We start from the raw sequence: 57671 nt of genomic DNA, 5'->3' as shown, positions 1-57671 counted from the left end.
GCGAGGCTGGCCGCATCGTCGGCTTTCAGAAATTGCCCGCCGGTGGTCTTCGCCAGACACTCCACCGACCTAGCCGCTTTATCAGTAAGATCGAAGGCGATGACGTGGGCGGTGAAGTCCAAGCCCAGGGATTCCAGCTTGGCGGCCGCCTCACAGGGATCACGATCACAGGTTTCCTCACCATCCGTCACCAGGATGACACTGGCCTTCTGCTCGGTGTAACGCAGTTTTTCCGCGGCAAACTCCACAGCGGAGGTGAGCGGAGTTTTGCCTTTCGGCTGGAGAGCGTTCACGGTTTTCACCAGGCCCTTCCGGTCCAGTTTGTCCACCGGAGCCACGAGCTCGATGTCATTGCAATCGCCCTTGTGGCGATGTCCGTAGGCCACGAGGCCCAGTTCGACATTCGCAGGCAAGCTGCCTTCAAAATCCCGGATCACTTCCCGAGCAATTTCGATCTTCGGGCGGCCATGCACCTGCCCCCACATGCTACCGGAGGCATCTAAAACGATAAGAACGCGGGGTGAGACCTCAGGGGCCTGAGCCCTTAACTGAGAAAAAAGTAACGAAAGAGACAGCAGGCCCAGACAAAAGGGACGAAGAAACTTCATGGCAAGAAATGACAGGTCTTTCCCTCAAGATTCCCCCAAAAACGTCTCCGGTTGCAGTTTGTCCCTAGCGCAAGAAGGACCCCGAGTTGCCCCTGAATGAAGACTTTCACTTTTCATCCGCGAGATTGCCCCCATAATCGCGCGCTCTAACGATCAATGGAACGCCGCCCCACCAAACCCGCCCCCTGGACCATTAACGACAGCGCCGATCTCTACGGCATTCGTGAATGGGGCCATGGTTACTTTGACGTGTCATCCAAGGGCGAAGTCGTCGTCAACCTCAAGGATGGCAAAAAAAGCAAGCCGGTTTCCCTCTCGGAAATCGTCAAGGGGCTGCGCGAGCGTGGCACCCAGCTTCCTGTGCTCATTCGTTTCGGTGATCTGCTGCGCTGGCGCATCGACGAACTGAATGAGGGCTTCCACTCCGCCATTCGTGAGGGCAAGTATCAAGGCGTGTATCGCGGGGTTTATCCGATCAAAGTGAACCAGCAGCAGGAGGTTATCGAAGAGATCACCCGCTACGGTCGCAAGTATCACTACGGCCTTGAAGCAGGTAGCAAGCCCGAGCTGATCGCCGCGCTGGCTTACATGCATGATCCTGAGGCCTACATCGTCTGCAACGGCTACAAGGATGAAGAATTCATCGACTTAGCTCTGAACGCCCAAAAGATGGGGCTCCAGGTCATCCTTGTGCTGGAGATGCCGAGTGAGCTGGCCCTGATCCTTGAGCGCTCGAAGAAGATGGGCGTGCGCCCGACTCTTGGGGTGCGCTTCCGCCTGAGTGCAGAAAGTGCCGGTCACTGGAGCGGCTCTGGCGGTGATGCCAGCGTCTTTGGACTGAACATCAGCCAGCTCATGGGCGTGGTGGATCAACTCCGTGAGCAAGGCATGCTGGATTGCCTGCGCATGCTCCACTATCACCAGGGTTCCCAGATCCCAAACATCCGCGCCATTCGCCAAGCGGTGACCGAAGCCACCCGCGTCTATTGCGGTCTGGTACAGGAAGGTGCCCGCATGGGCATCCTGGACCTCGGCGGCGGTCTGGCCATCAGCTACGACGGTTTCAAAGGAGCGACTTCCGCCTCCAGCAACTACGGCACCAAGGAATACTGTGCCGACGTCATTGAGGCGATCACCGAAGTCACCGCTGAAGCTGGTGTGCCCCATCCAGACATCATTACGGAATCTGGCCGCGCCGTAGTCGCCTACTACTCGGTCCTCATCATCAATATTTTGGACGTCAACCGCTTCGAGCCTCGCTCCAACGGGATCGAGTTGTCCAAAGATTCTCCCCAACTGTTGCGCAACCTCGCTGAACTGAAAGACGAGACCCGCAAAGACCCCAGCAAGCTCACGGGTGAGCGTCTCCAGGAGATCTACAACGACGCAGTCTATTACCGAGACAAACTCCGCAGTGAGTTCAACTACGGCAAGGTGACGCTGCGGGAGCGTTCCTTGGGCGAGGAGATGTATTGGGCCATCATGACCTGGATTTCGGGTAAACTGTCCGCCGTCGGCCATGACGGCAGCCAGATGGACCGCATGACCACGGTCATGACCGATTACTACTACGGCAACTTCTCCATCTTCCAGAGTCTTCCTGACCTTTGGGCCATCGACCAGATCTTCCCCGTCATGCCGATCCATCGCCTGAAGGAGAAACCCTCACGCAATGCCGTGCTCTCCGACATCACCTGCGACAGCGATGGCAAGATTGCCAAATTCGCCCACAGCGGTGAGATCTGCGGCAGTCTGCCACTGCACGACCCCGAGTTTGAAAAAGGTGAAGACTACATGCTCGGCATCTTCCTCGTCGGCGCTTATCAGGAGACCCTGGGCGATCTGCACAACTTGTTAGGCGACACCAACGTCGTCAGCGTCAGCATCGAAGGTGGGAAACTAAAGTATCGCCGCGAGCAGGAAGGCGACAGCGTATCCGAGGTGCTCAGCTATGTGGAATACGATCCTAAAGATCTCTCCACCCGCTTCCGCAACCTGGCCGAGAGCGCCGTCGTGTCCAAGCGCATCACCGCCACCGAGCGCCGTGAGATCATGGGTGCCTACGATGCCGGTCTGCGCGGTTACACATACTTTGAGACCTAATCCTCGCTCGTTCTCATCATGCGCCATCTTCTGCTCTTGGCCTCACTTCTCACCTTGGCTTCGTGCATCAGCTTTCCCAGAGCTGAAAAAGCACGCCGCGAGGGTCAGGTCTTAAACCCAGAGTTCAATCCCTGGAAGCGCAATCCCGGCACCGATGCGGAGATCCAACACGGTCAGGAAGGTTCGGCTGCGGCCGGGAACACTCCGCCGATGAAAGCCCGCACGGACTTCAAAGATCCGTATTTCCGCTAATCCCAGATTCCCTGCCTTGCCTGCCGCGTTTCTGTGGCTTACAGCAGCGCTCGCATGGTCCCCATCTCCATCCGCGATCTCACCAAACGTTTCGGCAGCCAGACGGTTCTGAATCGGATCAATCTCGAGATAGGTCAGGGCGAATTGTTTTTCCTGCTCGGTCCCAGTGGCTGCGGCAAGACGACCCTGCTGCGCCACATCGCCGGATTTTACCGACCGGATAGCGGCCGAATCTTCTTTGGCGAGGAGGATGTGACACGCCAGCCTGCTCATAAACGCGGCACTGGCATGATGTTCCAGAGCTATGCCCTGTGGCCGCATATGAATGTGGCTCAGAACGTCGCATTCGGCTTGGAGGAGCGGAAGCGTCCCGATGCCGAGATCGAGCGGCGGGTCATGGAGGCCCTGGAACTGGTGCAGCTCGGTGGCTTGGGCTCACGAAAAATCGGCCAACTCTCGGGGGGTCAGCAGCAGCGGGTCGCCCTGGCTCGAGCTCTGGTTATCCATCCCCGCTGCCTGCTTCTGGATGAGCCGCTCTCCAACTTGGATGCCAAACTACGTCATGAAATGCGCTCTGAGATCCGACGCATCTGCAAGGAATTCGGCCTCACAGGCATCTACGTCACGCATGATCGGGATGAGGCCCTGAGCATGGCAGATCGGCTGGCAGTCATGAATGGAGGCCACTTGGCACAGCTCGGCACGCCGGAGGAGGTGTATCGTCAGCCCGCCTCCCGCATGGTGGCGGAGTTCATTGGGGAAACCAACTTCATCCCAGGGACCGTGCAGACTCAATCTTCCTCAGGTCATTATGAAGTGAAGACCGCCTTCACCACTCTGCGTGCCCGTCCCAACACCGACGACTGGCAGCCTCAGCATGGAGAAAAGGTGATTCTTTCGATCCGCCCCGAGTCCCTCAGTTTCAACTACATGGCGGACTCCAGCAACCGCTTCCAAGGACACATCGTGGATACCACCTACCTGGGAGCCAACGTGCAGTATCTCCTTCAGATCGAGAACGGCCCTGCGATCAAAGTTTGCGAGCCCAATCCTCGGCAGATTCGCCATCCCTCCGGAGAGCCAATGCGAGCCATGGCCAACTCGGATGACGTGGTCATGTTGAAAGACGAATGATCTGAACTTACCGTCCCTGAAGCATAATCTGCCCTCTTCCCGTTGTTGTTTCTCTGTGCAAACGAGTTTCCTTCTGGAACTCTCTCCGCATCCTGGTTAGTCAGTTGCTCTCCCGTTCATGAAAGACCGTTATCAAATCATCTCCACCATCTCCACTGGCGGCACCGGCAAGGTTCTCCAGGCCTGGGATAAATCTGCGAATCGGGATGTGGCCATCAAACGTGTGCCGAGCGAGACCGCCAACATGGACTCCCTCATGTGGGAAGCCCGTGCGCTCTACGGTCTGCGCCATCCGAACATCGTCACGGTCCTGGAGTATGACAAAGATGAAGAGGGTGCCTACCTCGTTCTGGAGATGATCAAAGGCGAGACCCTGGCCCATCGTCTGGCCACTGGCCCGCTCACCCTTCCAGACTTTAAGACACTGGTCACACAGACCCTTCAGGCCATCGGCGTGGCTCATGATGCCGGGCTGATCCACCGAGATCTGAAGCCCGAGAACATCATGATCCCCTGGAACAAAGAGAAGGAGTTCGGGATCAAGATCATCGACTTCGGCTTAGCCCAGGCTGGTGGCCCGCAGACCAGCATGGCAGGCTCCATCCACTACATGGCCCCGGAGCAATTTGGCAACGGCTACGTCGATGCCCGCACAGATCTGTATTCGCTCGGCTGCATTTACTATCAAGCCCTCACCGGACAGCTCGCCTACCCGGGGGAGGAAAAGATGCACGTCATCACCGCCAAGCTCTACCCACCCCGCACCCCGCTGGCTGAGCTGCGCCCAGACCTGAAAGATCCCGTCTTTGCTTGGCTGGATTGGCTGATGCATGTGCAGCCCTCGGCCCGCCCCGCCAGTGCCGCCCAGGCATTGGCCAGCTTCCGTCAGCTCGGTGAGCTCAATGTCCAGACCGCCGCCACCATGGTGGAGCCGGAGCCCCTGGTCATGGTCCTGGAGGATGAGGAAGTGCCTGCCGTAGCCATCGTCGATGAACCCGAGGAAGAGGAGCATGTCCTCACCCTAGCCGATGAAGCAGAAGAGGCAGCCCACGTCGAGCCTGAGGAGCCACCCACAGAGATCTACTCCACGCCCGTCATCGCGCCAGAGCCTGAGCCGGAACCCGAGCCACTCGCCGAAGCCGAGGCCGAAGACCTCCCAGCCTCCCCTGCCCTGGTGGAAGCCTCGGAACCCGAAGTGGAAGCTGAACCCGAGCCTGAGCCGGAACCTGCTGCCTCCTATACACCGCCGCCAGCGCCTGCCTTTACTCCCGAGCCTGAACCTGCACAGGAGCCAGAACCTGAACCCGAGCCTGCTTACATCCCCGCCGCAGCCCCCACTGGTGAGATCACCCAGACGCTCATGGCAGAACCCGAGCCTGAGCCTGCTCCTGCCTACATTCCCGCCCCCGCGCACTATCACCCCGCTGCAGACACCCCGCCACCGGCTTACACCCAACACGCCACCAGCCGGAGAAATCCACCGCCACAGCATTCTCACTCGCATTCACATTCCATGCCGAAGCGAGGCAATGCGCTGAACATCATCATCACCGCCTTCATCGTCATCCTCATCGCCGAATTTGGTCTGATTAGTTATGTCAAATATGCAGGTCGTGCCGAGCGTGAACAGCGTCTGGCAGAACTCAGTGCGACAGATCGTCCCGAAGGCTCGGACGTGGATGTCCGCACGCTCTTGGAACTGCTGGAGGACCCCACTCATCGTGAAGAGGCCATCAAGGTCCTGACTCGTCTGCACGGGGGGGATTACATCGATGACATCCTCATGGAGCACTTGGCCAAGGTAAAAAACTACCCCGTGGTGGTGCCCCTGATTCAGGTCATCGGCCAGCGCCGCAGTGAAGCCGCCTTTGAGACTCTGCTGAGCCTCACCGGTGACAACCGTGGCGAAGTGCGTAAAGCCGCCTGGAAAGCCCTCGGCCACATCACCCCAGTGGAAGATCTTCCCCGGGTGCTGAAGCTCGTGCGCAGCAGTCACTCCCTGGATCAGAAAGAGATCGAAAAAGCCCTGGGTGAAGCCATTGAGTCCTCCACAGACCGAGCCAAAGCCACTCAAGAAACCCTGGAGGCCTATCACGCAGCCAAGGACCATGCCGACAGCCGCGCCTTGCTCTTCAACGTGCTCACCCGCGTCGGTGGTGACAACATCCTCGCGGTGGTGACGGAAGCGATTTCTGATCCTTCCGAAAAAGTCCGTCTCGCCGCCATCACCGTGCTGGCCGAATACCCCACTCACGAACCTCTGCAGGCCATCAGCGCCCGTTTCCCCAATGAACCACATGAGACGTGCCGCGTCTATCTCCTCCTAGCCGCTCGCGAGATCATTGGTAATCCGGGCCCCGACTCCCAGCAGACGCTCTTCCTCTACGCCCAGAGCCTGTATGCCAACGCCCGGGATACCACGGAAAAACGCTATGTGCTCAGTGTGCTCAGCCGCATTATCGCCCCTGGCACCGCCACCTTCTTCGAAGAGTTTTCAAACAGCTCCGATGGTTCTCTGAGAGAGGAAGCCAAAGATCTGGCTAAAGCTTTCCGCGAGAAACTGGAGCAGGTGATCTCCGTGCCCCCAGGAGACAAAGGCACGCTCCCAGCCGACAAAGCCGACTATCGCCTGGGCGGCTCCGTGACTCATGACGAAGACGCCCTCATCAACTGGACCGATGAAGACGACTGGGCTTCCTGGCTAGTGGAACTCCCCAGCAACGGTGACTACGAAATCCAAATCTATCAGTCCCACCCCAGCGAGCTGCTAGGCACCTACGAGGTGCTCCTTGCCGGTCAGACCCTCCTCACCGCTGTGGTAAAAACCGACAGCGACAAGGACTACAAAGGCTTTGTCGTCGGCACGATCCATGTGGAAAAACCTGGCATCTACCGCCTGCGCCTCCGCCCCAAAACCATTCCACCTGACTCTGAACTCTTCCGTGTGCAGAAAATAGTGGTCAAAGCGCTCTAGCTCTAACCAAGGGACCGGATGCGGGTACCTTCTGCCCGCATCTCGAAGGCGCACGCTCATCGTTCCGTTAACCATCAAGCGAAACAGATGGCCATGCTCCCCCCGTATTGGGAAACGTCAAAGCTTGATCACAGCCAAGTTATCCATCCGAAAACATGCGTCACAGAATCAGCCTTTGGGTCTCGGCAACCGCTTCAGCCTAACGGTCTCTGGCCCGCGCATATGAGCTCACTCTTTCAGCATCGCTGAAAGAGTGAATGAATGAATGTTCAAAACATCTGCTACACCCTGTCTTAACGCTCTTTCGCCAGCTTGTTGTATTTCTCCACCAGTTCATTGAACTCGCGGGTGCGGGTGTTCAGCTTGTCGATGAGATCATCGCGTTCACTGGCGAGCTGACGCATGCTGGCATTGGCTTTTTCGATGGCGGCGTTTTGAGCAGTCACTTCGGTGTTGCGGTCTTTGAGAGCATCCGTGCCTTTGCCTGCCAGTTGCTTGTAAGAGTCCAGTTCACGAGAGGTCATGACCACCTCGCGCATCAGCACGGCGATGCTGTAACCTCGTGCGGTCTGATCCTCCGTCAGTAGTTTGACCTGCTCCGTCGCCTCCAAAAGAGCGGCTTCGGTTTCATTGCGTAACTGGGTGATGCGAGCGATTTCTTGCTCAAAACGGAAAGCCTTTTCTTCAAACTCGATGCGCAGCTTGTTCTCTGCAATGAGCTGATCGGTGAGTTCTTTGATCTTGGCGTTGAGAAGAAACTCGCGCTGCCACTGCACCACACAAACACCACAGAGGCCCAGGACGATGATGGCCAGGAGAGAATACAGAATGGCCTTCATTTCGCAGGAGAGGGAGCGGGACTGGGGGCTGCGGTTGGATTGGCGGAGGGAGCCGCCGGCCCAGTGCCTGTCGGTTTGACGTTGAAGGCCACTTTGCTAAAGCCCGCCCGGCGCACGGCATCCAGCGCACGAACCATGTCGGCATGACGTGCCTCTCCATCTCCACTGATATACACCGGCGTATTGGGGTCTTGCTTGAAGCGCTCCTTGAGACGTACATCCAGGTCCGGCAGAGAGATCTGCACCGTGTCCAAATAGATGTCTCCGGCTTGATTGACCCCGAGGTTGATCATGTCGGGCTTGAAATCAGCCTGGGTAGCGGCGGCCACAGGCAGATTCACCTTGATGGTCTGCTGCTTGGTCATGGTGAGGCTGACCATCATGAAAGAGGCCAGCAGGAAGAACATCACGTCAATGAGTGGGATGATCTCCAACCGAGTCTTCTTATGAGCGATGGGGGAATGAATTTTCACGACAGGTCAAAGGGTGACGTGACAGTCCTCATTGCTTACCGACTTTGTCAAAGCCATGCTGTGCTGCGATGATCAAGACATTGTTGGCCGCCGCTTCCAGATCGAATTGCAGCTTGGCCAGACGGCTGTGAAAGTAATTCATCGGCACCAGGGTGGTGATGGCGATGCCCAGACCTGCCGCCGTGGCAATGAGGGCTTCACCGATCCCGCCGGTCACTTTCTCCACCGCCAGTTCCGAATCTCCGATGGAACTGAAGGAGCCCATGATCCCGGTCACCGTGCCGAGAAGGCCGAGCAAGGGCCCCAGCGTCACCACCGTATCCATGGCACCGAGGAAGCGTCCCGCCTGCTGAAGCTCATGACCTGCGGCCACTTCGAGGGCTCCCTGCATGGAGCTGTGCTGGTGTTTCAGGCCGTGGTGGATCATACGCACAACGGGGTCCGCCGTCTTTTCTGAGATGCTGATGGCTTTGTTTAAGTCTCCCGACTCCAGGGCTGCATACACCTGATCGAGCTGGCGCGCATCGCGGCGGGCGCTGAACCGCAGCCACCAAAAGATGCGCTCCACCAGGATACAGATGGCGAAGACCACCACCACCAGGATGGGATACATGATGGGGCCACCATCATGGATGAGTTTGATGACGACGTTAGCGAGGGGGGGGTTGGGGAGCATTGAAAAAATGAAAATACAAAAGCGAAGACAGAGTGAAAAACCGTAAAAAGCGGTGCCTGCTCACTTGATCACAAAACGCAAAGCTACGGTGATGGCACCAACACGGCCTCGTTGGGACCATGTCTTGCGAATGTAGCTGGAGAGAACATTCTGTTCGGCCGTCGTGAGGCCACCATTGGTGCATTGGCTGGAAGCCACCTCGGCATACTCCACTTTTCCCAATTGGTTGAATCTCAAATTGAAACGAACAACTCCCGTAACCCCCCTGGATACAGCCGAGCTTGGGAATGGAGGTGTCGGAAAGATGCCTTTACCCAAGCCTGAACCTACAGTGCCTCCACCTCCGCCACCACCACCATTTCCCGAGGTGCCATTAGGTTTTGCCACAGTGCTCGCAGCTCGGCTGCTGGTAGGTTTAGAAACAGCCTTTGGCTTGGAAATTGGCTTGGGTTTAGCCGGATCCACCGGCTTGAGAGCTTCTTCAATCTTCGGGGCGGCAGGCACGGTGAAGAGATCTTCGGTCACTAAAGCTTCTGTCACCTCTGGTAGATCTAACTGCTCTATAGGCACTTCGATCGGATCAGGAATCTCCACCGTCTCCTGCTGCATCTCGGTGGTCGGGTTGACCTGATCCATCTCTGCCTCAGCCAAGAGGTCCGCCATGGACATGTCCGTGAACTCATTGTCCGCCGCGCCCAAGCCAGCACGACCTGACAAAGTGAATGGTAAAGGAATCTCAAAGCGCAGCATGCCCACAATGCCGATCAGCAAAAAGGTGCCGGAGATGGCCACCAGCCAGGAAAGGGCGCAGAGGTTTTCATCCTGACAACGCAGCCGCAAGCTCGGCTTCGAGCTCACCCGGGGGGCTGCTGTGGCGGCCTTGGTAGGAAGGCTGACAACAGGAGATGCGAGGAGGGCCATCTGAGACATGGTTGCTTAGAGAGATTGAGAAACGTTTTCGATAATGGCATTTGATCATCTCGCGTCAAGAAGCTATTGCGACCCATTCTCACAAAATTACCGCCGATTTTGTCCTCGATCCCTCCTCAGGCCCCCTCCACTCCCGAGCAAATCCACACCGCAGCGAGCGAGTGGACCCTGCGGGGCATAACTCTGCTGGAGCAGGGAGATCCAGAGTCGCTGGCGACAGCGCTTGCTTGTTTTGAAGAGGCCATCCTCCTGCGGGAAGCTCTCCCCTTGGGGGACAATCCGCTCTACCGCTGGGGATTGACCGCTGGCTGGATGAACCGGGGTGATGCGCTCACACGCCTGGGAGGCCAGGACCACCTCACGGAGGCCCTGCGCTGCTACGACATCGCCATCAGTCATCTGCATCAGCTCCCGCTGGAGGCCGATCCAGCGTTTCGCTGGAGGCTAGGGGTGGCCTGGATCAACCGAGGGCACACCGAGCAGGCCGGGGCGAGCCAGGGTTCCCTTCAAAGAGCGCTGAGCTGCTTTGAAAACGCTCTGCGGGTCATGCGCGGTCATGAAACCAGCCCGCGCCTGGATTATCAGCAGGTGATGGCCGCCGCCTGGACGAACCACGCTGCCGCTCTCCTGCAAATCCAGGAGCAGGATGTCCTGGCCTTGAACTCAGCCCGCAGGGCCATCCAGCATAGCCAAAGCTGCGAACATGAACCCAGCCTACAGGAGACGGGAATCCGGGCGCGGCATGCCCTCTGCCGTGCCATTGCCAACCTGCTGGAGTCTCCTTCCGATAAAAATGCCGATACCGCAGAAGCCTGGATTCATGAAGCGACCGATGCCGTGGAAGACGTGATGCGCCTCACCCAGGCTGCCCCTTCCCGGCATCCGCTGCGTGAAGAGATCTTTCTCTTCGGCTGCCGCATCTACCGTGCGTTTCAGCCGCACTTTTTAGCCGAGTTTCTCGATGAGGGGCTCGCCTCCGGCACTCTATCGGAGGCCATGAAGACCTCCGCACGGGCTTCCCTGACCCAAGCCGCCGCTCAAATTCAAAATGAAAATCTGGCTTCGTTGAATCCTGAGAAACTGGATCGCCTGATTCAAACGCTGCAAGCGCTCAGTGAGACCAGCCAAAAGTTAAGAGCCTAGCCCCACATGAAAGGTTGACCCGCCATCCATCCGTGGCAGGAAACAGGGTCATCGGCGTCGGGTGCAACGATGATGAGTGAACCCAATCCCCCTCGAGTTAGGCTCTATGCATCACGTCACCTTTCTACAGGACCTCTCGGTGGTCATGATCATCGCTGCCGTGGTCACCATCTTGTTTCGGCAGATGAAGCAGCCGGTCGTGCTCGGCTACATCCTCGCTGGAGTCATCATCGGGCCCCATACGCCGCCGTATGCACTGATCGAAGACGAGCATACCATCGAGACCCTTTCTGAGCTCGGCGTCATCTTCCTCATGTTCGCGCTCGGCTTGGAATTCAGCCTGAAAAAGCTGACCAAGGTGGGAGCCACAGCCTTGATTGCCGCCGTGGCGGAGATCGTGCTCATGCTGTGGGCGGGTTACATGTTAGGCCAATCCTTCGGCTGGGGCACCATGGACAGCGTTTTCCTGGGGGCGATCCTCTCCATCTCCTCCACCACCATCATCATCAAGGCGCTGGAAGAGATTGGCAAAACCAAGGAGCGCTTCGCCCAGATGATCTTTGGCATCCTGATTGTCGAGGACATCCTGGCCATCCTGATGATTGCCATGCTTTCGGGCTTCGCCACCACGGGCTCTCTAGAGCTGTCGGATGTGGGTTTGACGGTGGGAAAGCTGAGCACCTTTCTCGGGGTCCTCCTCATCTTCGGTCTAATCCTGGTGCCTCGGCTTCTGAACTGGGTCGCTAAATTCAAGAGCAATGAGATGCTCCTGATCACGGTGGTGGGCCTCTGCTTCGGCGTCTCGCTGCTGGCCGTCAAGCTGGGCTACAGTGTGGCTCTGGGCGCTTTCATCATCGGTGCCATCATCGCCGAGGCGCGCCACATCGCCCACATCGAGACACTCATGCATCCGGTGCGGGATCTGTTTAGCGCCGTGTTCTTCGTCTCCATCGGGTTGCTTATCGATCCCAAGGTGCTCACGGAGCATTGGTCCTCCATCCTCATCATTACCGCCGTGGTGGTGGTGGGCAAGGTGGTCACCTGCGGTTTTGGCACCTTCATTTCCGGCAATGACATGAAAACCTCCATGCGAGTAGGCATGGGTCTGGCCCAGATTGGAGAGTTCTCTTTCATCATCGCGTCCCTGGGCTTATCCCTCAAGGTCACTAGCGGTTTTCTTTATCCCATCGCCGTGGCCGTTTCCGCCCTGACGACTCTGCTCACGCCCTATCTCATCCGCAGTTCCGACTCCGTGGTGAACGGCTTTACCCGCATGCTGCCTGCCCCGCTGATGACCGCCCTGGATGCCTACACCCGTTGGGTGGGCACGCTGGCCGGAGGAAGCGGTAAAAAGACCCCGGCGACCTTTTTGCGTAAATGGGGCTGGCAAATCCTGCTGAATATCCTGCTCATAGCCGGGGTCTTCATCACGGCGGCGTTCATGCGCGACCACGTGCGGCGCTGGTGGCCAACCGCTCCCGGTGGCCGAGATGGTATCCACGGCATGCTCTGGCTGACCGCCATGATTCTCAGCCTGCCCATGCTCATCGCCATTGTGCGCAAGTGGCAGGCCTTTGGCATGCTGGTCAGTGAAATGAGCGTGACCCGGGCGGCGGCCAAAGAGAATACCGCCGCCCTGCGCGGGCTCATTTCCAGCATCATTTTCATCGCAGGTTGTGTGGCGCTGTTCGTCATCATCCTGGTCCTCAGCTCCGCCATCCTCCCCTCCCGCAGACTGCTCCTGGTTCTGGCTCTGGTCTTGATCCTCATGACCATCTTCCTGTGGCGGTTCTTCGCACGACTGCACAGCCGTGCGCAGTTTGCTCTCCTGGAGACTTTGAATGAACCTCCCTTGCCCCATGCCGACCCCCAACTGCCCTCCCTGCTCAGCCATGCGGAGCTGATCACTCTAACGATTGGTCCTGACTCCCCAGCCGCAGGCAAAGTGATCTCGGAATTGCAACTGCGCACGCGCACTGGCGCGAGCATTGTCGGCATCGAGCGTCATGGCGAGAACATCATCAATCCCAGCATCTCTGAAGACATCCGCCCAGGAGATTCCGTCTTGCTCATCGGCAGTGCAGAACAGATTGCGAAAGCGAAAGATGCTTTGGCATGATCCGACTTGAGGTATCGGCAGCGTTAGAAAACATCAGTCATCTGCCAATAACCAGCACAGTGCCTCCGACAGTTCCGCCGCCCAAGGCTCCAAGGCATGTCCGCCCTCATACATCTGAAAATGCACATGGTGATCTTGCCGGTCCAATGCAGCCGCAAAACGTTCACAAGCCTCGATTTGCGTCACCTCCTGGCGCAGGCCCGTCGGCGGATGCGAGACTCCTGCCGTGGACTCCTGGTTCCCCACACTGATCCAAAATCGCGAGTCCCGTGCAGGCAGCATCGACACCTGCTGGGTGAGCCATTCCTCATGCCACCAAAAGGAGCCGGACTGGCTCAAGCAACGCGAGAAGACCTCAGGATATTTTAAGGCGATAAAAGCCGCCTGCAGTCCGCCCAAACTGGGGCCCGCCATCAGCCAGTCGGAAGCTGGAGCGCCCGGCAAACGATCTCGCAGCCAATCCACCACATCCTCAGCAATGAAGGCGGCAAAATCAGCGCTGCAGGTTAGATCGCGATGTCGGGCCGCGCCATCCACATGCGAGATGAAGAGCACCGCAGTCGGAGGGATAATCCCCTGCTGTTGCCATTCCATCAGACGCTGGGGAGTCTCCATCCGGTTCACGTAAAACTCCCCGTCCAGAAACAGGGTCACCCGCTCAGGCTTGGCTGTGAGTGGCTCCAGCAGCCACAACTTCCGGGTGGAGGTGCCTGAAGCATGGGTCAAAACGTGCTCTTGAATCTCGGGCAATGGCATAACTTTAAATTCGGCTCCAAAAACTCAGGCTTGTTTCTGCTGACGGTAATGATCCAAAGCTATCGGCTTTTGCTCTGAACGAATGAGCTCTTTCAGCTTCGCCACGTTTTCATCCAGCGTGTGATGAAACGTGTCCAGCACCGCATCATAACCACCATGCCGATGCACCCAGTCCAACTGCATCCGAGCCAAGCCAATCTGACGACCCCCACGTTCATGCTCCCGGCGCTCCAGTTCTTCCAGAGGGCATTCCACCCTCACAAAATACACGTTCAGCCCCTCCAGTTGTTCGGCTATTTCATCCATCCAATCCCTCCGTTCGATCACGTGATCAATGATCATCGGGAGACCGCAACTCGCGATCAGCGGCAGCGACCGATGAAACGCCGACAGCAGCGGCAAAAGCACCCGAGGACGTCGCGCATCATCCTTCAGCACAGGATCCGGTGTCATGAAGATGAAATGATCGTTCGATACATACAATACCGGTTCAGCCATCGTCCGTTGAAAGGCCCTAGCGAGCGTCGTTTTTCCTGAACTGGAGGTTCCGTTGAGAAGAATGATCGGAGCGCGCATGGTATCATCACCGAGGTTGATCTAAAGCCACAGGATCAGCCGAAGGCAGCGGTCGTGCGATGATGTGGAAATCATCCACCCTAGACACACCTCCTGGGCCAACAGCGCGGATAGCCACCCAGGTCTCGGGATTCTCCAAGATCTCCCGCAGGGGAAAAATCGGCTCCGCAAAATCACGCGGGAGAAAGTAGGCCACTGTATCCCCCTCCCTGCCATGTCGATCCACAGCTTTGAGTTCGCCGGTCACTCGCACGATGTTCGGGCTCACACGATTGAAGACGACTCTCAATCCATACCATTCATCTTCCTCCGTGTGAATCTCTCCCGGCTGCAACCACGACCGTGGTGGCCCCACCTGGGCTTCCTTGCAAATGAATTGAAAGCGCATCACCTCGCCCTCCACCTTCAGCCGCAGCCCGAGAAAGGCCGCTCCAGGCACACCGCTGAAATGACCTGCCATATTTTCTGTTAGGCCCAGAGTGATCGAATGCGTCGCCCCCGCAAAAGCCTGGCGCCTGAAGCAGCAGGAGATCTCCAGGGAAGCCAATCGCGCCAAATCATAGCTCTTGCGTTTGTAAGCCAAGGTTCCCTCTGAGTTCAGAGTCTCCGCCAAGGCCAGGCCTGATGTGCCCGCCAATCCTAAAGGCGAGATGGCATACCCACTGCGCCCGGAAAGCACGTTATCTGCGAAGGATTCATTGATGCGGCCTTGGTCAAAATCCACCACCTCCTCATAAGGCAACCTGGGCCGCTTCGGATGGGATCTCCCCATTGTCCAATACCCCATGCCTGCGATCACCAAGCACCCCGTCAGAACCCCAACGATGATCCGCTTCTTTTTCGAATACGCTGCTGAGGGGATGGGCGGAGCCGAGGGTTGGATCAAGGACTCGACGGACTGACGTAAATCCGCCACGGTCGAGAACCTCAATTCAGGCTGTTTTTCCAAAGCCCGCAGCACGATCTCATCGATACGGATGTCCACCTGCACACGCTTGGAGGGGGCTTCGATCGTCTTCGTCGGACGTTCCCCCGTGAGCATTTCATACAGCACCACACCGAGGCTATAGATGTCCGCCCGGTGATCGGCCTGACCGGATGTTTGTTCTGGAGCCGCATAGTCAGGCGTTCCCGCCTCATGCACGTTCTCACGATCCGTTGCGTGCCCGATCATCTTAGCGATGCCGAAATCAGCGATCTTCACCGAGCCGTCGTGGGCGATCAGCAGATTCTCTGGTTTGATATCGCAGTGCACGATGCCGTGCTCATGCGCCGATTGCAAAGCCGCGCAGACCGGGGGCACGATGCGCAAGGCCTCCCGTGGAGTCAGGCGTTTGCTTTGCAAAAGTTGCCGCAGGTTCATCCCATCCACGAACTCCATGAGCAGGTAATAAAACCCGCCCGCTAACCCAAAGTCATACACCGCCACGATGTGCGGATGATTCAGAGCCGCTAGGGCATGCGCTTCTTTTTCAAACCGTGCCGCAAACTGGGGATCTCCCGCACGCTCTGGGGCCAGCAGCTTCAGAGCGACCACACGATTCAGAGACTTCTGCCGCGCTTTATAGACCACCCCCATGCCGCCTCGGCCCAAGCATTCTAAAATCTCAAGCTGGGGAAAGTGAGGAGCCAGCTCTTCCGGTGAAAGCGGCGGCATGGCTCCGAGACCAGAATCATCCGCCTGTGTCGGCTCCATGATTTCAGCCATCAGAGCCTTAGCCGACAAACCCTCCAGCAGGCTGGAAGACGATCGGCTCGCGCGTGAATCAAGAAGAGAATCTCTCATGTCGGGTACCTGACGGAGTCGCGATCAAACCTTACACCTTTGGTTAAAAAAAGACGGCGATTTTCCAATCACCCACTCAAAGCTGCAAAGAGGGTCTGCATTTCATCCTCCAAATTTGTGTCATCCTCCAGCGTGCCAGAGATCTCCTCCTTCACACACTGGCGCAGGCGCCGCTTGAGCCGATGCAGAGCCACACGGAAAGTCTCCACCGTCATGCTGCACTCGCTGGCGATGGAGGCCTGATCCCCATGCGCGGCCTCCCCCGTCAGCATTGGCCGCACCCGATCAAAGAAAGGCCCTCGTCCCTCGGCGTTCAACTGAAGCCGCAGCGCGTTCAAACTGCGCTCGAGCATGGTCAGCGCCCATTGCCGATCAAAAGCGGCATCGGGGGAGAGCTGGTGCGGATCCGATACTTCCGCCACCTCTGCATCATCCATGCATAGAGGGACGCGTCCCGAACCTCGTTTGAGACTGTGCAGCGCTTCTCGATGTCTTGACAGGAAGTGTTTCACCGCCCCTAACAAATAAGACCGAAAGCGCCCTCGCTCTTGATCCGCCCCTTCGATACGTCCTCCCCGGAGCACTTCGGCAAAAAACGCATGGCTAAGCTCGCGCCCCGCGTCCACGTCTCTCAGTTCGTAGCGGAGATAAGCCAGCACTGGCTCATAATAAGCCTCACAAAGCTCCGCCAAGGCCAACCGCCCTGCCGCAGAGTCCGCCTTAGCCAAACGCACCCGCGTCCATCGCGTGGTAAGAAAAAGCGCCTCATCGCGGTGAGATGGAAGGTCGGTGATCATGAGGCAAGGCTGGAGATTGCCATGGTTTGCTGACGGTTCCCAAGCGAAACATTACACAAAAAATTTCAGACTGAGTCCTAAACCAGATCACATCTGGTATTCAAACAGTCGGCAGAACAGTCCCTGGAGTTTGCGATTCCAGGGGAGCTTGAGGTCTTTGTTTTCCAAGCGCAAGCTACGCTGTTTATCCCGCGCCACCATGTCGAGCTGACGGGCGGCGAAGCTGGCGTCCAATACGTTCAGATTGTTCTCATCATTGATGAAGAACGAGCGCTGATCCAGGTTGGTGGAACCTGCGATGCTGAGGTGATCATCCACGATCACCAACTTGCCATGAGTCATCGTCGGCTGGAATTCATACAGCTCCGCCCCAGCGTCCACCAGTGTGCGCAGATAACGCGTGTTCACGGAGCGTGAGGCCGGGAAATCAATGTGCTTCCCTGGGATGATGATCTGCACATGCACCCCGCGCTTCAGTGCCTCCAGCAGAGCCTGCATGAGCGGTGCATTCGGGATGAAGTAAGCGTGAGCGATCACGATGGACTTCTGCGCCGCACGAAAGGCCAGGAGATAACTGCTGCCTAGCGTATCCCCCAGCTTCTCCGGTGCGCCGAGCGCCACCTGAGCTTTGAGAGCCCCTGAAGGCCTCAGCTCAGGATAGTAGGCAGGCCCCACCAGACGCTTCCCAGCCACTTCCTGCCAGTTATCATTGAAGTTATCCTGGAGTTGCGCCACCACCGGGCCCCGCAGTTCATACTCCGTATCCCGCCAGCGGTGCACACTGTCTGCAAAGCCATCCCAGCAGTAGGCCCAACCGGCCCCGCCCATGTAGCCGACCTGCCCATCCACCACCAGCACCCGGCGGTGGGTGCGGTGGATGTAGCGCCAGGGTAGCAGGACGTTCATGGGCCGATACAGCTTCAGCTCCACCCCCGCGTCACGCATGGCCTGAAGATTGGCCTCGCCGAACTTGGAGCAGCCAAAGGCATCCAGCAGCACATGCACCGGCACGCCTTCCCGCGCTTTTTGGACGAACATCTGGGTGAAGTTGCGCGTGGGTTCACTGTCCACACACACATAGGACTCGAAGGTGATGGAGTGCTGAGCCTCACGCATGCTCTGAAGCATGGCGGGGAAATAGCGCCCGCCATTCTCCAGAGTCTGGATGGCGTTTCCCTCCGTCCAGGGTGTCTTCACCACGCGAGCCAACTCCTGGGCAAAGGCGGGCGTGTCCACCGGAGGCGGTGCCTTGGCCACCTTTTGAAAGCCGACCGCCACACAGGAGTTCAGCAGCAGACAGGTGAGGAGAAAAACGGGAGGTAACAACAGTCTCAGCACAATCGGGGTGACTATGCACGAAGCCGCCATTTCGACGAATAATTTGCCAGGATATCTTAACGCCGACGGCGCATGGCCAGTCCGCCGATACCGACGAGGCACAAGCCCAGGCGATCCGGCTCGGGAATGACGATGCTGTTCATGCCTACGACCAGGGAGTCGTCCCGAAGGAAGACGTAGAGCCCGGCGAGGTCGGACACCACTTCAAACCGACTGGCATCCTCGGCCTCGATGCCCCCGCTGGCGGTGAGCAGGGTCCAGTCATACAGCGCCGGGTTGGTGATGGCCTCGGTGCCACTAACGTAGATTTTGATCTTCTCCTCAGAATCACCAGCCAAGCTCAGGCTTTGAGAAAGCTGGATCGCGGGCGTGGTATCGCCACCCGCAGCATCCAGGGTCACCGCCAATCCACTACCTCCCTCCAAGGTCAAGGTGTCGAGCGTGCTGGTGATGGTGGGCGCGATTTCCAAGACGCCATTGGCTTTCACCACCACAGCTCCGGTGCCAAGAGCGGATGCGTGTTTGATCACCATCCGCGCGGTGAGCGCCGCGTCTCCGCCGATCTCGGTGCCTCCAGTGAAGGTGTTAGCTCCAATGAGGGTCGTCACCCCCGACAGAGCCTGCAGCTTCAGGGCACCGGCCAGGGTGACATGAGCCCCTGCGGCGAGACCCGTCTTGGTCAGGTGGTAGGCACCTGTTTGGTCGCTATGGAAAAGCCTGATCACGCTGCCAGTCTCTGCACTGGTGACCGTGCCCGCAGAGATGATGCCAGGCGCTGCGGGCACAGCCTCTGGCAGCAGGACATCAGCCCCGATATTGAGAGAACCTTTCTCGCCGAGTGTGATCGTGCCTGCGCCGCTGCCCACGTGGACCCGCCCGTTACTCGTGAGGTTGAGTGTGCCTGTGCTCCCGCTCGTGCCGATGTTCAGGCTGGAGGAGGTCTGAAACAAACCGCTGCTCTGCACCGTCAGTGTGCCCGTGCCGTAAATGGGTGCGGGAGCTGGAGCCGTCCCTCCGCCATTCCAATACCCAATATAAACGACATTGGTGCTGATCACTTGGCCCAGGTCCTCCACCAGGATGGTGCCCGTGCCGGCATTCCCCACGTAGATGCTTCCCACATCCCATTTGCTGTTTTCTCCAGAGACCTTCACCAGAGAGGTGCCTTTGACTCGGTTACCATCCTGACCATACCCGGAGAGATAACCGTTGGTCGTTTTCAGGTAGCCGCCATCGGTCACATTCACCGTGCCGTTGCCGCGATGCCCGACCATGAAGGTGCTATTGACGATGACTTGTCCGCCCGTCGTGATGTTCAGCGTGCCCTTCCCTGTGCTGCCTGTGCTGTTTCCCAGCCCCACATGAAAGCCAGCGGAGGCGGTCAACTTGGCCTGATTGCTCACCGTAAAAGTCGCTGTCCCGGATGCTCCTATATGCATCTGGTTAGACCCTGTTTTGATGAACTCCGTGCCGAGCCCATCCAGCAGCACCTCGCTGACGGAGCCGGTGGAACTGCCCAGAGCCACCGCCCCGGAAAGCGTCAAGACGGCTCCAACGGTATCACGCGTGATCTCCAGGCGGCCATTGTTCATGGTCAAGCCCACGATGGATTGGCTGCTGCCCTGGAGCTGGACCGTGCCGCCGTTGCCGATGACGACGGAGGTGGCCGTATCCGGTAGGCCGGAGCTTGGTGCGGAGCCTCCAGTCCAGGTCCACTTAGTGGTATCTAGCCAACTGGCGGTGCCCGTGCCATTCCAGGTGGCGGTCTGCCCCCAGGAGAGTGACGTGGCCGCGAGGCTGACCAGCAGCCCCAGTAAGCAACCATAAGGGAGGTGATTCGTCTTCATAGAGGCGTCGCTCCCCACGAGGTGCCTCAGCGACAGGCCGTGGACTTCCACAACAGCGCAGGTCTGTTTTTGCTGAGAATGCTCCGGGGGAGGCCTACTATTTCAGCACTGCCCGTGCCAGGGGAGGTCCCTGCTCACGGGTCGAGCACAGAAGTATCAAGACCTCTTCCAGCAGCACGCACCCCGGCTCCGAAGGCGGCTGATCACCCGAATCTTCGGAAAAGTTTCGCACTAAAGCGACGAAATCTCAAAAAGACATTTGACACTCCTGCTCCTGAGACTTATTCGCAGCACCCGCAATTGCGACTGATTTTCATCAACAAACGCATTCGGACTCCCGCCACATGAAATCTTCAATGTCCTCCATCCGCTCTCTGCCTCAGGGTCTTGCCTGGACCTCCACGCTGGGCTTCATCGGCAGCCTTGCCGCCCAGACCGCTGCCCCCGCCCCCACCGATGTTCCAGCCGAAGGCAGCATCGAGGAACTGCCGGAAGTGGTCGTCACCGCTGAGACCGAGAAAGTGTATAAAGCTGAGCGCCTGCAGAGCCCAAAATACACAGAGCCTCTTCGTGACATCCCCCAAACCATCACCGTCATTCCAAAAGCAGTGATCGAAGATCGCGGTGCCTTCAGTCTGCGTGATGTGCTCCGTAACACCCCCGGCATCTCCATGCAGGCAGGTGAAGGCGGCGGCGGTCTTCCTGGTGACATGCTGACGATCCGTGGATTCGGTTCTCGGGGTGATATCTACCAAGACGGTGTCCGCGACATTGCCGGATACAACCGAGACCCCTTCAATACGGAACAGGTCGAAATTGCCAAGGGACCTTCCTCCACCACATCGGGCCGCGGCTCCACGGGTGGCTCTGTGAACTTGAGCACCAAGCTGGCTAACCAAGAGCGCGGCGGCAACTTCTCTCAATCCTTCGGTACCGACAATCTGTATCGCAGCACGCTGGACTACAATCAGCCACTGTCTGAGCACTCCGCTCTACGCGTCAACGCCATGTATCACTCAGCAGATACCCCTGGACGCGATATCGTCAATCAAGAGCGTTATGGCATCGCTGCTTCCTTGGCTTTTGGTTTGGGCACAGACACTCGTCTCTTCTTGAACTACCAACACATGACGGAAAACAACATCCCTGATTATGGTATCCCTTGGGTTCCGGCCACCAAAACGGGGACCTTGGCTGACTCGCGAAATGAAGCGCCTCCCGTCGATTTCGACAGTTTTTATGGTCGTGAGGTCACAGACTTCGAAGACATCCAAAGTGATCTCATCACGAGTATTTTGGAACACGATTTTTCAGAACACCTCAAATTGCGCAACGTGCTGCGTTACAGCCGTACTTACCGCCACTCCAATATTACGGCACCTCGGTTTGTCAGTAGCACTGACGCAACGACGACTCTGAATCGCCAGCAACAACACCGTGAGCAGACCCAAGAAATTCTGTCCAATCAGACAAACCTGATCGCAGAGTTTGACACGGGACCTCTGCTTAAACATGCATTGGTGGCGGGCATGGAAATCTCTTGGGAGCGCCAGATGAACGCCAACGCTTCGACGCTTGCCGCTGATCAGCCCCTGAGCCGAACGGATCTTTTTGACCCGAATCGGAACGATGGACACAAAGCACGCCCTGTGCTGCCTGGCGGTGCCGAGGCGCATCTCGACACCATCTCCTTCTACGTCTTCGATACCATCAACATCGGTAAACATTTCGAACTCGGTGGTGGCGTCCGTTATGATCACCTGGAGGCTGAGGCACGTGGGCCAGGAGGAACGGCAGGTTTCAGCAACACCGATGATCTGTTTAGCTGGAAAGCAAGCCTCGTGTATAAGCCCGTGGAATACGGAAGCATCTACTTCGGCTACGGCACATCCTTCAACCCCTCGATTGACACCAACACTGGTCTGGGCCTGAGCGCAGCTCAATCCACTCTAGACCCCGAAGAAAACCGCAGCTACGAACTGGGCACCAAATGGGAACTGCTGGATGAACGCCTGCTGCTCACCGCGGCCCTCTTCCGCACGGAAAAAACCAATGCACGCACGACCGACATTGCTGGTGACACCGTACTTGCGGGTAACCAAGTCGTGAATGGCATTGAATTTGGCATCTCTGGCCAGATCACCAAAAACTGGAACATCATTGCAGGCTATGCCTACATGGAGAGCGAAGTTGAAGAGTCTGGCAATGCCGCTGAACTGGGTCAATCTTTGGGCAACACTCCGGACCATAGCTTCAACATCTGGACCACTTATAACTTACCCTTCCGCGTGCAGATCGGTTTCGGTGCCCAGTATGTGGGTGATCGCCAGAATGGAAATTCCAACACCTCCCGAACAGCTCCAGCTTATTGGACTTGTGACGCGATGCTGAACTACGAAGTGAACGATAAGTTCAACGTCCGCCTGAATGTTTATAACATCGCTGACGAACGCTACATCGACCGCGTAGGTGGTGGCCACTTCATTCCGGGTGCTGGGCGCTCCGCAGCAATCACAGCGACCTATAAGTTCTAATTTCTCTCCACCGTGACCTGCCGGGGGTGACGATACGCGAGTGCGTATTCTGTCGCCCCCGGTTTCTCGCTTTCAGACCCCGTTAGTCCTGTTACACTCCTCGTTATGCTCCTCACTCTCCCAGACGTCCTTACCCCGGAACAAACGGCTCAGGCCCGCCAGATCCTGGATGCGGCGGACTGGGTGGATGGTAAAGGCACAACCGGCTATCAATCCGCCAAGGCCAAGGACAACATGCAACTGCCCTTTGAGAGCCCGGCGGCCCGTGAAGTGGGAGACATGATCCTGAAAGCCCTCGCCACGAATCCTCTCTTCCAGGCCTCGGCTCTGCCACTCCACATCATGCCGCCGATGTTCAATCGCTACGCAGGTGGGCAATCCTTTGGCACCCATGTGGACAATGCCATCCGCCATATCCATGGCACTGGAATGCGCATCCGCACAGACCTCAGCATGACGCTGTTTTTCTCGGATCCAGAGGAATACGATGGCGGTGAACTGTGCATCGAGGACACCTACGGCGTGCAGAGCGTGAAGCTACCGCGCGGGCACATGGTGCTTTATCCCTCCACCAGCCTGCATCACGTCACCCCTGTCACTCGCGGTGCCCGTGTCTCCGCATTCTTCTGGCTGCAGAGCATGATCCGGGACAATGGACAGCGCGCCATGCTCTTTGACCTGGACCTTTCCATCCAGAGGCTGGCTCATGAACTGGCGGGGAATGAAGTCGCCGAAAAAACAGGCGTGCAACTCACCGGTGTGTATCACAATCTGCTCCGCCAATGGGCTGAAATGTAGTCACCACCCCCTCTCTTGAAGCCCTCTTGATCTTCCAAAAGAATCCCTGAGCTTTCCGCAACTCCCCTGCCTGAGCGGGGTTCTGTTCGCTTCTTTTATCCCTGGTTTTTTCTCAATGCATCTCACCTTTCACCGCAGCATTTTCTGGGCTCATCTCATTGCCGGCATCGTGGCTGGCCTCATCATCCTCTCCATGGCTATCAGCGGTTTCATGATCTCCTACGAGGTGCAGATCATGGAGTGGGCCAATCGTGACCTGCGGGTGGCTGTCCCTGAAGGCGGTGCCACACCGCTGGACATCGAAAGCCTGCTGACTCAGGTGCAGAAGCAGAAGCCTGATCTGCAACCCACCGGCTACACCTGGAAGGCAGATCCCGCAGCTCCAGTCACCCTCTCCATGGGGCGTGAGGGCACTTACTTTGCCAACCCCTACACCGGCGAGTTTCTTGGTGAGGGTGATCACACCTGGCATGACTTCTTTCATACCGTCACCGACTGGCATCGCTTTCTCAGCGGCACCGGCCTGGAGCGTGAAGTGGGTAAGGCCATCACCGGTGCTGGCACCCTCGTCTTTGGAGTCTTGCTCCTCAGTGGCATCTATCTCTGGTGGCCGAAGCACTGGCGTTGGACGAATGTAAAGGCCGTGCTGCTTTTCAATCGCAAGCTCAAAGGCCGCGCCCGCGACTGGAACTGGCACAACGTCGTGGGTTTCTGGACCGCCTTCCCCATGATCTTCATCATCCTGACCGGATTGATCATCTCCTACTCCTGGGCCAACAACCTGCTCTTCCGCGCCACCGGCAACGAACCACCACCGCCCCGTAATCGTCCCGCCGGAGGCCCTAGCGGACCTGGAGGCAACATGGCTCAAGCTGGTGGTCCTCGCGGTGAAGGCGGCCCTCGTGGTGAGCGTCCCTCCCCTCCTCCCCCCTCGTTGGCAGGCTTGGCCCCTTTGCTGACTCAAGTTCGTCAGGACACTCCCGGCTGGCAGAGTCTCAGCCTGCGCATGCCTCAGCAGCCAGGGGCCGCGTTTCCCGTGATGGTGGATCGAGGTGGACGCGGCCAAGTGCATCTGCGCACCATGCTCAACCTGGACACCACCCAACAAAAAGTGCTTCCAAGCCCAGACGACATCACTCAGCAGAATCTCGGGCGGCGCCTGCGCATGTATTCCCGCTACCTGCATACCGGAGAGCTATTTGGCGTGGTGGGTCAAACCATCGCTGCCCTATGCACCCTCGCCGCTACCATGCTGGTGTGGACAGGCTTTGCCTTGGCCTGGCGTAGATTCTTTGGACGCTCGAAGAAAACCGCATCGGCCGAGACCTAGACCCATTCACAAGCAGCCAATCAAACGACAAAAAAAACTCACCGGGAGGCAATTGCCCTCCAGCAAGGATCGTGTTGTATGCTACACACGATCCTTTTGCATTTCTAGCCCCTCCTGTTCCCGACCTGCCCATGCCTGCTCCCTCTCTGATCTCCATCGTGATGCCCGCTTACAACGCCGTGGCCACCCTGAGAGAATCGGTTCAGTCCGTGCAGGCCCAGACCTATCCCACCTGGGAATTACTGCTGGTGGTGGATCGCAACTCCAAGGATGAAACCCTGACCATGGCGGAAGCCTTGGCCGCTGAAGATCCACGCATCCGAGTGATCCAAGGACTGCCTGAAGGCGGCTGTGTCTTCAACCGGAACCATGCCCTCAAAACCGCAACAGGAGACTTCATCGCGTTCCTCGATAGCGATGATCTCTGGCTGCCTGAAAAGCTGGAGAAGCAACTCGCTCTCATGGAAACCACGGGCTGCCATCTCGCTTACACGGGTTATCGTCAGATCGATTGGCAAGGTCGTCCGCTTCCCACCATCATTCGCCCACCGGAAAAGCTGACCCATGCGGACCTGCTGCGAGATAACCTCCTCGGCTGTCTCACGGCCATGTTTCGCCGCTCCGCATTTCCTGCGGTGCAGTTCGTCGAGTTCCTGCACGAGGACTACATCCTCTGGCTTCAGCTCCTGCGTCAGACCACGGCTCACGGAGTGCCTGAGGTGCTGGCCCACTATCGGGTCGCCCCCACCAGCCGCTCCGGAAATAAAGTCAAAGCCGCCATCGCCCGCTGGCGCATCCTGCGTGAGTTTGAGCATCTGCCCCTCACCCGCGCTGTCCCCGCTTATCTGCATTATGTGAGCAGCGCCTTGCTCAAACGAGCGCCGACGGTCAGTTCCAATCAGTGATCTATGCGGATTCATTTGCTCAGTGATTTGCACCGTGAGTTTGGCCCCACGGATATCCCTGCGGTGGACTGTGATTTAATCATTCTGGCAGGTGATATTTCCACCAAGCAATCCGCTTTGCCATGGATTCAAGACTTCAGCCGTGGCATTCCCACCGTTTACATCTGCGGTAACCATGAGTTTTACGGAGACAAGCTCCCACGGGTAACGGAGCGCCTCAACGACGCCACTCAGGGCACAAACATTCATGTGCTCGAAAACGACAGTTTCGAAATCCAAGGTTGGCACATCTATGCCTGCACCCTTTGGACAAATCTGGCACTCCAAGGAGCTTGGGAAAATGGCGCTATCGAAGCCCAACTCCAGATGAATGACTATAAACGAGTCCGGCTATCCAACCACAGTTATAGAAAGCTATCGCCTCGAGACACACGCGCCATTCATCTGGAATCCGTTCGTCGTCTCGAAGACTTTCTACAGAGGCACGACCCTCGAAAAACTATCGTCGTCACTCATCACGCCCCCTCTGCAAAATCGCTGCCGATTCACCGACGAGATGAAGCCATCAGTTGTGCTTATGCCTCGCATTTGGATGAATTCATCCTCACGCATCAACCCAAGCTTTGGGTGCATGGACACATTCACCATAGCCAGGATTACAAGATCGGTGAAACACGCATCGTCGCCAATCCACAGGGCTACCCCGACTCTCCGAATCCCCATTTTCAAGCGGATCTCACGATTGAGCTTTAACGCTCAAACGAATGTCTCTAGTCTTGCAAACTTCATCTGACATTTATGAAGCGCCTCCTCATCATCGCTTTCCTCACCTTCGTGATTGGTGGAGCAGGACTGGCGTTCTATGTGTGGCGAAAAACTCGGATCGCCAGCCCGCACATTGCGGTTATGGGTGGGCAATCGCTGTCGATTCGCCTGCCAGTAGCGGGAAAGCACTTCCTGCAGAACGATCCCCGTTGGGCAGCGGAGAAGATCGGAGGCTCGGGTGAGACCATCAAAGGCGTCGGCTGTGCCATGTGCAGCGTCGCCAGTGCCGCGCAGTATCTCGGGGAGACGACGGACCCAAGGACCTTCAACCGCGACTTGATCCAGGCAGGTGGTTATACCGAACGCGGCTGGTTAGTCTGGTCAGCGGTGAGCCAAGTCTTCGAAAAACGCCTGGAGGTGGACGTCACAGGCTCTCCCACCCACACCGCGCTCGATCAGGCTCTGAAGCAGGGGCACTACCCCGTCGTGAAGTTCTTTCTGCCCATGGGGATTCCGCATTGGGCCGTGGTGGTGGGTAAAGAAGGGCTGGAATATCTGGTTTACGATCCTCTGCTGGCCAGTTCAGACCCGACGCCGCTCTCAAAACGGGCCTCTGGCATCTACTCCGTCAGGATTGTGAAAAAGCGCCCCTGAATTGGCCTAACCAGCCCGTTCACTTCTAACAAAAATTGCATTATCTGACTTGCCTACGGAAGTCTTACCATGCAGTATCGGCACCTGTCCTCAGTGAATTATGAGTGCCAACACCATCGCATTCCTGAACTTTAAAGGCGGAGTGGGTAAAACCGCCACGGCTGTCAATATCGGAGCTGCCTTGGCCCATTATCAGAAGCAGCGCGTGCTGATCGTGGACCTCGATCCCCAGTGCAACGCCAGCTTCTGGCTCATGCCGCCTGCGGATTGGAAAGCCCATGTGGACGGTGGAAAAAACTCCACTTACCAGATTTTCCAGGATCAAATCATGGGCACACACCGGTTTGATTTTGAGAAGGCTGTTGTTAGAGCTGTGCCTCGGAAGGGCGGCATTTCTCAGATTTCACGCCTGGATATTCTACCTGCCGCTGTGGAGTTGATCACGATTGAAGATCGGATTCATCAGAACAAATACGCACGTTTCTTTGAGTTCCTCCATCAAGCCTTGAAACCCTACTACAAGGAATACGATTACATCTTCTTCGACTGCCCACCGAATGTTTATTCCATCTCGAAGAACGCCCTGTATGCAGCGGAAAACTGTGTCGTGCCCTACGTGCCTGACTTTCTCTCACTCTCAGGCTTTCAGCTCTTGGCCCAACAGATTGAGCAATTCAATGATCGTATCAGCGGCTTCAAGGGCATCCGCAGGAGGGCTTCCATCGTGGCCTTGCTAGCCAGTCACTACAAACCAAGTAAGGCACATGACCAAGGACTGAATGAGCTCGAAATCACCCTACATCGACTGAAAGCGGAGGGTCTCACGCATCATGACGCTAAGCTTTTACTCCCGCCCATTCGTCACTTAGCGGATGTTGCAGAATCCACCAACGAGCACATGCCCGTGATCCTCCACAATCCCACCGGACGCGGAGCTGACGATTACAGCCAAATTGCCAAGGCCTTTCACTCGCATTTCCAATCTCTTTAAAACGACTTCCCCTCCCCCACCATGAACGAACTTGTCCAACGTTTGCGCGCGCTGGCTGCGAGCCTGGAGAAAAATGTCCGGGATCTCGACAACGCGGCTTTTGTCAAGAAAGCCGCAGCCTTCAACAAGAGCCTAACCACCTTTGAAAAAGTCACGGCTGAAGCGATCAGCGGTTTGGCTCCTGGACTATCGGATTTAGACAAAATCTTCTCCGGCCCAGACAGCAAACTGCTGAAGGAGCCCGAGATGAAAAAGCTATTTCAAAACGTGTTAGGCAGCAAGCCCCCCGCCGATGCCAAAGCCGGAGCCATGCGGACCAAGTTCCTCAAAGACGTGAAAGCACAAGGTCTGGGGGAACAAGCCCTGCCAGCCGTCACAGGGGTGGTGAATAAAGCCCGGGCCGCCGCTGTTCCTCTTCCTAGAGATAAACAAGCGCGCCAGGACGAGCTGCTTCGCCTGGGCAAGTTGGATGAGGAGTCCTTCGTTGAGGAAATGGACAGTCGTTACAAAAGGGATACTGCCCTCAAGTCCCTGGCTAGAGACAACGGCATGAAACTTCCTAAAGACGTTCAGCGAGCCTGGCTGATCCGCGAGATTCACAAAGCCGCCGTCCGTGTCGCCGGGCACCAGATCACCTGAGGGCCTCGCCCCCCTCCCTTTTCCCCTCATTCCCATGTCGAAAACCGCTCTGGAAATCCTCCGCTACACGCGCACGGAAGCCTGGGTGGAGGATCTGCTGTTTGCGCATCCCGAGCTGCTCGCCCCCGGTCTTCCTGTTCCTCAGCGGCAATACATTTTGCGGCCCACCAGCTATCGCGTGGATCTGCTTTTTGAAGACGAGACTCAGACCACGTTGGTCGAAATCAAGAAAGGCACGGTGGACCTCGCCACGCTGGAGCAGGTGCGGCGCTATCGTGGACTGCTCCAAAAGCCAGGCCGCCGGTTTCGCGCTTACGTGGTGGGTGCCGGGATCAGCGCCGAGGCTGCCAAGTCGTTAGGCCGCACGGGAGGCCGTCTTCAATACCGCCAGATAGGGCGCGACATTCCCCGGGAGGTGGTGCTCTGTCGTCCCTGCCGAATGGCCCGCGATTACCGCCTGTCCTCGTGTCCCTACTGCGGTGGACGCGAGAACTTGGTCTGAAGAATTTCTGCAAGGTCGCTTGGCATGACATCGTTTCGGGCGGCGTAAGCAATTTAAAACCACCCTCATGAACCCCACCTCCACCCCCTTTGGCCGTCGCCAGTTTGTCACTGGTGCCGCGAAGACCTTTCTAGGTGTCACGGCACTGAGCCAGCTCAGTTCCAAGGCTTTTGGCATCGCAGGTGAGAACACCAGCCCGCTGAAGCAGGTGCCCACCGCCCGCAACGTCATCTACCTCTACATGACCGGCGGTATGAGCCACCTGGACACCTGGGATCCGAAACCTGATAACTCGGATGTGATGGGCCTGACCAAAGCCATCAAAACCAAAGTGGACGGCATTCGCCTCAGCGAGAACATCCCGCTTCTGGCCCGCCAAGCCGACAAGCTGGCCATCATCCGTGGCATGACTTCCAATCAAGGGGCTCATGAGCAGGGCAACTACTTCATGCACACCAGCTACACGCTGCGCAGCAGCATCCGCCACCCCTCCATGGGTGCGTGGCTGCAGAAGTTCCAGGATCGTGGCAATCCCACCCTTCCAGGCAGTGTGATGATCGGTAACGATAGCCGCCATCCAGGGGCCGGTTTCTTCGAGTCCCGCTTCGCTCCGCTCATGATCAATGATCCTGAAAGCGGCATCAACAACGTGCGTCCGCTGGATTGGTTCACCGAAGATCGTTTCAGCAGCCGCCTGAACGTGGCCAAGCAGCTCGACAAAAAATTCGCCTCGACCTACGACGTCAAAAACGTGCGCGCCTACAGCGACATGTATGACGATGCGGTGAAGATGATGAAGAGCGAGGAACTGAAAGCCTTCGATCTGGACGCAGAGCCCGCCGCGTTGCGTGAGAAGTATGGTCGCGATCGTTTCGGTCAGGGCTGCCTCCTTGCTCGCCGCCTCGTGGAGCACGGCGTCCGCCATGTCGAGGTCAGCTTTGGCAATTGGGATACCCACAACGCCAACTTCACCCGCGTGCCTGAGCTGTGCGATGAACTGGACTCCGCCATGAGCACCCTCATCAGTGATCTCGATGCCCGTGGCATGCTCAATGAAACCCTCATTGTGCTGGCCACCGAATTTGGCCGCACGCCGGAGATCAATGCCAACGATGGCCGCGATCACCACCCGTCAGGCTTTAGCTGTGTGTTGGCCGGTGGCGGTATCCGAGGTGGTCAGGTCTATGGCGCCACCGATGAAAACGGCGACAAAGTCGTCGAGGGAGCCACCAACATCCCTGACCTGAACGCCACCATCGGTTATGCCCTCGGCCTACCGCTGGATCAGGTGCTCTACTCATCCACCAAGCGCCCCTTCACCATCGCTGACAAGGGCAAGCCGCTGACACAACTTTTTGGTTAGGCGATTGTCTTGATGAGGCTTCGACGGCAGGAGAGCTTCGGTTCTCCTGCCGTTTTTGTTTTATTTCCGTGAACAAGCCTCCAAAAGATGCTCATAAACCTGCGTGGCTGGCACGGCACCAGCACGCGGCAAATGCGGCAAGTGACCGATGAGCACCGGCCAGTCCTCGACATCCTCAGGCACGCGCCCGTGACTACCTTTCACCAGCGTGGCATCGAGCGGGATCACATCCATCTTCATGCGGAAGCCCGCCAATTTCTTGGCCAGCTTCATGCCGACCTTCAGTTTGGGATATCTTAAAGCCGGATCGACAAAAAGCTCCACCGGATCATACCCACATTTCCGATGGATATCCACACAGCGGGCAAACTCCGGAGCCTTGGCATCATCAAACCAGTGATAGTAGGTGAACCAACTGCGAGCGTCCGCCACAGCGATCAGATCACCGCTCCGTTCATGATTCAGCCCCAGGTAATGTTTCTCCACCTTACCCAAGACCTGCTGCACCCCCGGCGTCTGCTCCAGCACGGACTTCACCTCTGCCAGGATACTTTCATCGTTCACGTAGATGTGGGCGAGCTGATGATCGGCAATGGCAAAGGCCCGACTGCCCCCCAGATCCAAGGTCTCTGTGCCCAGCTCATCCTTGATGGATAACCAATGATGCTCGCGGAACACCCGATTCAGATGCACCGGCTGATCCACATCGGTGATTCCGTATTCAGAGAGCAGGATCACCTGAATTTGGCGGCGCTCGTAAAACTTGATCAAGTCTCCTACCACCTCATCGATCTGCTGTAAATCACCCTCGATTTTTGGCATGTCCAGACCGACGCGCTGGAGATTGTAATCCAGATGCGGCAGATACACGAGGCTGAGAGTGGGCCAGTGCTTTTCCTCAATCCACTTAGCACTTGCTGCAATCCATTGACTGGACTCGATACCCGAGGCCGGGCCCCAGAAGTGCATGAAGGGGAAAGCCCCCAATTCCTTTTTCACCCGATCACGCATCCCCATGGGCTGCGTATGGATGTCGAAGATCTTGCCTCCATCCGAAAGATACAGCGGCCGCGGGGTGATGGCGTAGTCCGCCGTGGAGTGCATGTTAAACCACCAGAAGACCTTGGCGCAGGTGAAGTCCCGATCCTGTTTGCGCATCACATCCCAGAGCTTTTCGCATTGAATGAGCTGCTCGGGTTGCTTCCAAAATCGATGCTCTGCGTAATCACGATCATACCAGCCATTGGCCACGATGCCGTGATCCCGGGGTAGCTTCCCCGTCACATACGTCGCCTGAGCGGTGCAGGTGACAGCAGGCACCACCGGCTCCACCAAGCCCAGACGATTGCGCTCCACAAAGGCTCGGATGTTTGGCGTGTGCTCACCGATCAGACGGCGAGTCAAACCAACGACATTGAGAATGGCTGTGCGAGGCATGGGGGGAAGGAACGGTGTTCAGTGATCAGTTTCAGTCTTCAGGACATCACAGGCTTTGGCAATGAACTTCACACTCGCCGCATAAACTGAACACTGAACACTGAACACTGAACACTGAACACTGAACACTGAACACTGAACACTGAACACTGAACACTGGATCACAATCGCTCGCCAGGCCCTAAACGGCGGCGTGTTTCATCATCGCTCCCCCGGGCACGCACCGTGATGAAGGCGCTGGCCGCCACGATGGCAATGCCGCACAGCACGGACAGGCTTTGAAAGCTCATCACCTTGAGCGCAGCGAAGGCCAGATAAGGTGCCAACAAGCCGCGCAGGCCCGTGAGAAAGCTGTGGACGCTCATGTATTCCGCAACGGCATTCTTCGGAGCCAGTTTGGTCACCCATAGCCCCCAGGTGACGTTTCCTCCTGCATTGGCCACCCCCCACAGCGCCATTCCCAAGCCCCATAAGAAGACGCCATGACCGAGGTAAAAGGTGAGGATACCGGCGGCGAAGATGAGGTTTAAAATCGTGCGCACGGTAAAGAGGCCCACTCGGTCATAGATGAGCCCCCAGGGATAACTGGTCAGAGTGCGTGCGAGAACGGGGATCACCCCGGCGATCCAGGCCACCTGCTGCTCAGGGAGATTGATGCCATGCCGAGGATTGGCCAGATATTCGACGAAGAGGCAAGCCGCCACCAGATTCCCCACTCCCATCATCATCCAGGAGATGAGCAGGGTGCGGAAGTCATGATCAAGCTTCACCCACCGTAAGGCCGACCACAATCCAGCCGGGGTCGCCTCATCAATGTCCCATGGCGTGACGGGTAAACCGTAAGTCCACAGCCCCGATACAAAGCCCGACAAGGCAAAGGCCCAGAGCAGCCAGCGATAGTAAGCCAGATCCAGCCCCATGAGCCAACCGCCGAAGAAACCAAAGGCCACGGCCGTCGCCGCACGTGTCACCCCAGCGATGGCAAAGAGGCGCCCTCGCTCTGAGGCAGGGTAGTTGAGCCGATAGATCTGCGTGAGCAACGGGATCTGCATGGAAAAGCAGAACAGGCCCACGCTCAGCCCCCCGATATACATCCACGGATTGTCATGAAACACCGCCGATAAAGCCATGAAACCGCCCCCAAGGATCTGCACCTTGGCCGCCGTCCTGGAGATGGTGCTGCGGGCCTTGAGCAAGAGTGGCACCACAAACAGGCTCACCATCATGCCACTGCTCGTCGCGCTCAGGAAGATGGACTTGGCCATATCCCCCATGTGGAAAACCCGCACGGCAATGAGCATGCCAAACGTGGCCGAGAGAGTATCCAGCACCCCCGCAGGCAAGGACCTCCACAATTCATTGCGAAAAGTGCGCGTCTTCGGGTCAGGTTGGGACATTCAAGGGGAAGCGGCGACTATGGAGCCGACCCGACCTTCGGCAAGCAGAGGCCGGAGAAGCCCAAAAGAAAAGCCGGAGTGCTTTCACACTCCGGCTCATCAAAAGATCGCGATTCAGCGAGTGACTCTTAGTGTTCGTAGCCAGCTTCGCCATGTTCGGCAAGGTCCAGACCGATTTCTTCCACTTCCGGTGTCGGACGCAGACCCACGGTCACTTTCACAATGATGGTGATAACCACAGTTGCAGCCACGCTCCAGACCACGGTGAGGCCCACAGCTTTGAGCTGTTCCATGAGCAGGCCATCCAGCAGACCTTCGATGCCAGGGTTGGCATCTTTGCTGGCCAGGATACCCGTCAAGATCGCGCCGAGGGTGCCGCCGACTCCGTGCACGCCGAAAGTATCCAGCGCATCATCGTAACCGAAGATTTTCTTCAGGTAAGCCACAGCGATGAAAGGCACCACACCAGCCAGCAGACCCATGATCACAGCGCCATTGGCCGTCACAAAACCAGCACCAGGAGTCACCACCACCAGACCGGCGACAATACCGGAGCAGAAACCGAGCACGGAAGGCTTACCACGTGTGATCCACTCCAGCACGCCCCAGACAAATCCAGCAATGGCAGCCGCCAGCGTGGTAGTCATGAAAGCGTTGGCAGCGATACCGTCTGCGCCCAGAGCGGAACCTGCATTGAAACCATACCAGCCGACCCAGAGCATGCCGGTGCCGACGGCGCAGAGCACCATGCTGTGAGGAGCCATCGGCTCTTTGCCAAAACCTTTGCGCTTGCCCAGAAGGATGCAGAGCACCAGCGCGCTCCAACCCGAGGTCATGTGCACCACGGTGCCGCCTGCGAAGTCGATGGCTTTGATGCCCGCCTCAGGATTCAGCGGACCGCACATAAAGCCAGTCGTGCTCCACACCATGTGGGCAAAGGGGAAGTAAACCACGAACATCCAGATGGCGGTGAAAACCAGCACGGAGATGAACTTCATGCGCTCAGCGATGGCACCGACAATCAGAGCTGGAGTGATGATGGCAAAGCTCAATTGGAACATGGCCCACATGGCATCAGAGATCCAGTGATAGCCAGCGCCGGTGGCGTAAGGAGAGACACCTTCCAGGAATTTATACTGAAGGTCACCGATGAAGGCATTGCCCGCACCGAAGGCCAGGCTGTAACCGCAGGCCCACCAGAGCAGCGTGACCAGCCCCGCAATGCCCATGCACTGAGCGATCACAGAGAGGATGTTCTTCTTGCGTACCAGACCGCCGTAGAACAGCGCCAAACCTGGTAGTGTCATGAAAATCACCAGCGCCGTGCTGACCATCTGCCAGGCATTGTGACCTGGGCCAGGACCTGCGATCTTGGACTTCCCAGCTTCAGAAACGCGAGCGCTGTTGTTGACGTAAGCTTGGAGATCACCCACGTCCGTGGCGAGTTCTTCCAGGGATGGGGTCGCTGGAGCTTCGGCAGCGGGGGCGGCTGCAGCAGGCGCTGCACCCTCCTGAGCTGAGACCGAGCCCAAGGTGAAAAACGTGGTTACAAGGAGGCCACACGCAAGAGTGCGCCAGGAGGGGAATGCGGCAGACATGGCTGATAAGTTGGTTGTTGAGGCGCCCGAAGTCGGTTGGATAGATCGGGTCGCGACATATTTTCGCAAGCAACTAACGTGCCAACTTTTTAACCATATCATTAACGAGTAATCAGCCCCGCCTCTCCCACTTCCCAGGAGTGCCCTGCGGCTCGCACGGCCACCGCCGCAGCCTTGGATGGCCAATCGAGTTCATGCTGATCCTTAAACGTCACCTCCACCGTGCGCCACTTCCCTTCGATGAGGGCCTGGATCACCCACCAGCGGCTGTAGTTTTCCCAACGTGGATCATTAAAGCCCCAGCGCAGACGTTTCCCCTCCGCCAGCTTTTCCAGCAAGGGTGCCGGTAGAGCCACTTGACTGAGCCACGGGCTGGCAGGAGGCAGCGCATGGATGGTGTAGGCGCGTTCTTTGGTCAGAGTGCCCAGCTTTCCCACGTCTTTATCCAGCGCGGCAAAGTTCCAATGAAAGTGGCCCGGAGTCATCCGCAGGCCGCGCTCCCGCAGCACGCTGATCTGCCGAAGAATCTCCCCGGCATAACGGTCATCCCCCACCTTGCTGGAGTTCATCCCCGGCCAGATATGACGCCCTAACGTATTTTCATTCAACCACCACTCGTAGTAAGTGGTGAAACCCAGCTTGGGGCGGTCGATGGTCCAATAGAGTTGCGGTGTCAGGTAGTCCACCCAGCCTTGCTGGAGCCACTTGCGGCTATCCGCCCCCATCTCCTCGTAGGGGTCCAGACCGCCACCTGTGCCTTCAGGGAAATTGGGCCGCCAAAGCCCGAAGGGACTGATGCCAAACTTCACCGTACGTTTGATCTCCTTGATACCGGTGTAAGTCGCACGCACCAGGGCATCCACATTCTGCCGCCGCCACTCCGGCAGACTCGGGGCCAGACCTCCCAGCGCACTTGACGCATACTTGGCATAACTTCTCGTATCATCAAAAGGGATCGGCTTTTTATCCGCCCCAGGAAGGGGATAGGGATAAAAATAATCATCCATGTGAATGCCATCCACATCATACCGCCGGGTGACATCCAGCATCACCTCCAGAGCGCGCTGACGCACCTCAGGGATACCCGGGTCCATCCACCAGTCGCGGCCATACTTCACCGTCCACTCGGGGTGCTGACGCCGAATGTGGTTGGCACTCGGGGCATGTTTATCCCCTGCCAGAGCCCGGAAAGGATTGAACCAAGCGTGCAGCTCCATGCCGAGGCGATGGGCCTCCTTCACCGCAAAGTCTAACGGGTCCCAACGCGGGGAAGGCGGCAGGCTCATTAGACCACTGAGGTAAGGAGACCAGGGCTCCAGGCTTGATTCATAGAGAGCATCTCCTGCAGGCCGCACCTGAAAGATCAGACAGTTCAGACCATGGTCATGGGCGCTCTGAATCAGACGTTGCAATTGCTCTTTTTGCCGGGTGGCAGGCAGCCCTGGTTCACTCGGCCAATTGATGTTATGGACGGTGGCAATCCAGGAGCCGCGTAATTCACGCGCTGGCATCGGCACGGCGGGTGATTGAGCGCTCACGAAACCAGCGGCTATCCAGAAGGAAAACATCAAAGAGATCAGACGTCGGTTCGTGATCATGCAGGGTGGGGGGAAAGATGTTGCCAAGGAGGCCACCTTCATTCCGCCTCTGCCTAGAATCAAGTCTCCGAGAAAAGCTGGGTTTTTCGCAGATTTCGGACGCTTTAGACGGGTGATCCGGGCCTCTTTTTGCTATCTTTGCCGAGGTGCTAAGCGTATGATCTCTATGGTGCCACTTGGTGCCCAACCTTTCCAGCCCCCTCATGTTAGCCGCGCTGAATCGCCACCTCCTGTTCCGTGCCATTCCTCTTTTGGGATTGGCCTTGGTGAGCTGCGAAGGCTTTCGTGTGCCCGCATTGGAGAAACTTAAAGCGGCTGAAAACGCCGGGACGGCCACGCCTGCCCAGCCTCCGGCAGGAGATACCGCCCCCGGCACAGATACCTCATCGGTGGACCTCGGCTTTCTGCTGAGCATGAATTACGATGAAGCGAAGGCGCTGGCCGGAAACGGCATGGACCTGGGCACGAATGGCCGGGTCGCTGCTGAAAACATCGAAGTCGTCAAAGAAGACAAGGAAGGCCAGCCACGAAAGGTCCGTGCGAAGGGCAAGGTCTATCTTGAAGCAGGCAGTGGAGATTCGGCCAAAATCCTCTGTCAGGAGGCCTACATCAACGGCGATGAAGCCGTGCTACGCGGTCGCCCCATCCTGCAACGCGGCGGCACGATCATCGAGGGGCTGGCCGATGACACGGTATTTTACTTCCTGGGTTCGCGCCTGCGCGTCATCGGTCTGCATCGGGTGACCAACCCCAATACCATGCTGGCAGGGATGCCGGATCTCGGCCCCTGGACAGCCGGGCCCAATCCCCTCCTCCCCGCTCTGAGCGAGACTGCCGTGCCGGTGAACATCCGCGAAGAAATGCTGAAGGCAGCAACGGCAGAGGCCGTGCTTCAGCAGAACAAGCACGAAGCCCTCCAACAAGCAGAGGGAGCACCTGCACCCTGGGTCAAACCCGGAACTTGACGGGTGACGGGTGGCAATAGGTTTGTTTCAAACCCCACCGAAGCGCCGCTGACGACGGCCATATTCACGCACCGCATCCTTCAGATCTTCTTTGCTGAAGTCCGGCCAGAGCTTCTGGGTGACATAGAACTCCGTGTAACTGAGCTGCCAGAGAAGGAAGTTCGAGATGCGCAGTTCACCGCTCGTGCGGATAAGCAAATCAGGATCGGGATAATAACGGGTGTAGAGATGTTTGCTGAAGACATCTCCATCAATCATGCCTTTGTCGAGATGGCCTTTCTCCACGCTCTCCAGCAGACTCTTCACACCGTCGATGATCTCTTCACGGCCACCGTAGCTGAGAGCTAAGATCAAGGTTAGGCCGGTGTTTTGAGAGGTTTGCTCGATCGACTTGTGAAGCTGATCTTGGCAAGATTTGGGCAGGTCGTGCAGCCGTCCGATGGCCTGCAGACGCACGTTTTGCTCCTGCATTTCCTTGGTTTTGACCCGGAGAAACTGCTCGAGCAGCTTCATCAGAGCATCGACCTCGCGCTTTGGCCGCTTCCAGTTTTCAGACGAGAATGCGTAGAGTGTCAGATACTCCACACCCATCTCTCCACACACCTCCGTGACTCGGCGCACGGTATCGGCCCCGGAGCGGTGCCCCTCCGTCCGCGGCAGCCCACGCTCCTTAGCCCAGCGCCCATTACCATCCATGATGATGGCAATGTGCCGAGGGATGCATTTCAGCTCTTCCGAAGGAGGCGTGGGCATGGGGTGAGTGTCAAACAACCTGAGGCTGATTAGGCGTCGTAAACCGGCAGGCTAGCCGCATCGAAACGTGCCACGCCCACTTCATCAGCGATCTCGTTGAGCGCGTCCACTTCCGCGGTGGAGAAGAGCAATCCGCCTGCTTTCTGCGTATGCGTTGCGTTCTGTGCCTCAGGCTGGCCGGGGAGCATGCACGCCTCATTACCGTGCCCCAAGATGTCGTCGATGACCGCTTTCAGGTTGCTGGCAAAGTCACGCCCTTGAGCGAACAAACCGCTGCTGATCGCATCAGGATGGATGACCTGGAAGTAGAAGCTGCTGGTGCGCTTCTCACCGGCTGGTGCGGGCTTGCCCTTGATATCAGGGTGGGCACCACCGCCACGCAGAGTGGGCAGAGACCCCCCGATCATGGCACCCATCACCTCGATCAAAAGGGAGAGGCCATAGCCCTTGTGAGCCCCGAAGGGCAGCAGCCACTGAGCCGCGTTAGCGTCCGTGGTAGGGTTACCTTCCGCATCCACCGCAGCGCCAGGAGGCAACGGCTTACCTTCACGCTTGAGCTGCTGCACACGGCCCATGGCCACGGTGCTGGTCGCCCAGTCGATCACGATGGGGAAACCACAGGCATCCTGCGTGGGCAGGCCCCAAGAATGCGGGTTGGTGCCCAGGACAGGGAACTTACCCCCGAAAGGCACCACTTCACCCAAAGTCGAGGTGCAGTTGGTGTAGGCGATGTAGCCCTTCTTCGCGGCATCCATCACATAACCGCCGCCCCAAAGGTAGTGGAAAGCATTGTCCACGCTCACCTGACCGATGCCGTATTTGTCCGCCATCTCCATGCAGCGCTCCATGGCACGGAAAGCCACGCTCTGACCGAGCTTCAACTGAGCATCCCACACCTCACTGGCAGCAAACTTTTTCTCGATCACCTTCACCTCAGCACCGGGCTTGCAGCCGCCGGTCGCGCTGCCGAACAGATGATCCAGGTGCAAAGCCTTGATGGCATTGTGAGTGCGGATGCCGTGAGTGGAAGCCATCTCGCAGAAACGTGCGGCGTCTTCAGCCTCAGCGGCGGTGTAACCACGGTGCAGGTAAGCAGCGCGGACGAGGTCATTGTGGGCGGCGGTGGGCAGGACGTGATACGTGGTAGCCATGGGTTGTGAACCGGTGCTTTAAAACCGCCCAGGGAACCGTGCAAGTGGAGAGCAAGCCTGTCTTCGATACCGAAATGCCCTGCCCCACCCAGAATTTGCAGCCAAACCGGCGCTCAAAGGCCCCGTGGAGACATGGAATAAAGCCCCAGCGTCACCTCATAAGCACCATCTTCCGCCATCCGTTTGAGCTCATGACCTGCCCCCCAGGAATCGGTGAAAAGGACCTCATTCGTGCGCTCATTGTAGCCGATGACCAGCCGCATGTGTCCGCCGCTTACTTGCCCCTCGTTAGGCAACTCCGGCTTTTCCGGAAAGCGCCCTAACTCCAGAGCCCAGAGCAGCGGCACGCCTTTATCGACGTGCTCTTTGACAGCCAGATGAAACTGACGCTGAGACACCCGCCGCTTACCGTTGCTCATGTAATAGAGTTCGGGGTTGATGAAGGGCTTGAAACTCACCTTGAAGCTGCCGTCGATCTTGCCGAGGCTCTTTTGCATCACAAAAATGTCCGCGCCCGACTGCGCATCTGCGCTGACCAATTCAGCGATCTGGTGCTGGTCACAGGGGATCTGCATGTATTCCAGCAGGCGCTGGCAGCTCGCCGCCACGCAGTAACCTTTGGCCCCCTGGTCCACCATCGGCACACCCGCTATATACACATCTCCAGTGTTGGTCTTCGTGATGTTTTTCGAAAGAGCCATCCGCTGCACCCCCACCGCCAGCTTACCCATGCTCCAGTCCGCCTGATCCGGTGCGGCCAGCTTCAACCGCAGAAATTCAGGCCGACCTTGCACCCCACCGCTGTTAAAATCGTTGTGTTCCAACAGAGCCAGCCCCAACGGGCTTTTCCACTGCCAACTCACGGTTTTCACGACCGAACTGGCCACTGCCGATTGATTGGAGGGGGCCACTTTCAACACCTGCCCCAGATTGCGCCCCACCGTTTTAAAAGTGCGATCAAACTCCGCCGCATCTACCTCGCCCGAATCACCCCGGTTGTAGAATGAGATCGTCACTCGAGCGGCACGGCCTTTGACGAACTCCAACAAGACTTCCTCCACCTTGATGGATTTACCGAACATCGTGAGTCGGGTATCGACATCCCCAAACGCCTTGCGGGAAAATCGTGCTCGGTCCTTGGCGGAGGAAAGCCACTGAAACTCAGGCACCTTGGTTTGTCCGGTTTCTTTCAGCCCCACGTAGCGACTCTCCAAGGTCTCGGGAGTCCAGGTCCATAACTGGCTCAGGTTCAACAGCGGATCCAGATCCACATTGAGAATGACAGCGACATTGGATATCGGACTCGACTGAGCATCAGCGGTCCTCACAAAACCGATCCAGGAGGTACCCAGCACCAGCAGCAGATAACCCAGTGTTTTCATAGGAGGCTTTCGGCAGAAAAAGATAGGACCGTGACCCATATGAGTCCGTCTGACCTGAGGCATTTCCGCATAAAGCGGGCCGGCTAGGCAAGCTATTTTCACCAAACCGCGCGCTTCTCCTCAAAAAACAAAAAAACGCGGACACCGTAACGATGTCCGCGTGAATGATGGAATCAGAGATTCGACCCGAATCGAGAGCTTACTCAGCGGCAGCCTCAGCAGCCTTCTTCGTGGAGCGCTTCTTCTTCGGAGCTTCTTCGGCAGGAGCCTCAGCAGTCACCACTTCAGCCTCAGCTTCTTCAGCTGCAGGAGCAGCAGCGGCGGGGACGTAAGCGTCCACCCACTCGATGAAAGCCATCGGAGCGGAGTCGCTACGGCGCTGGCCGAGCTTGATGATGCGGGTGTAGCCGCCTTGACGCTCTTTGGAAGCAGGGGCGATCTCTTCGAACAGCTTCTTCACCGAGCCAGTCTGGCGCAATTCAGCGATGGCCGTGCGGCGAGCGTGAAGGTCACCACGCTTGCCCAGGGTAACCATCTTCTCAGCCAGCGGGCGCACGGCTTTGGCCTTCGCCAAAGTGGTGCGGATGCGGCGATGCTCCACCAAGGCGCACACCAAGTTGGCCAGCAAAGCTTTGCGGTGAGCAGCGTCGCGCTGGAGTTTAGGGACTTTTCTTCCGTGTTTCATGTCTTCGTTCTATCTATCGGTCTAAGGGGTCAGGAAATTATTCGTCGTCGTCACCATCAGGCAGATGGCTATCGATCAGGTTAGCGAAACCAACAGCATCGGCTTCATCATCATCGTCAGCAAGCATGCTGCTGCGAGCAAGCAAGGAGCTGGCACCTGAGGTCGGCTCAAGCAGCGAGGAGTCGAACTTCATGCCGAGAGACAGCCCCAGTTCGGCCAGCTTCTCTTTGATTTCGGTGAGGGACTTCTTGCCGAAGTTGCGGTAACGCAGCATCTCGGCCTCGGACTTCATGGCCAACTGGCCCACGGAGGTGATGTTGGCGTTGTTCAGGCAATTCGCCGCGCGGACGGACAGCTCAATCTCGTTGACGCTCATGTTCAGGAGCTTGCGCAGCTCGCTGTTTTCTTCGGTCTGGGCTTCTGGAGCCGCTTCGAATTCGATGGCCTTGTCGTCGTAGTTGACGAACACGTCCAGGTGGTGACGCAGGATGGAAGCGGACTGAAGCAGAGCATCCGCAGGGGCGATGCGGCCATCGGTCCAGATGTCCAACACCAGCTTGTCATAGTCGGTGTTCTGACCGACACGGGTGTTTTCCACGGCGTATTTCACGCGGGTCACCGGGCTGTAGATGGAGTCGATTGGGATCACGCCAATCGGGGTATCAGGGCGCTTGTTTTCTTCCCAGGTGGAGAAACCACGGCCGACACGCACTTCGAACTCGCACTCAAACTTGGTTTTGCGGTCCAGGGTGCAGATCACCTGGTCCTTGTTGATCACTTCGTAGTGATTGTCTTCCTTGATGTCACCGGCAGTGACAGAGCCGTCTTTCTCGACGCTGATGGAAAGCAGGCGAGCTTCTTTGGTCTCGCTGTGGTGGCGGAAACGCACCTTCTTCAGGTTCAGAACGATCTGTACCACGTCTTCCAGGACGCCAGGCAGGGTGCTGAACTCATGCTCAGCGCCACGAATTTTCACAGATGTGATGGCGGCACCTTCCAGGGAGGAAAGCAGCACACGGCGCAAGGAGTTACCGATCGTGTGGCCATAACCTTTGTCGAAAGGTTCGGCGACGAACTGAGCGTAGGTATCGGTAGCTGTAGCCTCGTTGCGGACGAGGCGACTCGGCATTTCGAATCGGGCGAGACGGACTGGCATGGGTGTTTTATGATGAACCGGGTTACCTCCAGAGCGAGCATCCGCAACTTCTCAGGTGAGAAAACGGAACTGGAGACCAACGGCGAAGTGACAAGGCAGCTCGCAAGGGGTGGCGATTATGGGCTAGCCTGAACAGTTTGCAAGGGGCTTTTTTGGGAGCACTATTTCAGTCCAACGATTGTATTACCAACTCGTCAAGACTATTTCCCCTCGGAATCTGACTCTGTTGCCAGCGGCACTGGCTCATACTGCCAAACCCAATCACCCAGGTAGGTTGGCCGATTCAAGCTGCCGTCAGGGTTAGACTTATTTCCTGGATTCACTTTTCCACCATCATCTCGACCATCAACTCCCACACACCAGAGTTTGTAACGGCCAGAGTCGGTCAGGGTGTAACGGACAGGCTGATGATCCATCGGATCCAGCGGCACCGAATTAAGAAAATCAGGCAGTAACTGTTGCAGCTTGTCTGGATAATTCTGATGCTTCAAGTAATAGCGCTCCAAAGCACCGGCAACAATACCCTGCCTCCAGACACTTTCATATTGGAGCGCCTGATTCAAAGAGCTGTAAATAGTCGTCATTAACAGCCGGGAGAAGACCAAATCCATATGCTTCCACTCCGCCTCAGCTAAGTGAAGATCCTTTATCAGCATTTCTCGCTGAGCCGAGACACCCGCCCAGCCATTCTCCTGGAAAGGATGAAAAACGTGTTCCATCTCAAACCCAGCTACCCTCGCCCTGTTGAGTGTAAAGAACCAGTCCGGTAGAAGCGGAGCCATCTCGGGCCGCACGAAACTCTCTATTAGCGGTGCATCGAAGAAAGCGGCACATTTGCTGCGATGTTCAGCAAGGTGCCCTATCACCTCCAAATTCCCAGCCATCTCAAGATTATGCTGACGTAAATAGTCGTGCTCGTGATCGATACTGGACAATAATCGCCCAAAATCAGTCCATTGTTCATCTGACAAACTACGATGTCGGCATAGATTCCATAAAATTTCATTGGTTTGACGGAGGTAAACCATTGCGACGAGACGCCCCAAACTGGAGGGTTCCCTCATCATTGCCTTTGACAATAAGATTACCGCCCGAGCATCGGCTAGTGCTAAGACATAATCACCGGACTCCACCGCGGCAATACCTTGTAGAAGCAACCCTTTGCAAACCAGGTTCAAGGTGGAACTCAATGGAATTTTATTCTCATGTAAAATTTTTGATAAGTCCTGTCCCAGCCAACTCGGCATAAATTCCGCTTCAGAATAGGCGAAAGAAGCGATGGCGATCTGCCTTAAGATAGGTATTTTCTGATCAAGGGCTTGATGTATCGCAACCGCCTCACCTCCAACAGGCGGCGACTTTTCCAAGAGCTTCGATTTAACCAGCGAAGTCGATATTTGGGACCATTCAGGGAGTCGTCCTAACGCTACGCTTGATGTGGATAGATATGCCGTTTCCAATCCCTTCTGAGCTTGTCTTAAAAGCTGACGGTTTGCTAAAACCCTCTCATTCTGTTCCTCAGAAGCCTCACTGAAATTGATGCCCCAGAGCGGATCAATCGCTGCATAGTTAACGTCTTCAGCCAAGCGCGGAGGCAACAGCTCCCTCCAATCCAGCACCAAGCCTTTGTCGCGAATTACCTGTTGAGCGTAACTCCATTGACGATTTGCCAGCCACTCCAAAAGCAAATGAGTTCCCACCAAAGAAGCGATGCTGACGACTAAAACCCAGGTAACAAGGAGCCAAGCCCTGCCTTTCTTCTGGCTCAAAAAGTGCATACTCGATTTTGAGACGACTTTATTCAAGATGTCCAGCCTTCATGAGGCGGGCACATCGGTCTTACTGGCAGCTTCTTCCCACACCTCCAATTCTTTCACCCGCGCAGCAGCCGTGTCTCGCGCTTTTTTGATCGCATATTTTCCCAAGGGCAGCCGGAAAGGCGCGGTGCCCTCATGGACCAATTTGACAATCAACGCGGCTGCCCTCTCGGGATCGCCGGGCTGCTTGCCATCCACTTTTTCCAGGTAGGTCGCAAATTTTCCCACACTCCCAGCATACGCCTCGGAGATGGTCGTCCGCTCCATACCCTTGCCGATGAACCTAGTGCGGAAGGGCCCTGGCTGAACCAGAGTGACCTTCACGCCATACCCGGCCAGCTCTAAACGCAGGCTTTCGCTCATCGCTTCCAAGGCCGCTTTGGCCGCGCCGTAGATGCCAAAACCTGGATAATTCGCGATGGCAGCCGCTGCACTGATATTGATGATGTGGCCCCTTTTCTGTTCCCTCAGAATCGGTGCTACCGCCTGAATGATATGCAACGGACCAAAGAAGTTGGTCTCAAAATTTCGCCGAACCTGTTTTTCACTGCATTCCTCAACAGCGCCGAGGAGACCATAACCGGCGTTATTGACCACCACATCCAGCTTCCCCCAAACGGCCTGGGCTTCGCGGATCACCGTTTTTACTTGCTCGGGCTGGGTCACATCGAGAGCCATGATCTGACATCGCCCTGCCCCGACATGCTCTAGCATCTCCACATCTGCGCGATTTCGCGCCGTAGCGATAACCAGGTCTCCCGCCAACAAAGCAGCCTCGGCCAAGGCATGGCCAAATCCTGATGAACAACCAGTCATGAACCAAACGTGGGAAGAGTCACTCATGTTCAGCCTTCTACGCCAAAGACTGCCGGATGGACTCCGCCTGCGCTTGGATAGATTGTTTTTCCGTCTCACTCAGCCGCGCCAAATTCCTCACTTGCATGCTCATGCGTTGGTTTAGCCGCAGCCGGGGCTCGTGCTGCATGAGGAAATCCCAATACAGCGTGGTGAAAGGGCAGGCCTTTGGCCCGGTCGATGTCGCCGGATCGTAGCGACATCCTGCGCAGTAATTGGACATCCGCTGGATGTATTTACCAGACGCGATGTAGGGCTTACTGGCCATGATGCCACCATCGCCATGCTGAGACATGCCAAGGGTGTTCGGCAGTTCCACCCACTCCACCGCATCCACATACACGGCCAGATACCATTCGTGCACCTCCTGGGGCCGCACGCCTAACAGCAGGGTAAACAATCCGGTCACCATAAGCCGTTGAATGTGGTGGGCATACCCATAACGAAGAGTCTGGCCAATCGTCTCACGCAGGCAATTCATGTCGGTTTCACCGGTCCAATAAAAGTCCGGCAACCGCTGATGAGCTTGGAGTTCGTTCAGGGTCACGTAGCCCGGCATAAAGCGCCAGTAGATGCCGCGCACATACTCCCGCCAACCGAGGATCTGGCGAATGAAACCCTCGACCGCAGCCAGTGGAGCAGTTCCTGTCTGGTAGGCCTTTTCAGCCGCCCGAATCACATCCCGGGGATCCAGCAACTTGAGGTTCATCGCAGTGCTCAGTCGGCTGTGAAACAACCAGGGTTCATTCGTCCACATGGCATCCTGATAATCCCCAAAGTCCGCCAAACGATGTTGAATGAAATCATCAAGCGCTTGCTGGGCCTCGTCAGGCGTCACGGGCCAATCAAAATCAGCCAAGCTCCCAGGGTGCTTCGCCAGTTTCTGTTCCACCACAGCCATCACCCCTTGAGTGATTTCATCCGGCAAAAAACGCACGGGGGCGGCATGCAGAGTCGGCCCCTCTTTGCCAAAGCTCTTGCGGTTTTCACTGTCGTAATTCCAGTCTCCGCCCATCGGCTTCTTCCCATCCATGAGCACGCCATAGCGTTGACGCATCTCCCGGTAGAAATACTCCATACGCAATTGTTTACGTCCTTCCGCATGTTTGGCGAAATCGGCATGCGAAGCCATAAAGTGGCGGTCTTCACGTTCATCGAGAGGTAACTTCAATCGCGCTGCCGTCGCACGAAAATCCTCCCTGACCTGCCACTCCCCAGCTTCAACCATCACGAGGCTTTGCGGTCTGAGCTTCTTCACCGCAGCCTCCAACTCCATCCTGAAATCTCCGTGGTTTTCAGGATCGTCTAACCGACGGTAGTGCACCGTGATGTCCTCCTGCCGAAGACTCTCGGCAAAATGGCGCATCGCAGCGAGAAAGGCCACAATCCTCGCCTTATGATTCCAGACTTTCGTGGACTCTCGTTCCACCTCCGCCATCCACACTGCATCTACCTGCGGATCAAAGCCATCCCAGACCGCTGAATCACGGTTGAGTTGATCACCGAGAATAAGGATCAGATGGCGCATGCCTGCCTTTACGTTTCAGGGCGTTGCGGTGGTCGACAGTCATTTTGGGCGGGACTTCACAAAACGATTCAATAACTCCACCCGCAAACCATCCCACTATTAATCCTGCCAAAATTTATCATTCCTGTCGGGCTCATACCTCGCTAGCTTCGCTGCACGATGAAACCCGAAGTCAGCCTTCTCCCGAAGCTGTGGAACTTGCCTGAGACCATTCGTCAGCGTCTGGGCCGTGAAGCCGGACCTCAACGCGCGATGTTTGAGGAAGGTCACCTGCTCATCATTCTCCACCAGCTCCCGTTACCCGATGAACATCAGCGCAAGGCCGCTCTATTTTGGAGGAGTCCAGAAGCGGAGTGGAAGACCAATCTCCTCGGCAATGGCCTCCCTGCGCTCGGCGAGCATTTACGCAGCTATGACTCCAAGCTGATCGAGCTTGAAGCGGCTGAGACTCAGGCCAATACAGCGGCTCAATACCATGAGGTTCTGGAGCGTCTCGCGCCCGTCCTACGCTCCTCCCGGGGGCTACATCGTGCTCTTCAGCAGGCCCGAGACATGGTAAAAGAAGAACGCGAACTGATCAACCTGCGAGACTTAGCCGCAGGCATCGAGCGCAATGCGGAACTCCTGCTTCAGGACGCCCAGTTTGGCCTAAACTTCATTGCCGCCCGTCAAGCCGAGGCCCAAGCGGCGACCGCTCGGCAGATGGCGGCGACCGCGCACCGACTCAATCTCCTGGCGGCGCTCTTCCTTCCGCTCACGGCGCTGGCCAGCGTCTTTGGCATGGAGGTTCACAGTCGATTGGCTGACACCCCGGCCAACTTTTGGCTCATCTGCATTGCAGGAATGCTGCTAGGGCTCTTCGTCATGATGTTTTTAGTGAAAAAGAACTGACTTGTCGGCCCTTGTCGAATCGCGAAAGGCTGTGTATGTGCGCCCATGGACGTCAGTATCTTTGGTCTAGGTTATGTGGGAGCCGTCACCGCCGGGTGTCTGGCTGAGCAGGGGCATCGCATCATCGGAGCCGATGTGCAGCAGGCGAAGGTGGACGCGTTCAATTCCGGCATCTCTCCCATCATTGAGCCTGAGCTGGACGATCTCCTCCAGACCGCGAAACGTGAAGGCCGTCTCTCGGCCACCACAGACGCTGCTGCCGCCGTGGCCAAGACCGACGCCAGCATCATCTGCGTCGGCACCCCTTCCCTGGCCTCGGGTCGGCTGAATCTGGACTTCGTCCGCAAGGTCAGCGAGCAGATCTCCCAAGCCCTCCGCGAGAGTGGCAAGAAGCACATCATTCTCTTCCGCAGCACCATGCTGCCAGGCAGCACCCGCAGCATGGTCCGAGATTTCTTTGAGGATCTGCGCACCTCCGGTCAGGTGCGCATTTACTATTGCCCCGAGTTCCTGCGTGAAGGCACCGCCGTCAAAGACTTCAGAGAGCCCTCACTGGCTGTCGTTGGCACCCATGACGGTAAGGAGCCCGAAAGTGAGGAGGCCAAACAACTCCTCGGCGGCAGCCCCTCCGTGCTCGCCTGGGAAGGTGCAGAGATGATCAAATACTCCTGCAACTACTTCCACGCGCTGAAGGTTGGGTTTGCCAATGAGATCGGCCGCCTCTGCAAATTCCTTGGAGAGGATGGGGCACGCGTGATGGATGTGGTCTGCTCGGACACAAAGCTCAATATTTCCCGCTATTACATGAAACCGGGCAATCCCTTCGGAGGTTCCTGCTTACCTAAGGACGTCAGCGCGCTGCTTTCCTTTGCGCGGCAAGAGGGGATCAGCCTACCGCTTCTGGATAATACGCTGGATACCAACCACGCTCACCTGGATCTGCTGATCAAACTGATCACCAGCAAGAACACTCGCAAGATCGGCCTCCTCGGTCTCGCCTTCAAAGCTGACACCGATGATCTGCGCGGCAGCCCGATGGTGGCCGTGGCGGAAACGCTGTTAGGCCGTGGCTATCAGCTCAGCATCTATGATCCGAGTCTCAACCTCTCCCGCCTGATTGGTGCCAATGAAGCCGAGATCCAACGTCGCATGCCTCACCTCGCCTCCCTGCTGAAGGCCGACGCACAGGAAGTTGTCGAGAGCAGCGACCTCATCGTCGCTTCCCAGAAATGCGTCAAAGTGGACGATCTCGCGGTCTGGGTGAAGCCCGAGCAGAGCGTCATTGATGTCAATGGCTGGCGTGAATTGCAAACGCTGCCCTGGAGCTACGAAGGGCTCTGCTGGTGAGATCCAATGTGATGAGGTAAGCGCTAGCGGGTTCCCTTTTACCGGAACCAACCCCGAATGCGATCAAACAGACCACTGGCACGCACGCGGGGGCGCTCATAACCGGGAGGGGGTCCCGCGATAACCCCCTGATGCGCTCCGCAGTAATTCTGGGGGATGACGTCATAGGGCAACTTATCTTCATACGCAGTGCCACTGGCGTGACAGGCGGGGGTGGCGAGTTGGCTGCTCAGGTGGCAGAGCTGCACTGCGGCCATGGGCGGCTCTTCACGTGGGGCAGCGGGGATGTAACCGAGAGCGACGGCTTTCTTCACCACATCCGCCCAGATGGGAATGGCCAAACGACTGCCGTAACCCTGCTCGATGATGGTTTGAGGCTTATCCAATCCCACCCACACGGCACAGGTGACCCGGTCTGTATAACCGGCAAACCATGCGTCCTTATAGTCATTCGTGGTGCCGGTCTTACCTCCAGCAGGTTCTTTGAACTTATGCTCGCTACGCACCGTCGCGCCCGTGCCACGATTCATCACCTCACCCAAAATGCGGCGCATGACCGAGGCGACACCGGGGCTCACCACCTCGGCTTCCAGGATGCTGGTGCTGTAGAGAATATTGCCCGCCTTATCCGTCACTTTGTCGATGAGGAAAGGCCGACGCCGGATGCCATCGTTGGGGAAAATGCTGAAGGCACTGGTGAGATCTCGCGGAGTGCCGCCGAGATTTCCGATGAACACCTGGGGTGTCCGCTCCGCACTCCCGCCGATGCCTGCGTCTGCCAGCACATGCAGCACCCGATCCAATCCCGCATAGTTACCGACACGGATGGTCATGGTGTTACGGCTCTGCACCAAGCCGGTGGTCAAAGTCTGCTGACCGGTGAACTTGCCATCGCTGTTTTGCGGCGACCAACCTGAACCCGCACCTTCGATCTCTCCGGGCTGGATAGGCGCATCATCGATGTAGGTTCCGGGTAGGAACCCACTGGCGACCGCAGTGGCATAGACGAACGGCTTGACCGTAGAACCGATCTGGCGCTGGCCTTGCAGGGCGCGGTTGTATTTGCTCTGGCGATAGTCACGCCCTCCCACGATGGCCAGGATACCTCCCGTTTCGTTGTCGAGAACGGTCAGGGCACCTTGCAAATAGGGCGTCGAGGCCACCTCTTGAGTACCATTCCAGGTCGCATCAAAAACCGCTTTCTTGGGATGTTGATACCCCGGCAGTTTTTCCACCTGAGCCAAACGAGTCTCCACAGATTCTTCCGCCAGGGTTTGTAGTTCCTGACTGAGGGTCGTGTAAACGATCAGCCCCCCGTCCTCAATGTCGTGGTCTTCTAGAATCTTATCCAGATCACGCCGCACGGCATCCAGAGCATAGCCACCTTGGCTCTGAAATGCGGGCTGAGCATGCAGGGCGATATCGGCATATCGAGCCGCCAGTTCTTCCTCCGGCGAGATCATCTTTGTTTGGATCATCCGTTGCAACACATCGTCCCGTTCTTTGAGCGCTCCATCGAAGTTGCGGAAAGGCGAAAACCGCACCGGACTGCGGATGATGCCCGCGATCATGGCGGCTTCACTCAGGCTAAGCTGACTGGCGTGCTTGCCGAAATACACCTGACTGGCCCGCTGAATGCCATAGAGGTTGGTGCCGAAGAAAATGCGGTTCACATAGTGCTCGAGGATCTGCTCCTTCGAGCAATAGCCTTCGATCCGGCGAGCTAACATCATCTCCACCAACTTCCGGTGAAAGCTCCGGTCATTGAGGTCGGGATAACTGTTGCGGGCGAGCTGCATGGTGATTGTGCTGGCGCCCTGCACCACCCGGCCATCCTTGAGATTGCGCAGCATCGCACGTGCGACACCGATGTAATCAATCCCGCCATGCTTGTAAAAACGGGAATCCTCACGCGCCAAAAGCGCCTTCACAAAATAGGGCGACACCTGACTGAGGGGCACGACGATGCGGTTCTCGCCATGCATGCGGCCCAGCAGCACGCCTTGCGCATCCAGCACCACGGTGCGCTCAGGCATCTCACCGAGTTTCGCCAGATCATACTGACCGGCGAGATGAGAGTAATAACCCAGCGTCACCGCCAAGGCTAAAATGACAAGCAGCGCCCCGCCCGCCAGCGTTAGGAGCAAAAGACGCCCCCAGGACCGCAATCGAGAGAGGTGAGAAGGCGGATGGTGCGGGGCGGAGGGCTGTCGCTTCATGGATCGGCTTGGACGAGTGCAAGCTACGGAGTATTCCAGTATTTCGAGTGATAGGCCAATTCTACGTCTGTGTTTGAATAGCTTTCGAAGAGTTGGCTTGAATCTCGCTGCGGAAATTAGGAGAATTTTCTCCGTCCTGCACGTTAGATTTCAGTGATTATGAGAAACGCATTCCTGTCGAGCCTTTTGGGGGTGATGATTCACCTGCCCTTTCAGGCACTACAGGCGGAGGCTCCGGCTGGCATCCAGCCCTTTCTGGAACTCCAGGAAAAGGTGCAATCCCTCCTCCCCAAGGTGCGTCCGGCTGTGGTGGCCATTTTTACTGGCGACGGCACCGCCAGTGGTGTGATCATGAGCGAGGACGGCCTTATCCTCACAGCGGCCCATGTCGCGGAGCGGCCGGGGCGGGAACTGCGCGTCATCCTGGAAGATGGGACTGTCGTGCGGGCCACAACTCTGGGATTAGACAAAACCACCGATGCGGCCCTGATGCAGATCAATGATACAGAAAAGAAGTGGCCGTTTGTCAAAGTCTCCCGGGATGTTCTGAAAGCCCAGCCTGGAGAGTGGTGCTTTGCCCTTGGACATCCCGGCGGGTTCGATGAAAAACGCGGGGTGGTCCTCCGCGTCGGCCGCATCATCAAACAAACCGCCAATTCCCTGCAAACGGATTGCGTGCTCATGGGTGGAGACTCCGGGGGCCCGTTGTTCGATCTCAATGGAGATGTCATCGGCATTCACAGCCTGATCTGGGAAGGGCGAAATGAAAACATGCATGTCTCCATGGCCCCCTTCTTACGCTCATGGGATGAGATGAAGGGCAGCTTGGTGATTCGCACCTGGGGCATCGGCAGCGGCGGCTACTTAGGCGTCGGCACAGAGGCCAATGCTCAGGGCAGCATCGAAGTGGTTGATGTGATCGCAGGCTCCCCCTCTGAAAAAGCAGGGATTCTGAATGGCGATGTCATTCTCGCGCTGAATGGGGAGACCATCACCGGCTTACCCCAATTCACCCACGCGGTGCGGATGCGTGCTGCGGGTGAAGAGATCCATTTGAAACTGCGCTCCAAAGGTGTGGAACGCGATGTGTCCGTAACTCTAGGCTCACGCCCGAAAGACGAAGGATGACTCTGATGAAAACTTACCTACCTGTTCTTTCCTCAGTTCTACTGGTCGCCACCGCCATCAGCCTGCCCTGTCAGGCAGAGCTCAAAGCCCCCCTACTGCCCGAGGAGACCACCAACGGCAAGTCCACCCTGGCTCCGCTTGATCCGCTCCAGGATCAGCTCGCGCAAAACACCGCTGTGCTTTTCAATAAGAAAGGCCTGCCCGCCGCCACTCTCACCTGGGTCGGAGCAGACGGCTACTTTATCACCAAAGCCAGCGAGGTGCCGCGCATGGAAGAATGTCAGGTGCACTACGCAGCCCGCCCTCACTCCGCCGTGCGGGAAATCCGGCGCGATGTCAAAAGTGATCTTGTGCTCGGCCAAGCCGTAACGATGAGGGACGTCCCCGCCATCCAATTCCAGCCCAGCAATGGCTTGACCTTCGGCCAGTGGATCGCGTCACCTGCCGGAGGCAAACATGTAAAACTAGGCGTCGTCAGTGCTAACCGTCGCGCCATCAAGGGCTTCGGTGCAGCCATCGGCGTGCGGATGGATGACCAAATGAAGGGGAAAGCCAAGGGGGTGCGCATCATCGGTGTCGCTGAAGACAGCCCGGCTGCCGCAGCCGGGCTGCGTGCCAACGACATCATGCTGGAGCTGGCCGGGGAGTCCGTGCAGGAATATCGACGGGTCAATGAGATCATCTCCCAACGCCAGCCGGGTGAGGAAATCGAAGTGAAGTTCAAGCGTAACGATACTGAAAAGAGCCTCTACGTGCGTCTGGCCAGCCGCACCAAAGTGCTCTCCAATTGGGAAGGCGAAGACTTCGCCAACGGCGGGATCTCCATCCGCACCGACAATTTTTCTGAAGTGATCCAGCATGACATGCCTCTGCATCCCTCGGACATGGGCGGCGTGGTCACAGATCTTCTGGGGCATGCCATTGGCATCAACATCGCTCGGGTGGACCGCGTCACCACCTTTGCGCTGCCAACAGAGCGCTTTTGGCCACTGATTCAGGAATGGATGCAGAAGGACCGGCATCCGCCGAAGGCCCTACCTGCAACGACAGCTAGTGCTGCAGCACCCGCTGCACCTACTTCGAATCCGTGATTCCCAAGGCCACCTGAGCCGTCTTGATCGCAGCGTCCGGCACGCTGATGCTCAACATGTTATCCCGCATCTGCTGACCGATCTTGCCACCATCGGCCAGGACCTTGGCCACAGATTCTCCGGTCTCCTTGGCCGTGGTCGTGCGATACGCGCAGTTACGCGAGAGCAGCATTTCCGCATTGCCTTCCTCCTGGCCGGGCACGACGTAATCGATCACCGCCGGGATGCGCGCCGCCAAAACTTCATGAAGAATGGCACCACCGGCTTTGCAAATCACCACATCGTGGGTGCGCAGAAGTTCTGGGATCCGCGTCGTCCAACCGATGATCTCAACCGGGGCATCTGGTAGTGCATCGGTAAATTTGCGAAGCACATGATACAGACGTGAACTGTGCTTACCCACCGGAATGGTCAATTGCACGCCCGCCTTCAGCAGCGGCTCCAGTGAAGCCAAGGTGGCGGCAACTCGCCGACCTGTGGTGGAAGGCAGATAGAGAATCCGCTGAACCCCCGTGCGATACGACTCGGGAGGCAGGGTTTCGGTAAACTGGAGGCTCACGGGGAATCCGGTCACACGGATCTTCTCGGCAGGCACTCCCAGCTTAACCACGACTTCCTGGGTCTCGTCATCGGCCACACAATAGAGATCACTTGGTTGCATGATCCAGATGCGATGCACGCTGATGGAGTCTGTGATCACCGTCACCAGGGGCGGGACCTCGACCTGCTGCTTTTTCAAAGCATCGATCAGCGCCGCATAGAGAGGGTAGGTGCTCACGATCAGACGCGGCTGAAGCGTCTCCATCTTCTCTTTCAAACCGCGCACCAAAGGGGCTAACCAGGCGCTGTCCTGAGGGTCCACATCCGACTTCTCCAGCATGCGATAAACCAGCCGCCAGCCACTGGGAAAATGGGTAATGGCTTGCTGATAAAGGTTCTTCAGCACGGTGGCGATCCGAGGCTGCACCTCACTGATGAGATCTGAGGTCTGAATATCTTCACCCGGGCATAGGCGACGGAACGCCTCCGCGGTGGAGTAAGCGGCGGTGTTATGCCCATCGCCAAAGCCTGCTGTCAGCACGAGAATCACGAGGCCACCGCTGGCCGAGAATACGATGAAACTCAAACAAAATGTCATCTCCTCGACTCATGACTCGCAAAGCTGCAAGGGTGTATCATAGTCTCCCCATGAATAAAGGCAGTGCCCTTCTGGTTCTTCCGCTCGCCCTCCTCACCGCCGTCATCTTCGCCGCCTGTAGTTCCTCCGCCGGGCGGTCGAAAATCTCCATGTGGGAAGCTCGTTACAATGACCGTGCTCTCGGGCGTGTGACTCCTGATCAACTGCTCCGTGAGGTGGGTATCAAAACAGACCTGATCCCTCCAGGTAAAGTCGGCCGCTACAAATACCGGCCCATGACACCACGCTACATCACCATCCACAGCACCCAAAACTACAGTGGTGACGCCTACAATCACGCCCTGGCCCTCAAGCGGGGGGCTCTGCGTGCCACCAAGCGACCCGGCGGCAATCGCATCGGTTTCCTGACCTGGCACTTCACGGTGCAATCCAATGTGGCCATCCAGCACCTGCCCTGCCGTGAACAAGGCGAGCATGCTGACTTTGACGGCCCTGGAAATAACTACAGCATCGGCATCGAGATGTGTGAGCACCGGGGCAATGACATTGCGCTAACCATCGATAAGACCGCCCGGCTGGCAGCCTATCTGATGTATACCTACGGCATTCCGCTGGATCATGTGGTGCCGCACTATCACTGGCCGCGCATCAGCCCTTACATCAAAGATCCCCACAAGGACTGCCCCCACTTTCTGCTGGATCGTGGCCGTCCAGGGCCGACCTGGCAATGGTTCTTGCGCCGGGTGAATCTCCACTACAGTCGCCTCATTCCAGGTCCTGCCAGAACCTTGGGTTGATCTTCGGTTATGAATGCCCGGCTACTGCTCCTCGCCTTGCTTGGCAGCGCTTCTTTCGTCTCCGCGCAGACGCTGCAAGTACGGACCAGTGACGCCGTCATCCTCAAGGATAAACGCATCACCGAGAGCAGCGGCCTAGCCCGTAGCCTGCGTTATCCCGGCGTTTTTTGGACTCACAATGATTCTGGGGGCGAGCCCTGTTTGTTCGCCATCAATCGCCAGGGGCAGACCTTGGCCAAGGTGCGTGTGCCGCATGCGGCTAACTTTGACTGGGAGGACCTGACTGAAGGCCGCGATGATCAGGATAGGCCCTGCCTGTTCATCGGCGACATCGGCGATAACCTCAAGTTTCGCGCCAGCCTGCAAATCTACTGCGTGCGTGAGCCTGAACTGCCTAAAGATCCCGACAAGGAAATCGAAAGTAGCGAACCGGAAGTCTGGCACCTGAGCTATCCCGACGGCCGGAAAAACGCCGAATGTCTGATGATGCATCCGCTAACCCGGCAGCTCTACCTCATCACCAAAGAAGAAAGTGGTCACTGCGCCCTCTATCAGGTGCCCTCGAAGCGTGGTCCGGGTAAGGGCCTGACGCTGATCAAAATCTGCGATCTCGAATTCCCCGCCAGAGCCCGTAAAGGCAAGCGTCCGGGCATGAATAGCATGACCACCTCGGCTGATTTTTCACCCGATGGCAAGCGGCTTGTCGTGGCGACCTACAGCTATCTTTATGAGTGGACGCTGAGCCCCAAGCTCCCGCTGGAGGCATCTCTGGAACAACCACCCATCCTCATCGAGCCACCTCTGACCAAGCAGATGGAAGCCGTCTGTTATGATGCCGATGCGGTGACGCTGTGGTTTACCAGCGAGCAGTTGCCCGCACCTCTTTATCGTCTCTCCGTAAAGTGATTGGCTTTTTTAGAAAAGGAGCTATTCCTCCACTCCATGCATGACCCTGATGATTTCATCCCAGATGCATTGGAAGAAACGCCGGAAGCCAGTACGGTCAAAAACCTCAATCGACGTGACTGGCTCAAAATGAGCAGCCTCGGCGCTTTGGCCGCCGCAGGCGGTGGAGCGGGCATGTATTATTACTCGCAGATGCCGCTGCTTAACTTCGATGGCCGATATGCCCGAGCGACCAACTACCACCCCCCGGTAATTCACAGTCTCGTCATGATCGCCAATCAGATCGTGGACAAGCCTTATAAATGGGGCGGCGGGCACCAGCAGCTCTTTGATAATGGCTTCGACTGTTCCGGTTCCATCTCTCATATCCTTTACCGCACAGGCCTCCTCACCCGCCCACTCAATTCAAAAGGATTTGCGACCTATGGAATGCCCGGTGCCGGACGTTATGTGTCGATCTTTGTAAAACCCGGCAGTCATGTTTTCATGTCCGTCTGCGGCTTGCGCTTCGACACCTCCGGCACTCAAACTGGAGAAGGACCGCGCTGGCGCTCGACGGCACGATCGTCAGCCGGGTTTACTAACCGACATCCAAACGGCCTTTAGCGACCCATCCCCATGAAATACAGCCTCCCTCTGCTGCTGGTTTTCTCCCTTAGAGCGTGTTATGAACTCTTGAGAAGAGGGAGTTAAGCATCAGCACGGCAAAGGCCAGCCAGTGGATGCCCGCCAGGGAGGTCGTCAAGCGTTCATAGTCTCTTGCCAGACGCCGGAACCGCGCTGACCAAGCAAATGAGCGCTCTACCACCCAGCGCCTGGGCAGTAGCACAAAGCCCTTCTTGGCTTCTTGAAGTTTCACCACTTCCAGCCTGATGCCCTCTGTTTGGGCAGCTTCGGCGGGCTGCTCTCCTGTGTAACCTTGATCCACATAGGCCAACTCCACCTTCTCTCCGGTTACCTCTTGAAGCTTTTGCGCCAGTTCTCCAACCTGCGCCCGCTC

General features: G+C 57.2%; 50 protein-coding genes (1 of these 50 running past the window's edge). 24 read left to right on the top strand and 26 right to left on the bottom strand.

The features are described from left to right. Window positions 1-608, bottom strand: the beginning of a protein-coding gene (locus B5D61_RS08940) for a vWA domain-containing protein (protein ID WP_078813001.1). Its footprint begins 1396 nt before the window's first position; the window shows 608 of its 2004 coding nt (coding positions 1-608); it begins with the start codon at window positions 606-608; its stop codon lies off the left edge, out of view. Window positions 609-764: 156 nt separating this feature from the next. Between B5D61_RS08940 and speA the strand changes: the two genes are divergently transcribed. From speA to B5D61_RS08920, 4 genes are all read left to right on the top strand, one after another. Then, the gene (speA, locus tag B5D61_RS08935; RefSeq protein ID WP_078813000.1) at window positions 765-2711 is read left to right on the top strand and encodes a biosynthetic arginine decarboxylase; all 1947 of its coding nucleotides are present in this window, start codon (window positions 765-767) and stop codon (window positions 2709-2711) included. 18 nt (window positions 2712-2729) lie between these two features. Next, complete coding sequence (locus B5D61_RS08930) at window positions 2730-2963, top strand: hypothetical protein (RefSeq protein WP_078812999.1); 234 nt, start codon at window positions 2730-2732, stop codon at window positions 2961-2963. A 54-nt stretch (window positions 2964-3017) separates the two neighbouring features. Continuing rightward, window positions 3018-4097, top strand: coding sequence for an ABC transporter ATP-binding protein (locus B5D61_RS08925; RefSeq protein WP_078813300.1), 1080 nt, complete (start codon window positions 3018-3020; stop codon window positions 4095-4097). A 118-nt stretch (window positions 4098-4215) separates the two neighbouring features. After that, the gene (locus tag B5D61_RS08920) at window positions 4216-7071 is read left to right on the top strand and encodes a protein kinase domain-containing protein (protein WP_078812998.1); all 2856 of its coding nucleotides are present in this window, start codon (window positions 4216-4218) and stop codon (window positions 7069-7071) included. Window positions 7072-7364: 293 nt separating this feature from the next. On the opposite strand, the gene B5D61_RS08915 is transcribed toward B5D61_RS08920, so the two are convergent. The 4 genes from B5D61_RS08915 to B5D61_RS08900 are packed head-to-tail and all read right to left on the bottom strand — an operon-like array spanning window position 7365 to window position 9989. Then, window positions 7365-7910, bottom strand: coding sequence for a hypothetical protein (locus B5D61_RS08915; RefSeq protein ID WP_078812997.1), 546 nt, complete (start codon window positions 7908-7910; stop codon window positions 7365-7367). Further along, the gene (locus B5D61_RS08910) at window positions 7907-8383 is read right to left on the bottom strand and encodes an ExbD/TolR family protein (RefSeq protein WP_078812996.1); all 477 of its coding nucleotides are present in this window, start codon (window positions 8381-8383) and stop codon (window positions 7907-7909) included. Before B5D61_RS08910 ends, B5D61_RS08915 begins: the two co-directional genes overlap by 4 nt. A gap of 28 nt (window positions 8384-8411) precedes the next feature. Next, window positions 8412-9059: a MotA/TolQ/ExbB proton channel family protein gene (locus B5D61_RS08905; protein ID WP_078812995.1), complete on the bottom strand. Its 648-nt coding sequence runs from the start codon at window positions 9057-9059 to the stop codon at window positions 8412-8414. Between the two features lie 60 nt (window positions 9060-9119). Continuing rightward, window positions 9120-9989 carry a hypothetical protein gene (locus B5D61_RS08900; protein WP_078812994.1) on the bottom strand — a complete coding sequence of 290 codons (870 nt, stop codon included), beginning with the start codon at window positions 9987-9989 and terminating at the stop codon, window positions 9120-9122. A gap of 99 nt (window positions 9990-10088) precedes the next feature. Between B5D61_RS08900 and B5D61_RS08895 the strand changes: the two genes are divergently transcribed. Together B5D61_RS08895 and B5D61_RS08890 are read left to right on the top strand one after the other, a co-directional pair. Next, complete coding sequence (locus tag B5D61_RS08895; protein WP_078812993.1) at window positions 10089-11132, top strand: tetratricopeptide repeat protein; 1044 nt, start codon at window positions 10089-10091, stop codon at window positions 11130-11132. Window positions 11133-11238: 106 nt separating this feature from the next. Beyond that, window positions 11239-13251 carry a monovalent cation:proton antiporter family protein gene (locus B5D61_RS08890; RefSeq protein WP_078812992.1) on the top strand — a complete coding sequence of 671 codons (2013 nt, stop codon included), beginning with the start codon at window positions 11239-11241 and terminating at the stop codon, window positions 13249-13251. A 33-nt stretch (window positions 13252-13284) separates the two neighbouring features. On the opposite strand, the gene B5D61_RS08885 is transcribed toward B5D61_RS08890, so the two are convergent. From B5D61_RS08885 to B5D61_RS08860, 6 genes are all read right to left on the bottom strand, one after another. After that, window positions 13285-14007 (bottom strand): alpha/beta hydrolase, encoded by a 723-nt coding sequence (locus B5D61_RS08885; protein ID WP_078812991.1) that lies wholly within the window; start codon window positions 14005-14007, stop codon window positions 13285-13287. Window positions 14008-14031: 24 nt separating this feature from the next. Then, the gene (locus B5D61_RS08880; RefSeq protein WP_078812990.1) at window positions 14032-14583 is read right to left on the bottom strand and encodes a phosphotransferase-like protein; all 552 of its coding nucleotides are present in this window, start codon (window positions 14581-14583) and stop codon (window positions 14032-14034) included. 7 nt (window positions 14584-14590) lie between these two features. After that, window positions 14591-16369, bottom strand: coding sequence for a serine/threonine-protein kinase (locus tag B5D61_RS08875; protein ID WP_078812989.1), 1779 nt, complete (start codon window positions 16367-16369; stop codon window positions 14591-14593). A 68-nt stretch (window positions 16370-16437) separates the two neighbouring features. Continuing rightward, window positions 16438-17166, bottom strand: a complete 729-nt coding sequence (locus B5D61_RS08870) for an RNA polymerase sigma factor (RefSeq protein ID WP_078812988.1) — start codon at window positions 17164-17166, stop codon at window positions 16438-16440. An 87-nt stretch (window positions 17167-17253) separates the two neighbouring features. Beyond that, window positions 17254-18504 carry a phospholipase D-like domain-containing protein gene (locus B5D61_RS08865; protein WP_176159318.1) on the bottom strand — a complete coding sequence of 417 codons (1251 nt, stop codon included), beginning with the start codon at window positions 18502-18504 and terminating at the stop codon, window positions 17254-17256. A 56-nt stretch (window positions 18505-18560) separates the two neighbouring features. Further along, complete coding sequence (locus tag B5D61_RS08860; RefSeq protein WP_078812986.1) at window positions 18561-20351, bottom strand: hypothetical protein; 1791 nt, start codon at window positions 20349-20351, stop codon at window positions 18561-18563. A gap of 356 nt (window positions 20352-20707) precedes the next feature. Here B5D61_RS08860 and B5D61_RS08855 point away from each other — a divergent pair, with 356 nt between their 5' ends. From B5D61_RS08855 to B5D61_RS08810, 10 genes are all read left to right on the top strand, one after another. After that, complete coding sequence (locus tag B5D61_RS08855) at window positions 20708-22885, top strand: TonB-dependent receptor (protein WP_176159317.1); 2178 nt, start codon at window positions 20708-20710, stop codon at window positions 22883-22885. A gap of 105 nt (window positions 22886-22990) precedes the next feature. Beyond that, window positions 22991-23683: a Fe2+-dependent dioxygenase gene (locus tag B5D61_RS08850; protein ID WP_078812984.1), complete on the top strand. Its 693-nt coding sequence runs from the start codon at window positions 22991-22993 to the stop codon at window positions 23681-23683. A 115-nt stretch (window positions 23684-23798) separates the two neighbouring features. Continuing rightward, a complete protein-coding gene (locus B5D61_RS08845) occupies window positions 23799-25013 on the top strand; it encodes a PepSY-associated TM helix domain-containing protein (protein WP_078812983.1) in 1215 nt (404 codons plus the stop codon). A 131-nt stretch (window positions 25014-25144) separates the two neighbouring features. Continuing rightward, entirely contained in the window at window positions 25145-25918 is a 774-nt protein-coding gene (locus B5D61_RS08840) for a glycosyltransferase family 2 protein (RefSeq protein WP_078812982.1), read from the top strand. A gap of 3 nt (window positions 25919-25921) precedes the next feature. Next, window positions 25922-26671 (top strand): metallophosphoesterase family protein, encoded by a 750-nt coding sequence (locus tag B5D61_RS08835; RefSeq protein ID WP_078812981.1) that lies wholly within the window; start codon window positions 25922-25924, stop codon window positions 26669-26671. A gap of 45 nt (window positions 26672-26716) precedes the next feature. Continuing rightward, window positions 26717-27337, top strand: a complete 621-nt coding sequence (locus B5D61_RS08830) for a hypothetical protein (protein ID WP_078812980.1) — start codon at window positions 26717-26719, stop codon at window positions 27335-27337. A gap of 100 nt (window positions 27338-27437) precedes the next feature. Continuing rightward, window positions 27438-28328 (top strand): ParA family protein, encoded by an 891-nt coding sequence (locus tag B5D61_RS08825; protein ID WP_078812979.1) that lies wholly within the window; start codon window positions 27438-27440, stop codon window positions 28326-28328. Window positions 28329-28349: 21 nt separating this feature from the next. Next, entirely contained in the window at window positions 28350-28967 is a 618-nt protein-coding gene (locus B5D61_RS08820; protein WP_078812978.1) for a hypothetical protein, read from the top strand. A gap of 34 nt (window positions 28968-29001) precedes the next feature. After that, window positions 29002-29469: an endonuclease NucS domain-containing protein gene (locus tag B5D61_RS08815; RefSeq protein ID WP_078812977.1), complete on the top strand. Its 468-nt coding sequence runs from the start codon at window positions 29002-29004 to the stop codon at window positions 29467-29469. 67 nt (window positions 29470-29536) lie between these two features. Continuing rightward, window positions 29537-30832, top strand: coding sequence for a DUF1501 domain-containing protein (locus tag B5D61_RS08810; RefSeq protein WP_078812976.1), 1296 nt, complete (start codon window positions 29537-29539; stop codon window positions 30830-30832). Window positions 30833-30892: 60 nt separating this feature from the next. Here the strand turns inward: B5D61_RS08810 and B5D61_RS08805 are convergent, their stop codons facing one another. The 4 genes from B5D61_RS08805 to B5D61_RS08790 all read right to left on the bottom strand — a co-directional run bounded on the left by B5D61_RS08805 (window position 30893) and on the right by B5D61_RS08790 (window position 36862). Next, window positions 30893-32269, bottom strand: coding sequence for an alkaline phosphatase family protein (locus tag B5D61_RS08805; protein WP_078812975.1), 1377 nt, complete (start codon window positions 32267-32269; stop codon window positions 30893-30895). 161 nt (window positions 32270-32430) lie between these two features. After that, window positions 32431-33666: an MFS transporter gene (locus tag B5D61_RS08800; protein WP_078812974.1), complete on the bottom strand. Its 1236-nt coding sequence runs from the start codon at window positions 33664-33666 to the stop codon at window positions 32431-32433. A 128-nt stretch (window positions 33667-33794) separates the two neighbouring features. After that, window positions 33795-35264 (bottom strand): ammonium transporter, encoded by a 1470-nt coding sequence (locus B5D61_RS08795; protein ID WP_078812973.1) that lies wholly within the window; start codon window positions 35262-35264, stop codon window positions 33795-33797. A gap of 101 nt (window positions 35265-35365) precedes the next feature. Next, entirely contained in the window at window positions 35366-36862 is a 1497-nt protein-coding gene (locus tag B5D61_RS08790; RefSeq protein WP_176159316.1) for a glycoside hydrolase family 10-like protein, read from the bottom strand. Window positions 36863-37065: 203 nt separating this feature from the next. Between B5D61_RS08790 and B5D61_RS08785 the strand changes: the two genes are divergently transcribed. Then, the gene (locus B5D61_RS08785; protein ID WP_078812971.1) at window positions 37066-37827 is read left to right on the top strand and encodes a hypothetical protein; all 762 of its coding nucleotides are present in this window, start codon (window positions 37066-37068) and stop codon (window positions 37825-37827) included. Window positions 37828-37854: 27 nt separating this feature from the next. On the opposite strand, the gene B5D61_RS08780 is transcribed toward B5D61_RS08785, so the two are convergent. The 8 genes from B5D61_RS08780 to B5D61_RS08745 form a co-directional block, all read right to left on the bottom strand. Beyond that, on the bottom strand, window positions 37855-38580 hold the full coding sequence (locus B5D61_RS08780; protein WP_078812970.1) for an undecaprenyl pyrophosphate synthase: 726 nt from the start codon (window positions 38578-38580) through the stop codon (window positions 37855-37857). Window positions 38581-38609: 29 nt separating this feature from the next. Continuing rightward, the gene (locus tag B5D61_RS08775; RefSeq protein ID WP_078812969.1) at window positions 38610-39731 is read right to left on the bottom strand and encodes an Ldh family oxidoreductase; all 1122 of its coding nucleotides are present in this window, start codon (window positions 39729-39731) and stop codon (window positions 38610-38612) included. Window positions 39732-39844: 113 nt separating this feature from the next. Then, on the bottom strand, window positions 39845-41113 hold the full coding sequence (locus B5D61_RS08770; RefSeq protein ID WP_176159315.1) for a C39 family peptidase: 1269 nt from the start codon (window positions 41111-41113) through the stop codon (window positions 39845-39847). A gap of 199 nt (window positions 41114-41312) precedes the next feature. Continuing rightward, on the bottom strand, window positions 41313-41798 hold the full coding sequence (gene rplQ / locus B5D61_RS08765; protein WP_078812967.1) for a 50S ribosomal protein L17: 486 nt from the start codon (window positions 41796-41798) through the stop codon (window positions 41313-41315). 37 nt (window positions 41799-41835) lie between these two features. Beyond that, window positions 41836-42954 (bottom strand): DNA-directed RNA polymerase subunit alpha, encoded by a 1119-nt coding sequence (locus B5D61_RS08760; protein ID WP_078812966.1) that lies wholly within the window; start codon window positions 42952-42954, stop codon window positions 41836-41838. 200 nt (window positions 42955-43154) lie between these two features. Further along, window positions 43155-44759, bottom strand: coding sequence for a hypothetical protein (locus B5D61_RS08755; protein WP_139373150.1), 1605 nt, complete (start codon window positions 44757-44759; stop codon window positions 43155-43157). A 12-nt stretch (window positions 44760-44771) separates the two neighbouring features. After that, window positions 44772-45587, bottom strand: coding sequence for an SDR family NAD(P)-dependent oxidoreductase (locus tag B5D61_RS08750; protein WP_176159314.1), 816 nt, complete (start codon window positions 45585-45587; stop codon window positions 44772-44774). Between the two features lie 37 nt (window positions 45588-45624). After that, entirely contained in the window at window positions 45625-47154 is a 1530-nt protein-coding gene (locus tag B5D61_RS08745) for a cryptochrome/photolyase family protein (protein ID WP_078812963.1), read from the bottom strand. Window positions 47155-47313: 159 nt separating this feature from the next. Here B5D61_RS08745 and B5D61_RS08740 point away from each other — a divergent pair, with 159 nt between their 5' ends. After that, window positions 47314-48045 (top strand): CorA family divalent cation transporter, encoded by a 732-nt coding sequence (locus B5D61_RS08740; protein WP_078812962.1) that lies wholly within the window; start codon window positions 47314-47316, stop codon window positions 48043-48045. A 45-nt stretch (window positions 48046-48090) separates the two neighbouring features. Next, the gene (locus tag B5D61_RS08735) at window positions 48091-49392 is read left to right on the top strand and encodes a nucleotide sugar dehydrogenase (RefSeq protein WP_078812961.1); all 1302 of its coding nucleotides are present in this window, start codon (window positions 48091-48093) and stop codon (window positions 49390-49392) included. 38 nt (window positions 49393-49430) lie between these two features. Here B5D61_RS08735 and B5D61_RS08730 read toward each other — a convergent pair whose 3' ends face one another. Then, window positions 49431-51611, bottom strand: coding sequence for a transglycosylase domain-containing protein (locus B5D61_RS08730; RefSeq protein WP_078812960.1), 2181 nt, complete (start codon window positions 51609-51611; stop codon window positions 49431-49433). Window positions 51612-51770: 159 nt separating this feature from the next. Between B5D61_RS08730 and B5D61_RS08725 the strand changes: the two genes are divergently transcribed. Together B5D61_RS08725 and B5D61_RS08720 are read left to right on the top strand one after the other, a co-directional pair. Beyond that, window positions 51771-52739, top strand: a complete 969-nt coding sequence (locus B5D61_RS08725; RefSeq protein WP_078812959.1) for a S1C family serine protease — start codon at window positions 51771-51773, stop codon at window positions 52737-52739. A 5-nt stretch (window positions 52740-52744) separates the two neighbouring features. Further along, the gene (locus B5D61_RS08720; protein WP_176159313.1) at window positions 52745-53830 is read left to right on the top strand and encodes a PDZ domain-containing protein; all 1086 of its coding nucleotides are present in this window, start codon (window positions 52745-52747) and stop codon (window positions 53828-53830) included. Here the strand turns inward: B5D61_RS08720 and B5D61_RS08715 are convergent. Further along, on the bottom strand, window positions 53814-54968 hold the full coding sequence (locus tag B5D61_RS08715; protein ID WP_078812957.1) for an MGDG synthase family glycosyltransferase: 1155 nt from the start codon (window positions 54966-54968) through the stop codon (window positions 53814-53816). The two genes, B5D61_RS08720 and B5D61_RS08715, sit on opposite strands and share 17 nt — an antisense overlap. Window positions 54969-54979: 11 nt before the next feature. Here B5D61_RS08715 and B5D61_RS08710 point away from each other — a divergent pair, with 11 nt between their 5' ends. From B5D61_RS08710 to B5D61_RS08700, 3 genes are read left to right on the top strand one after another with little or no spacing between them, the layout of a single operon-like run. Further along, window positions 54980-55765: a peptidoglycan recognition protein family protein gene (locus tag B5D61_RS08710; protein WP_245846511.1), complete on the top strand. Its 786-nt coding sequence runs from the start codon at window positions 54980-54982 to the stop codon at window positions 55763-55765. Between the two features lie 9 nt (window positions 55766-55774). Further along, window positions 55775-56671 (top strand): hypothetical protein, encoded by an 897-nt coding sequence (locus B5D61_RS08705; protein ID WP_078812956.1) that lies wholly within the window; start codon window positions 55775-55777, stop codon window positions 56669-56671. Between the two features lie 36 nt (window positions 56672-56707). Then, window positions 56708-57277, top strand: coding sequence for a C40 family peptidase (locus B5D61_RS08700; RefSeq protein ID WP_078812955.1), 570 nt, complete (start codon window positions 56708-56710; stop codon window positions 57275-57277). A gap of 49 nt (window positions 57278-57326) precedes the next feature. Here B5D61_RS08700 and B5D61_RS08695 read toward each other — a convergent pair. Further along, window positions 57327-57671 (bottom strand): transposase (locus B5D61_RS08695; RefSeq protein WP_139373149.1); only part of this gene is annotated, 345 nt, incomplete at its 5' end.

It is taken from the genome of Prosthecobacter debontii (assembly GCF_900167535.1).
Lineage (GTDB): Bacteria > Verrucomicrobiota > Verrucomicrobiia > Verrucomicrobiales > Verrucomicrobiaceae > Prosthecobacter > Prosthecobacter debontii.
Note: the sequence above shows the minus strand (reverse complement) of the source record. Positions and strands in the feature narration are given on the sequence as shown.

Bases quoted from the DNA above. Each gene is read 5' to 3' on its own strand.
- speA (WP_078813000.1), top strand. From the start codon at position 765: ATGGAACGCCGCCCCACCAAACCCGCCCCCTGGACCATTAACGACAGC.
- B5D61_RS08760 (WP_078812966.1), bottom strand. From the start codon at position 42,954: ATGCCAGTCCGTCTCGCCCGATTCGAAATGCCGAGTCGCCTCGTCCGC.
- B5D61_RS08905 (WP_078812995.1), bottom strand. From the start codon at position 9,059: ATGCTCCCCAACCCCCCCCTCGCTAACGTCGTCATCAAACTCATCCAT.
- B5D61_RS08800 (WP_078812974.1), bottom strand. From the start codon at position 33,666: ATGTCCCAACCTGACCCGAAGACGCGCACTTTTCGCAATGAATTGTGG.
- B5D61_RS08770 (WP_176159315.1), bottom strand. From the start codon at position 41,113: ATGAAAACACTGGGTTATCTGCTGCTGGTGCTGGGTACCTCCTGGATC.
- B5D61_RS08790 (WP_176159316.1), bottom strand. From the start codon at position 36,862: ATGATCACGAACCGACGTCTGATCTCTTTGATGTTTTCCTTCTGGATA.
- B5D61_RS08840 (WP_078812982.1), top strand. From the start codon at position 25,145: ATGCCTGCTCCCTCTCTGATCTCCATCGTGATGCCCGCTTACAACGCC.
- rplQ (WP_078812967.1), bottom strand. From the start codon at position 41,798: ATGAAACACGGAAGAAAAGTCCCTAAACTCCAGCGCGACGCTGCTCAC.
- B5D61_RS08705 (WP_078812956.1), top strand. From the start codon at position 55,775: ATGAATGCCCGGCTACTGCTCCTCGCCTTGCTTGGCAGCGCTTCTTTC.
- B5D61_RS08915 (WP_078812997.1), bottom strand. From the start codon at position 7,910: ATGAAGGCCATTCTGTATTCTCTCCTGGCCATCATCGTCCTGGGCCTC.
- B5D61_RS08780 (WP_078812970.1), bottom strand. From the start codon at position 38,580: ATGCCCACGCCTCCTTCGGAAGAGCTGAAATGCATCCCTCGGCACATT.
- B5D61_RS08715 (WP_078812957.1), bottom strand. From the start codon at position 54,968: ATGACATTTTGTTTGAGTTTCATCGTATTCTCGGCCAGCGGTGGCCTC.
- B5D61_RS08775 (WP_078812969.1), bottom strand. From the start codon at position 39,731: ATGGCTACCACGTATCACGTCCTGCCCACCGCCGCCCACAATGACCTC.
- B5D61_RS08920 (WP_078812998.1), top strand. From the start codon at position 4,216: ATGAAAGACCGTTATCAAATCATCTCCACCATCTCCACTGGCGGCACC.
- B5D61_RS08730 (WP_078812960.1), bottom strand. From the start codon at position 51,611: ATGAAGCGACAGCCCTCCGCCCCGCACCATCCGCCTTCTCACCTCTCT.
- B5D61_RS08885 (WP_078812991.1), bottom strand. From the start codon at position 14,007: ATGCCATTGCCCGAGATTCAAGAGCACGTTTTGACCCATGCTTCAGGC.
- B5D61_RS08740 (WP_078812962.1), top strand. From the start codon at position 47,314: ATGAAACCCGAAGTCAGCCTTCTCCCGAAGCTGTGGAACTTGCCTGAG.
- B5D61_RS08825 (WP_078812979.1), top strand. From the start codon at position 27,438: ATGAGTGCCAACACCATCGCATTCCTGAACTTTAAAGGCGGAGTGGGT.
- B5D61_RS08805 (WP_078812975.1), bottom strand. From the start codon at position 32,269: ATGCCTCGCACAGCCATTCTCAATGTCGTTGGTTTGACTCGCCGTCTG.
- B5D61_RS08795 (WP_078812973.1), bottom strand. From the start codon at position 35,264: ATGTCTGCCGCATTCCCCTCCTGGCGCACTCTTGCGTGTGGCCTCCTT.
- B5D61_RS08820 (WP_078812978.1), top strand. From the start codon at position 28,350: ATGAACGAACTTGTCCAACGTTTGCGCGCGCTGGCTGCGAGCCTGGAG.
- B5D61_RS08875 (WP_078812989.1), bottom strand. From the start codon at position 16,369: ATGAGAGATTCTCTTCTTGATTCACGCGCGAGCCGATCGTCTTCCAGC.
- B5D61_RS08900 (WP_078812994.1), bottom strand. From the start codon at position 9,989: ATGTCTCAGATGGCCCTCCTCGCATCTCCTGTTGTCAGCCTTCCTACC.
- B5D61_RS08700 (WP_078812955.1), top strand. From the start codon at position 56,708: ATGCATGACCCTGATGATTTCATCCCAGATGCATTGGAAGAAACGCCG.
- B5D61_RS08830 (WP_078812980.1), top strand. From the start codon at position 26,717: ATGAAGCGCCTCCTCATCATCGCTTTCCTCACCTTCGTGATTGGTGGA.
- B5D61_RS08710 (WP_245846511.1), top strand. From the start codon at position 54,980: ATGACTCGCAAAGCTGCAAGGGTGTATCATAGTCTCCCCATGAATAAA.
- B5D61_RS08855 (WP_176159317.1), top strand. From the start codon at position 20,708: ATGTCCTCCATCCGCTCTCTGCCTCAGGGTCTTGCCTGGACCTCCACG.
- B5D61_RS08890 (WP_078812992.1), top strand. From the start codon at position 11,239: ATGCATCACGTCACCTTTCTACAGGACCTCTCGGTGGTCATGATCATC.
- B5D61_RS08860 (WP_078812986.1), bottom strand. From the start codon at position 20,351: ATGAAGACGAATCACCTCCCTTATGGTTGCTTACTGGGGCTGCTGGTC.
- B5D61_RS08845 (WP_078812983.1), top strand. From the start codon at position 23,799: ATGCATCTCACCTTTCACCGCAGCATTTTCTGGGCTCATCTCATTGCC.
- B5D61_RS08870 (WP_078812988.1), bottom strand. From the start codon at position 17,166: ATGATCACCGACCTTCCATCTCACCGCGATGAGGCGCTTTTTCTTACC.
- B5D61_RS08785 (WP_078812971.1), top strand. From the start codon at position 37,066: ATGTTAGCCGCGCTGAATCGCCACCTCCTGTTCCGTGCCATTCCTCTT.
- B5D61_RS08880 (WP_078812990.1), bottom strand. From the start codon at position 14,583: ATGCGCGCTCCGATCATTCTTCTCAACGGAACCTCCAGTTCAGGAAAA.
- B5D61_RS08725 (WP_078812959.1), top strand. From the start codon at position 51,771: ATGAGAAACGCATTCCTGTCGAGCCTTTTGGGGGTGATGATTCACCTG.
- B5D61_RS08750 (WP_176159314.1), bottom strand. From the start codon at position 45,587: ATGACTGGTTGTTCATCAGGATTTGGCCATGCCTTGGCCGAGGCTGCT.
- B5D61_RS08810 (WP_078812976.1), top strand. From the start codon at position 29,537: ATGAACCCCACCTCCACCCCCTTTGGCCGTCGCCAGTTTGTCACTGGT.
- B5D61_RS08735 (WP_078812961.1), top strand. From the start codon at position 48,091: ATGGACGTCAGTATCTTTGGTCTAGGTTATGTGGGAGCCGTCACCGCC.
- B5D61_RS08930 (WP_078812999.1), top strand. From the start codon at position 2,730: ATGCGCCATCTTCTGCTCTTGGCCTCACTTCTCACCTTGGCTTCGTGC.
- B5D61_RS08720 (WP_176159313.1), top strand. From the start codon at position 52,745: ATGAAAACTTACCTACCTGTTCTTTCCTCAGTTCTACTGGTCGCCACC.
- B5D61_RS08745 (WP_078812963.1), bottom strand. From the start codon at position 47,154: ATGCGCCATCTGATCCTTATTCTCGGTGATCAACTCAACCGTGATTCA.
- B5D61_RS08925 (WP_078813300.1), top strand. From the start codon at position 3,018: ATGGTCCCCATCTCCATCCGCGATCTCACCAAACGTTTCGGCAGCCAG.
- B5D61_RS08850 (WP_078812984.1), top strand. From the start codon at position 22,991: ATGCTCCTCACTCTCCCAGACGTCCTTACCCCGGAACAAACGGCTCAG.
- B5D61_RS08815 (WP_078812977.1), top strand. From the start codon at position 29,002: ATGTCGAAAACCGCTCTGGAAATCCTCCGCTACACGCGCACGGAAGCC.
- B5D61_RS08835 (WP_078812981.1), top strand. From the start codon at position 25,922: ATGCGGATTCATTTGCTCAGTGATTTGCACCGTGAGTTTGGCCCCACG.